51 protein-coding genes (2 of these 51 only partly in view) are annotated in these 57,671 nt (G+C 60.0%); 19 read left to right on the forward strand and 32 right to left on the reverse strand.

What is annotated here, in order from left to right; genetic code table 11:
• The 5 genes from GGD50_RS22855 to GGD50_RS22875 form a co-directional block, all read left to right on the forward strand.
• A protein-coding gene (locus GGD50_RS22855) for a UDP-glucuronic acid decarboxylase family protein (RefSeq protein WP_425503994.1) crosses the window boundary here: on the forward strand, positions 1-232 show its 3' portion. The gene continues 782 nt to the left of window position 1, outside the view; only the last 232 of its 1,014 coding nucleotides appear in the window; its start codon lies beyond the left edge, outside the window; its stop codon occupies positions 230-232.
• Positions 232-1,218 carry a UDP-glucose 4-epimerase GalE gene (gene galE / locus GGD50_RS22860; protein ID WP_183939661.1) on the forward strand — a complete coding sequence of 329 codons (987 nt, stop codon included), beginning with the start codon at positions 232-234 and terminating at the stop codon, positions 1,216-1,218. The genes GGD50_RS22855 and galE overlap by 1 nt, the downstream gene beginning before the upstream one ends.
• Positions 1,215-3,077 (forward strand): glycosyltransferase family 2 protein, encoded by a 1,863-nt coding sequence (locus GGD50_RS22865; protein WP_183939663.1) that lies wholly within the window; start codon positions 1,215-1,217, stop codon positions 3,075-3,077. The genes galE and GGD50_RS22865 overlap by 4 nt, the downstream gene beginning before the upstream one ends.
• Positions 3,078-3,133: 56 nt before the next feature.
• Entirely contained in the window at positions 3,134-4,093 is a 960-nt protein-coding gene (locus GGD50_RS22870) for a glycoside hydrolase family 26 protein (RefSeq protein ID WP_183939665.1), read from the forward strand.
• A 185-nt stretch (positions 4,094-4,278) separates the two neighbouring features.
• Positions 4,279-6,036 (forward strand): GMC oxidoreductase, encoded by a 1,758-nt coding sequence (locus GGD50_RS22875; protein ID WP_183939667.1) that lies wholly within the window; start codon positions 4,279-4,281, stop codon positions 6,034-6,036.
• Between the two features lie 87 nt (positions 6,037-6,123).
• Here GGD50_RS22875 and GGD50_RS22880 read toward each other — a convergent pair whose 3' ends face one another.
• The 4 genes from GGD50_RS22880 to GGD50_RS22895 all read right to left on the reverse strand — a co-directional run bounded on the left by GGD50_RS22880 (position 6,124) and on the right by GGD50_RS22895 (position 11,399).
• Positions 6,124-7,353: a CmpA/NrtA family ABC transporter substrate-binding protein gene (locus GGD50_RS22880; protein ID WP_183939669.1), complete on the reverse strand. Its 1,230-nt coding sequence runs from the start codon at positions 7,351-7,353 to the stop codon at positions 6,124-6,126.
• Positions 7,350-7,952, reverse strand: coding sequence for an ANTAR domain-containing response regulator (locus GGD50_RS22885; protein WP_183939671.1), 603 nt, complete (start codon positions 7,950-7,952; stop codon positions 7,350-7,352). The genes GGD50_RS22880 and GGD50_RS22885 overlap by 4 nt, the downstream gene beginning before the upstream one ends.
• 203 nt (positions 7,953-8,155) lie before the next feature.
• Positions 8,156-10,342 carry a TonB-dependent siderophore receptor gene (locus GGD50_RS22890; protein WP_183939673.1) on the reverse strand — a complete coding sequence of 729 codons (2,187 nt, stop codon included), beginning with the start codon at positions 10,340-10,342 and terminating at the stop codon, positions 8,156-8,158.
• 172 nt (positions 10,343-10,514) lie between these two features.
• Positions 10,515-11,399, reverse strand: a complete 885-nt coding sequence (locus tag GGD50_RS22895; protein WP_183939674.1) for a helix-turn-helix domain-containing protein — start codon at positions 11,397-11,399, stop codon at positions 10,515-10,517.
• A gap of 272 nt (positions 11,400-11,671) precedes the next feature.
• Here GGD50_RS22895 and GGD50_RS22900 point away from each other — a divergent pair, with 272 nt between their 5' ends.
• Complete coding sequence (locus GGD50_RS22900) at positions 11,672-12,169, forward strand: histidine kinase (RefSeq protein WP_183939676.1); 498 nt, start codon at positions 11,672-11,674, stop codon at positions 12,167-12,169.
• A 114-nt stretch (positions 12,170-12,283) separates the two neighbouring features.
• On the opposite strand, the gene GGD50_RS22905 is transcribed toward GGD50_RS22900, so the two are convergent.
• Complete coding sequence (locus GGD50_RS22905) at positions 12,284-12,763, reverse strand: NUDIX hydrolase (RefSeq protein ID WP_183939678.1); 480 nt, start codon at positions 12,761-12,763, stop codon at positions 12,284-12,286.
• Between the two features lie 187 nt (positions 12,764-12,950).
• Here GGD50_RS22905 and GGD50_RS22910 point away from each other — a divergent pair, with 187 nt between their 5' ends.
• Complete coding sequence (locus GGD50_RS22910) at positions 12,951-13,421, forward strand: hypothetical protein (protein WP_183939680.1); 471 nt, start codon at positions 12,951-12,953, stop codon at positions 13,419-13,421.
• Between the two features lie 148 nt (positions 13,422-13,569).
• Positions 13,570-15,459, forward strand: coding sequence for a molecular chaperone HtpG (htpG, locus tag GGD50_RS22915; protein ID WP_183939682.1), 1,890 nt, complete (start codon positions 13,570-13,572; stop codon positions 15,457-15,459).
• 86 nt (positions 15,460-15,545) lie between these two features.
• Here htpG and GGD50_RS22920 read toward each other — a convergent pair whose 3' ends face one another.
• Positions 15,546-16,913 (reverse strand): FAD-containing oxidoreductase, encoded by a 1,368-nt coding sequence (locus tag GGD50_RS22920; protein ID WP_183939684.1) that lies wholly within the window; start codon positions 16,911-16,913, stop codon positions 15,546-15,548.
• 375 nt (positions 16,914-17,288) lie between these two features.
• Between GGD50_RS22920 and GGD50_RS22925 the strand changes: the two genes are divergently transcribed.
• Positions 17,289-19,034, forward strand: coding sequence for a type I secretion system permease/ATPase (locus GGD50_RS22925; protein WP_183939686.1), 1,746 nt, complete (start codon positions 17,289-17,291; stop codon positions 19,032-19,034).
• Positions 19,031-20,341, forward strand: a complete 1,311-nt coding sequence (locus tag GGD50_RS22930) for an HlyD family type I secretion periplasmic adaptor subunit (RefSeq protein WP_183939688.1) — start codon at positions 19,031-19,033, stop codon at positions 20,339-20,341. The genes GGD50_RS22925 and GGD50_RS22930 overlap by 4 nt, the downstream gene beginning before the upstream one ends.
• A gap of 85 nt (positions 20,342-20,426) precedes the next feature.
• On the opposite strand, the gene eglC is transcribed toward GGD50_RS22930, so the two are convergent.
• The 4 genes from eglC to GGD50_RS22950 all read right to left on the reverse strand — a co-directional run bounded on the left by eglC (position 20,427) and on the right by GGD50_RS22950 (position 24,657).
• Complete coding sequence (gene eglC / locus GGD50_RS22935) at positions 20,427-21,857, reverse strand: endo-1,3-1,4-beta-glycanase EglC (protein ID WP_183939689.1); 1,431 nt, start codon at positions 21,855-21,857, stop codon at positions 20,427-20,429.
• 415 nt (positions 21,858-22,272) lie between these two features.
• On the reverse strand, positions 22,273-22,527 hold the full coding sequence (locus GGD50_RS22940; protein ID WP_183939691.1) for a DUF982 domain-containing protein: 255 nt from the start codon (positions 22,525-22,527) through the stop codon (positions 22,273-22,275).
• Positions 22,528-22,804: 277 nt separating this feature from the next.
• Positions 22,805-23,047: a DUF982 domain-containing protein gene (locus GGD50_RS22945; protein ID WP_183939693.1), complete on the reverse strand. Its 243-nt coding sequence runs from the start codon at positions 23,045-23,047 to the stop codon at positions 22,805-22,807.
• A gap of 284 nt (positions 23,048-23,331) precedes the next feature.
• Complete coding sequence (locus tag GGD50_RS22950) at positions 23,332-24,657, reverse strand: NAD(P)/FAD-dependent oxidoreductase (protein ID WP_183939695.1); 1,326 nt, start codon at positions 24,655-24,657, stop codon at positions 23,332-23,334.
• A gap of 250 nt (positions 24,658-24,907) precedes the next feature.
• Between GGD50_RS22950 and GGD50_RS22955 the strand changes: the two genes are divergently transcribed.
• On the forward strand, positions 24,908-25,384 hold the full coding sequence (locus tag GGD50_RS22955) for an Lrp/AsnC family transcriptional regulator (protein ID WP_183939697.1): 477 nt from the start codon (positions 24,908-24,910) through the stop codon (positions 25,382-25,384).
• Between the two features lie 36 nt (positions 25,385-25,420).
• Here GGD50_RS22955 and GGD50_RS22960 read toward each other — a convergent pair whose 3' ends face one another.
• The 7 genes from GGD50_RS22960 to GGD50_RS22990 form a co-directional block, all read right to left on the reverse strand.
• Entirely contained in the window at positions 25,421-27,082 is a 1,662-nt protein-coding gene (locus tag GGD50_RS22960) for an ABC transporter ATP-binding protein (protein WP_183939699.1), read from the reverse strand.
• Positions 27,082-27,924: an ABC transporter permease gene (locus tag GGD50_RS22965; RefSeq protein WP_183939701.1), complete on the reverse strand. Its 843-nt coding sequence runs from the start codon at positions 27,922-27,924 to the stop codon at positions 27,082-27,084. The genes GGD50_RS22960 and GGD50_RS22965 overlap by 1 nt, the downstream gene beginning before the upstream one ends.
• Before the next feature lie 2 nt (positions 27,925-27,926).
• Complete coding sequence (locus GGD50_RS22970; protein WP_183939703.1) at positions 27,927-28,877, reverse strand: ABC transporter permease; 951 nt, start codon at positions 28,875-28,877, stop codon at positions 27,927-27,929.
• Between the two features lie 96 nt (positions 28,878-28,973).
• Positions 28,974-30,584, reverse strand: a complete 1,611-nt coding sequence (locus GGD50_RS22975; RefSeq protein ID WP_183939705.1) for an ABC transporter substrate-binding protein — start codon at positions 30,582-30,584, stop codon at positions 28,974-28,976.
• A 74-nt stretch (positions 30,585-30,658) separates the two neighbouring features.
• Complete coding sequence (locus GGD50_RS22980; protein ID WP_183939707.1) at positions 30,659-31,375, reverse strand: HAD-IA family hydrolase; 717 nt, start codon at positions 31,373-31,375, stop codon at positions 30,659-30,661.
• A 273-nt stretch (positions 31,376-31,648) separates the two neighbouring features.
• Positions 31,649-33,022 (reverse strand): aspartate aminotransferase family protein, encoded by a 1,374-nt coding sequence (locus tag GGD50_RS22985; RefSeq protein WP_183939709.1) that lies wholly within the window; start codon positions 33,020-33,022, stop codon positions 31,649-31,651.
• An 11-nt stretch (positions 33,023-33,033) separates the two neighbouring features.
• The gene (locus GGD50_RS22990) at positions 33,034-33,873 is read right to left on the reverse strand and encodes a GNAT family N-acetyltransferase (RefSeq protein ID WP_183939711.1); all 840 of its coding nucleotides are present in this window, start codon (positions 33,871-33,873) and stop codon (positions 33,034-33,036) included.
• A gap of 326 nt (positions 33,874-34,199) precedes the next feature.
• Between GGD50_RS22990 and GGD50_RS22995 the strand changes: the two genes are divergently transcribed.
• Positions 34,200-34,868 carry a haloacid dehalogenase type II gene (locus GGD50_RS22995; RefSeq protein ID WP_183939712.1) on the forward strand — a complete coding sequence of 223 codons (669 nt, stop codon included), beginning with the start codon at positions 34,200-34,202 and terminating at the stop codon, positions 34,866-34,868.
• 12 nt (positions 34,869-34,880) lie between these two features.
• Entirely contained in the window at positions 34,881-36,158 is a 1,278-nt protein-coding gene (locus GGD50_RS23000; protein ID WP_183939714.1) for an NAD(P)/FAD-dependent oxidoreductase, read from the forward strand.
• 15 nt (positions 36,159-36,173) lie between these two features.
• On the opposite strand, the gene GGD50_RS23005 is transcribed toward GGD50_RS23000, so the two are convergent.
• On the reverse strand, positions 36,174-36,572 hold the full coding sequence (locus GGD50_RS23005; protein ID WP_183939716.1) for a RidA family protein: 399 nt from the start codon (positions 36,570-36,572) through the stop codon (positions 36,174-36,176).
• Positions 36,573-36,732: 160 nt separating this feature from the next.
• On the opposite strand from GGD50_RS23005, the gene GGD50_RS23010 reads away from it, so the two are divergent.
• Entirely contained in the window at positions 36,733-37,326 is a 594-nt protein-coding gene (locus GGD50_RS23010; protein ID WP_183939718.1) for a TetR/AcrR family transcriptional regulator, read from the forward strand.
• A 93-nt stretch (positions 37,327-37,419) separates the two neighbouring features.
• Here GGD50_RS23010 and GGD50_RS23015 read toward each other — a convergent pair whose 3' ends face one another.
• The 11 genes from GGD50_RS23015 to GGD50_RS23065 form a co-directional block, all read right to left on the reverse strand.
• The gene (locus GGD50_RS23015) at positions 37,420-38,877 is read right to left on the reverse strand and encodes an NAD-dependent succinate-semialdehyde dehydrogenase (RefSeq protein ID WP_183939720.1); all 1,458 of its coding nucleotides are present in this window, start codon (positions 38,875-38,877) and stop codon (positions 37,420-37,422) included.
• Positions 38,878-38,897: 20 nt separating this feature from the next.
• Positions 38,898-39,941 carry a tartrate dehydrogenase gene (locus GGD50_RS23020; RefSeq protein WP_183939722.1) on the reverse strand — a complete coding sequence of 348 codons (1,044 nt, stop codon included), beginning with the start codon at positions 39,939-39,941 and terminating at the stop codon, positions 38,898-38,900.
• A gap of 9 nt (positions 39,942-39,950) precedes the next feature.
• Positions 39,951-41,414 carry an aldehyde dehydrogenase family protein gene (locus GGD50_RS23025; protein WP_183939724.1) on the reverse strand — a complete coding sequence of 488 codons (1,464 nt, stop codon included), beginning with the start codon at positions 41,412-41,414 and terminating at the stop codon, positions 39,951-39,953.
• 126 nt (positions 41,415-41,540) lie between these two features.
• The gene (locus GGD50_RS23030) at positions 41,541-42,413 is read right to left on the reverse strand and encodes a LysR family transcriptional regulator (protein WP_183939725.1); all 873 of its coding nucleotides are present in this window, start codon (positions 42,411-42,413) and stop codon (positions 41,541-41,543) included.
• Between the two features lie 48 nt (positions 42,414-42,461).
• Positions 42,462-44,429 carry a hydantoinase B/oxoprolinase family protein gene (locus tag GGD50_RS23035; RefSeq protein WP_183939727.1) on the reverse strand — a complete coding sequence of 656 codons (1,968 nt, stop codon included), beginning with the start codon at positions 44,427-44,429 and terminating at the stop codon, positions 42,462-42,464.
• Position 44,430: 1 nt separating this feature from the next.
• Positions 44,431-46,476 (reverse strand): hydantoinase/oxoprolinase family protein, encoded by a 2,046-nt coding sequence (locus tag GGD50_RS23040; protein ID WP_183939729.1) that lies wholly within the window; start codon positions 46,474-46,476, stop codon positions 44,431-44,433.
• 90 nt (positions 46,477-46,566) lie between these two features.
• On the reverse strand, positions 46,567-47,031 hold the full coding sequence (locus GGD50_RS23045) for a GNAT family N-acetyltransferase (RefSeq protein ID WP_183939731.1): 465 nt from the start codon (positions 47,029-47,031) through the stop codon (positions 46,567-46,569).
• Positions 47,028-47,384 carry a cupin domain-containing protein gene (locus GGD50_RS23050; protein WP_183939733.1) on the reverse strand — a complete coding sequence of 119 codons (357 nt, stop codon included), beginning with the start codon at positions 47,382-47,384 and terminating at the stop codon, positions 47,028-47,030. The genes GGD50_RS23045 and GGD50_RS23050 overlap by 4 nt, the downstream gene beginning before the upstream one ends.
• 22 nt (positions 47,385-47,406) lie before the next feature.
• Positions 47,407-48,330: a 2-hydroxyacid dehydrogenase gene (locus GGD50_RS23055; protein WP_183939735.1), complete on the reverse strand. Its 924-nt coding sequence runs from the start codon at positions 48,328-48,330 to the stop codon at positions 47,407-47,409.
• A 125-nt stretch (positions 48,331-48,455) separates the two neighbouring features.
• On the reverse strand, positions 48,456-49,580 hold the full coding sequence (argE, locus tag GGD50_RS23060) for an acetylornithine deacetylase (protein ID WP_183939815.1): 1,125 nt from the start codon (positions 49,578-49,580) through the stop codon (positions 48,456-48,458).
• Between the two features lie 8 nt (positions 49,581-49,588).
• Positions 49,589-50,917, reverse strand: a complete 1,329-nt coding sequence (locus tag GGD50_RS23065; RefSeq protein ID WP_183939737.1) for an NAD(P)/FAD-dependent oxidoreductase — start codon at positions 50,915-50,917, stop codon at positions 49,589-49,591.
• Between the two features lie 270 nt (positions 50,918-51,187).
• Between GGD50_RS23065 and GGD50_RS23070 the strand changes: the two genes are divergently transcribed.
• The 3 genes from GGD50_RS23070 (at position 51,188) to GGD50_RS23080 (ending at position 53,376) form a co-directional block, all read left to right on the forward strand.
• A complete protein-coding gene (locus GGD50_RS23070) occupies positions 51,188-52,087 on the forward strand; it encodes a GNAT family N-acetyltransferase (RefSeq protein WP_183939739.1) in 900 nt (299 codons plus the stop codon).
• A 168-nt stretch (positions 52,088-52,255) separates the two neighbouring features.
• Entirely contained in the window at positions 52,256-52,729 is a 474-nt protein-coding gene (locus GGD50_RS23075; RefSeq protein WP_210318949.1) for a DUF4334 domain-containing protein, read from the forward strand.
• Positions 52,730-53,040: 311 nt separating this feature from the next.
• Complete coding sequence (locus GGD50_RS23080; protein WP_183939741.1) at positions 53,041-53,376, forward strand: hypothetical protein; 336 nt, start codon at positions 53,041-53,043, stop codon at positions 53,374-53,376.
• 87 nt (positions 53,377-53,463) lie between these two features.
• Here GGD50_RS23080 and GGD50_RS23085 read toward each other — a convergent pair whose 3' ends face one another.
• On the reverse strand, positions 53,464-53,751 hold the full coding sequence (locus GGD50_RS23085; protein WP_183939743.1) for a hypothetical protein: 288 nt from the start codon (positions 53,749-53,751) through the stop codon (positions 53,464-53,466).
• 146 nt (positions 53,752-53,897) lie between these two features.
• Positions 53,898-54,920 carry an LLM class flavin-dependent oxidoreductase gene (locus GGD50_RS23090; protein ID WP_183939819.1) on the reverse strand — a complete coding sequence of 341 codons (1,023 nt, stop codon included), beginning with the start codon at positions 54,918-54,920 and terminating at the stop codon, positions 53,898-53,900.
• A gap of 113 nt (positions 54,921-55,033) precedes the next feature.
• Between GGD50_RS23090 and GGD50_RS23095 the strand changes: the two genes are divergently transcribed.
• Both GGD50_RS23095 and GGD50_RS23100 read left to right on the forward strand, forming a co-directional pair.
• On the forward strand, positions 55,034-55,312 hold the full coding sequence (locus GGD50_RS23095; RefSeq protein ID WP_183939745.1) for a hypothetical protein: 279 nt from the start codon (positions 55,034-55,036) through the stop codon (positions 55,310-55,312).
• Between the two features lie 169 nt (positions 55,313-55,481).
• Positions 55,482-57,314, forward strand: coding sequence for a methyl-accepting chemotaxis protein (locus GGD50_RS23100; protein WP_183939747.1), 1,833 nt, complete (start codon positions 55,482-55,484; stop codon positions 57,312-57,314).
• A 31-nt stretch (positions 57,315-57,345) separates the two neighbouring features.
• Here the strand turns inward: GGD50_RS23100 and GGD50_RS23105 are convergent, their stop codons facing one another.
• On the reverse strand, positions 57,346-57,671 hold the end of the coding sequence (locus GGD50_RS23105; protein ID WP_183939749.1) for an alpha/beta hydrolase family protein. It continues 340 nt past the right edge of the window; 326 of the gene's 666 nt are visible here — the last part of the coding sequence; its start codon lies off the right edge, out of view; its stop codon occupies positions 57,346-57,348.

The following is a 57,671-nucleotide window of genomic DNA, read 5'->3' on the forward strand; positions in this document are numbered from 1 at the left end:
CATTCTGGAACTCGCCGAACAGGTGATCGAGCTGACCGGCTCCAGCTCGAAGACCATTTGCAAGCCATTGCCGAAAGACGATCCACGCCAGCGTCGCCCGGATATATCCCTTGCCCGGGAAAAACTCGGATGGCAGCCGCTGGTGCCGCTGTCGACCGGCCTGGAAAAGACGATCTGCTATTTCGACCGTCTTCTCACCGAAGAAGCACATGAATGGGTGGGGACCGCGTGATGTCGCAGAAAAAAATTCTGGTAGCCGGTGGCGCCGGATATATCGGCAGCCACACGGCCAAGCTGCTCCGTTCCAAAGATATCGAGCCGATCGTCTTCGACAATCTGGTTACGGGGCATCGCTCTTCGGTGCGTTGGGGACCATTCGTGCATGGCGATATCCTCGACACCAGCGCCCTGACGCAGGCTCTCTTGCAGTACAAACCGGATGCGGTCGTGCATTTTGCCGCATCCGCCTATGTCGGAGAGTCCGTAGAGGACCCCGCCAAATACTATCACAACAATGTCAGCGGCACCTTGTCCCTCTTGGACGCCTGCCGTCACGCTGAAATCGACAAGATCATTTTCTCGTCGAGCTGCGCAACCTATGGCACGCCGGCGTCTCTCCCCATCACCGAGACGACGCCGCAGGCGCCGATCAATCCATATGGCAGGACGAAGCTCATCGTCGAGCAGATCCTGAAGGACTACGCGGCAGCCTATCAACTGAAATATGTTGCGCTGCGATACTTCAATGCCTGCGGCGCCGATCCCGACGGAGAACTCGGCGAATGGCATGAGCCGGAGACACATCTCATTCCGAGAGCATTGCTCGCGGCCGCTGGAACAATCCCGCATCTTGCCATCTTCGGCGACGACTACGACACGGAAGATGGAACCTGCGTTCGCGACTATATCCATGTGACGGATTTGGCGCGTGCCCATGTTCTGGCGCTCGAACACCTCATCAATGGCGGTCGCAATCTTTCCGTCAATCTCGGGACCGGCCACGGCGCGTCGATCAACGAGATCGTCAGGGCCATCGGCCGTATCACCAAACGCGAAGTTCCGGTCGAGATGCATGCAAGACGAGCCGGCGATCCGCCGGCTCTCTATACCGACCCGACCTTCGCGCGCGAGGCGCTCGGCTTCTCGCCCGAATATTCCGACATCGGCACGATCATCAAAACTGCGGCTCCCTTTTTTGGCCTGGAGTCGCGGACATGACAAACACGACCAACACGTCCAAGGAAACGACCAAACCGCACCTGGTCCCGGTTCTTCAAGGCCGCGATCGGCTGGAATATCTCGCCGGTGCTGCAATCTGGCTGGCACTGCTCGTCTATTTCTGGGCCTGGTGGTTGCAGCCGGCGCATTATATCGGCTTTTGGCGCTTTGCTCTGGTAACGGGCATACTGGCCTGGGTGACCCTTCTGCCGGCCTATTTCATCGCAATATTCTATCGCGCCAAGAAGCCCGCCGGACCGCTGCAATTGCCGGCCGGCAGCCGCGTCGCCATGGTCGTAACCAAAGCGCCGTCCGAGCCTTTCTCCGTCGTGGCAACGACCTTGCAGGCCATGCTCGATCAAGCGTTTCCGCACGACACATGGCTCGCCGATGAAGACCCGACTCCTGACACGTTGAACTGGTGCCGCCAGCATGGCGTCTTCGTTTCGACCCGAAAGAATAGGGCGGACTATCACCGGACGACCTGGCCGCGCCGTACGCGCTGCAAGGAGGGCAATCTCGCCTTCTTCTACGATCATCACGGCTATGAACGTTATGATTTCGTCGTGCAGCTCGATGCCGATCATGTTCCGGAACCCGGTTATCTCGTCGAAATGCTGCGTCCGTTTGGCGACCCCAAGGTCGGTTATGTCTCGGCACCGAGCATTTGCGATCGCAACGCATCGGAAAGCTGGGCTGCACGCGGGCGGCTTTATGCCGAGGCCAGCATGCACGGTTCGCTCCAGGCCGGCTATAATGACGGGCTCGCTCCTCTTTGCATCGGATCGCACTATGCCGTGCGCACCGTCGCCCTCAAGGAAATTGGCGGGCTCGGACCGGAGCTTGCGGAAGATCATTCGACGACGTTGATGATGAACGCCTATGGCTGGCGTGGCGTGCATGCGCTTGATGCCATCGCGCATGGCGACGGCCCGCGCACCTTCGCCGATCTCGTCACCCAGGAATTTCAGTGGTCACGCAGCCTTGTCATGCTGCTGCTGCGGTATTCGCCGATCTATGTTCCGCGCCTGCCGCTGAGATTGAAGTGCCAGTTTGTGTTTTCTCAGTTGTGGTATCCGCTCTTCGCGCTGTTCATGTGCCTGATGTTCGTGATGCCAATTCTGGCGCTTGCCTTCCATCAGAACTTCGTTGCAGTCACCTATCCCGAATTTTTCGCTCACTGCGCGCCGCTCTCCATCGTGTTGATGCTGTTGGCCTATCGGTGGCGCGCCAGCGGCTCATTCCGGCCGTTCGATGCCAAGATCTTGAGCTGGGAGGGAGTATTTTTCCTCTTCGCCCGCTGGCCCTGGGCGGTCGCTGGAACGGTCGCTGCTGTCAGGGACTGGATGACCGACTCCTATGTCGATTTTCGCATCACGCCCAAAGGTGCGTCTGAAGTGGATCCGTTGCCTTGGCGAGTTCTGCTACCCTATGGGTTTCTGTCCGTTGCTTCCGTTCTGCCGGTTCTGCTTGTCGATAGGGCTGGTGACACGCGGGGTTTCTATATCTTCGCGATTATCAACTCCGTGCTCTACACACTTCTGCTGCTGATCATCGTCACCCAGCACGCTCGGGAGAATGTCGTCAGAATTCGAGCAAGACTGTATCGGCCGGCAATGGCTGCGGGCCTTCTTTGCCTCATCGCGGCCCCTGGCTTTGCCACCATCGAACGCGGATCGGAAGGGCTGGCGTCCCTGACGTGGGGCACCGGGCGCTTCCGGCTCTATGAAACGCGATATGCGGTGGCCGGTGCCGGCTGCGGGCGGCAGGACCTTCAAAAGCTGACGTTCAAGCCACACTGGTTGGCCGACACGTCGAAAATCGACCTTTCGCAAGATGAAACATCAGATCCGAGCTAGTCGATCAGACTAGTGGGCAGACGTTGCCGGTGTGTTGTTGACAGGAGGAAAAACCAATGAGCAACAGGAAAACCAAAGCAGCAGTAATCGCCTTATTCGTAACCTTGGCGACGACGGGAACAATCTTGGCGGCGAGCATACCCCGCGGCATCCCGGTCGGCGGAGCGGCTCATCCCGAACCGATCACCGACAAGCGGCCGCTGATCGGTCCTGACTCGGTTACCTTCGGCGCATATGATCCGCATGGTGACTTCAAGGACGACCCGAATTCGAAGATCGAACATATTTTCCTTCCTTGGGAAGATGTCGACCTGGGAACTTTGTCGCTCGCCGATGATTACGCCCAGAAGCGAGGTCGGAAGCTTTTGATTACGGTGGAACCGTGGTCTTGGGCGTCGGATTGGCGATCGACATCCGAAGCGCTGCTCCAAGGCATTCTAGCCGGCAAGTATGATAGCAACATGGCTGCCGTCTGCTCGACTGCAGCCTCGCTAAAGAGCGAAGTGACCATTCGCTGGGCGCAGGAGATGGACGAAACCGACAACCAATTCACCTGGTCGCACTGGAAACCCAGCAGCTATGTCGCCGCTTATCGGCGGATGGTGAATGTTTGCCGCCAGCACGACAAGTCGGCGGAATTCATGTGGTCGCCCAAAGGCGAACCCGGCCTTGCCGCCTTCTATCCCGGCGACGATGTTGTCGACGTCATCGGCCTTTCGGTGTTCGGCCTGCAGCAGTTTGACCGGGATCATTTCGGCGTAGACCGGACGTTTGCCCAATTGCTGACGCCCAAATACAAGCTGGTCCAGGCCTTCAACAAGCCTGTCGCGGTCGCTGAACTCGGCTATGAAGGCGATTCCACCTATGTCGACAACTGGGCCGCGAACGCTGCCAAGCGATATGCGGAATTTCCGAAGCTAACGGCCGTTGTCTACTTCAATGACAAGGAACTCTATCCTTGGCCGAAGCCCTATGGACTTCCCAATTGGCGGGTGGTCAAAGAAGCGAGCTTCTGATCGTGAAGTTTTTCGACTTAAGCGCGCAGGATGATCTTTTACGCGAGGCTCCGATCTATCATAATATATAGGTGTCGGGGCCTCCACTTTTGGTCATCTTGGTTATCGATCAAAATTTTCGTAGAAGGCAGGTGTGATCGTTTTGACGTCGAAATACCTGCTTGTAGTAACGGAAGCTGACCGTGATGAAAATCGAGCAACTGTCTAATTACGACGACAATTCGATCATTGCAGCGGACCTCGTAATCGTAGGGGCTGGCCCCGCCGGGCTGACGATCGCAGCCCAATGTGCGAAAACAGGCAGAAAAGTACTCATCGTCGAAAGCGGACTTGAACTTGAAAATCCGGCACATTCGGCGCTGAACGAGGTCGAGAGCGTCGGCCAGCCTCAGTCGGAGGCGCAGTCCCGCAAACGGATCGAATTTCACAGCCCGCAAGCCAGGTTCTGGTCCCAGGAAGCCCAGCCCTTCGGCGTTCGCTGTCGCGCGCTTGGCGGATCGACCCATGCCTGGGCCGGGAAGTCTGCACCTTTTGATGGCATTGACTTCAAGGTTCGCTCCTGGGTTCCCAATTCCGGGTGGCCGGTCGATCGCGAACAAATGGATTCTTATATTCTACGCGCAATGGATGTGCTGAATCTCAGCCCCAAAGAGCCGCCGGGCCGTTTCGACAAGGAGGGGCTTCATTCCTTCTATTGGCAGTTTGCCCGCTCGCGCGTGGATCGGCTCGACGTCATGCGCTTCGGCAGCGAATTCATGGCGCAACGCCCGGACAACGTTGACGTTCTTCTGAATGCGACCGTGACGCGTGTCGGCCTGAGCCCGGACGGATCGCGTTTCTCATACCTCGATGTCGCAAGCATTGAAGGCAAGCGCGCGCGCATCCGGGCCACACAATGCGTGCTGGCCGCAAGCGGAATTGAAAACGCCAGGTTGCTGCTGGCGTCCAACGACGTGCATTCAAATGGAATTGGCAATCACCACGATGTCGTCGGGCGATATCTCATGGATCATCCCGGAGCGCGCGTCGGTGCCATCCCGCCCGACCAGATAGCCGTGCTCACCAAGCTCTTCGGCTTCTTCGGTGTTCATCACAATGGCCGGGCGCACATGTTCATGCATGGCTTGGCGCTGACGCCGGAGATACAGGAGCGCGAGAAGCTGCTGAACGCCGCTGTCTATTTCTCCACGGAGCGCGCACCCGACGACCCATGGGATGCTTTGAAGCGGCTGGCCCGCCGACATAGTACAAAAGTCGGACGCGATCTGCTTACGGTTGCGGCGGGCTCCGGACTTATCGTCAAGGGACTCGGAATGAAGGTCCTTTCTGACGGCCGAACGCCGAAGGCCCTCAAGGATATCGTCATCAACACCGCAATCAGGATGTCCCCGAACTTGGTCGCCAATGAATTCCAGGATCATGGCGTGCCGCATAAGCTGGTCGGCCTGAGGATCGAGGCGATCTCCGAACAAATTCCAAATCCGGACAGCAGGATCAGTCTCAGCTCCCGCAAGGACCGGTTTGGTGTGCCGTTGGCGAAAGTCGCCTGGCAGATCAACGATGTTGAACGTCAGACGCTGCTCAGAACCGCTGAGCTTTCACGCACAGCCCTGGTGGGCGCGGGCTTGCCTGCTCCTAGACTTGAGGATTGGGCGCTGGAACGGCGGCCAGAGGACATCGTCATCATCGACATGGCCCATACGCTTGGCACGACCCGAATGTCGGCCGACGCGAAGACGGGCGTCGTCGACCAGAATTGCAGGGTTCACGGCTTGCCTAATCTCTATGTCGCCGGCGGATCGGTGTTCCCGACCAGCGGCCACGCAAATCCGACATTAATGATCCTGGCCTTTGCGATAAGGCTGGCCGATCATCTGAATTCGAACGTCGCAGGGTTTGAAGCTTCGGCGTCGGGTTGGGATAGAACGCTCGAAACGCATTAGAGCGACTAAGCGCTCCGTCGCTCTACCTCATTGTTTTTACCCAATTTCCGGACGGAAAACGGCTCACGCACGTTTCCTGGAATTGCTCTAATCAGCCGCCTTCGGCTGTCTCTGCGCGTCGATATAGGCATCGATCTTGTCCGGATCGAACAAGCCGCCGTCGAAGAAGCCATCGGGGCCGAGGGTCAGGCTGGCGTCGGTGGAACCAACCGGCGTTTCCACCCGAAGAGCACCTTCGACCTTGGCGCTGGCGCCGGGCAGGGGCACGCCAAGCGCCTGCAACGCCGATCGGTATATGTCCGGCCTGTAGGTATTGCGGGCAATGGTCTCGTTGTGTTCGTCGTGGGCGACCTGTCCCCAGCGCACCATTTGCGTATAGAACCACAGCGCATGGCTTTTCCACGGGAAGGTTGCCGCCTTGGCGCGGGGAACGAAGAAATCCCTGACGCTCGTGATATGACCGCCTCCGACCTGCAGATCGCCGGAAAGGGCTGGCAACAGCCATTCGACGGGCCGGCCGATGTAGGCGGGCTTGGCAAGGACCGATGCCAAGGTTTCCCTATTTTGCGGGTCGGAGCACCAGACGGCAGAGCGGTACAAGGCCCTGAGAAGAGCGGCCATCGCGTCGGGGTAATCGTCCGCCCAGCCGGCATTGGCGCCGAGCACTTTTTCCGGGCTGGACTTCCAGATGGCCGCCTTGACCGTTGCCATGTGACCGTTGCCACTGACGACGCCAGCCGTATTCCACGGCTCGCCGACGCAATATCCGTCGATCTGGCCGGCTCCGAGCGCATCCGGCATTTCCGGCGGCGGCAGGATGATGATTTCGATCTCGCGATCGGGATCTATGCCGCTGGCCGCAAGCCAATAGCGCAGTTCGTAGTTGTGCCCGGAATGGGGGTGGACGACGGCGAAACGCAGCGGGCGTTCCGTGCGGCCGAGAACGACCTGATGCAGGGCTTTGCCGTTGCTGCCGGCATCGAGATCATCCGTTGCGCCGGCAGCGGCCATTTCTGCCCAAAGCGCTGACGATACCGTCACCGCGTTGCCGCCGAGGCCGAGCGCCATCGGCACGATCATCCGCGGCGCAAGCGGCGTCAGCCCGAGATTGCAGGCAATCGGCATCGGGGCGAGCATGTGCGCCACATTGTAGCGGCTGACCGCCAGCCGGTCGCGAATATTGGCCCAGGAGACCTCCCGCACGAGCTGGAGGTCGATCGCCTCGGCCTCGGCGAAACCCTTTTCCTTGGCGATGACGAGCAGGGCGCTGTCGAGAAGGGGCAGGAACCCGGCGATGATCTCGTGTTTCTGCGTCATGCATTTTCTCCTGGATCGAGCAGGCCGATCGCGGTTACCAGACTTTGCGCAATGTCTAAGATCTTGCGGTTCTGGTTCATGGCCGTCCTGCGCATCAGCGCATAGGCCTCGTCTTCCGAAATGCCCCGCGATTTCATCAGCAGGCCTTTGGCGCGGTCGATCACCTTGCGGTTCTCAAGTTCGCCCCGGGTCTCTTCCAGCTCGCGATTGAGGCGTGCGAACGCGTTAAAGCGGCTGATGGCCATCTTCAGGATCGGCCGCACTCGCTCCTGCTTCAGCCCGTCGACGATATAGGCGGAAACGCCGGCATCGACGGCCGCTTCGATCGAGGCTTCGTCAGACCTGTCGACGAACATGGCGATCGGCCGTTTTACGGCGCGCGAGAGCTGAAACATGTTTTCGAGCATGTCGCGATTGGGATTTTCCAGATCGATGACAATCACATCCGGATTGATCTCGCTGATCCTGCGGGCGATGCCATTGATGTCATGGACGACCGTGACGTTCTCATACCCGGCCTCACGCAACCCGGCCTCGATGATCGAGGCGCGAATGCGGTTCTCGTCTATGACCAATACGGCAAGGGTATGGGATTTCATCGTCGCATATCGCCTCCGGCCCAAGCTCACAGGTTGAAGCGTCATTCAACTGCTAGAGCCGCCGGTGCTTCCTTACGATCGGTTCGCCGCAATCGCAACGGCAAAGGGGGCCGATAAGGTCCAATGCCGGGGAATTTGTACGTCAATGTATTAAAGTGAAGAACGAGGATTGCATCCGGCAATCCTCGTTCCTTTGGCATATATTACCACTTCTTGCTGAGCTTGAAGATGATAGTCCGCGCATCGCCGTAGCCGCAGACATTTTCTCCGGCGCAACCCGAGACGTATTCCTTGTCGAATAGGTTGGCGACGTTGAGCGAGGCGCCCCAGCCCTTCTTCTCGTAGCGGATTGCCGCATCGAAGAGTGTTGCCGACGGCACGCGCAGCGTATTTGCCTCGTCCGCCCAGGATTTGCCCTGATAACGGACACCCGCTCCGACGCTCAGGCCCTCGAACGCGTCGCTGGTGAAGGAATAGTCCAGCCACAGCGATGCGGTGGAATTCGGCACGAGATAGGGCGAGTTGCCGACGACGGTGGGATCGATATCCTTTGTTATTTCCAAGTCTGTGTAGGAATAGGAGCCGAGCAGCTTCCAATTGTCGTCGAGATTGACCTTGCCTTCGAATTCGACACCGCGCGAGCGCACTTCGCCGATCTGCCGCTGCAGGAACGTGACGGGATCGGTCAGCGCCATATTCTTGCGGTCGATCTGGAAGATCGATGCCGTGAACAGGCCGTCGATGAAATCCGGCTCGTATTTGACGCCGGCTTCATACTGCGCGCCTTCTTCCGGAACAAGGCCGCCGCCGGTGACGCTGGTGCCGACCTTCGGATTGAAGAAGGTGCCGGCGCTTATATAGGGCGTGATGCCGTTGGCGAATTCGTAGGCGAGACCGGCACGGCCGCTCGCCGCCTGGTCGGTGGAACGATAGGTGGTGCCGACGGTGGCGTCGGAGTTGGTATCGACAAAGTCGTAGCGACCATTGAGGGTAACAAGCCAGCCGCCGCCGAAGCGCATCTGGTCCTGGATATAGATGCCGATCTGCTGTTGCGTCAGCACCTGATCGAGATAGACGAAATTTTCGCCTTGCGGCGTGCCATAGACCGAGTTGGTGGGGCTGATCGGATTGGAGCCGCAGCAGGCCTGGATTTGGTCCAGCCGATAGATCGAATAGTCCGAGCCGATCATGAAGTTATGGCTGACCGCGCCGGTATCGAATTCGTTCTGCGCGCGCGTATCGACCGAGAAGGTATCGACCTTCGATCGCTCATAGAAACCGATACGGTTGAGCATATAGTTCGGATCGTCATAGGAGGCATCGAGCGGATTGCCGTCAACATAACCATTCAGATACGGGCCTTCCTCGCGCTTGTAGAGATGGCCATAGCGGGCATTCTGCGACACGGTCCAGCCGCCGTCGAATTCGTGCGAGAACTCGTAGCCAAGCATCTGCTGGGCGTATTTCAGGTTGTCGATATCCGGTTCGCCATAAAAAGCCTTGCGATCGATCTTGCCGAAGGGAGCGTTGACCACCGTTCCGACATAGGGAAAGAAGCCGTTGCCGCTATGAACCTCATCGAGGCCGCTGACCATGCCGTAGACGGTGAGCTTGGTGGATTCATCAGGCGAAATGGTGAGCTGCGGCATGATGAAGCCGCGCTTGTCGTGGGTATAGTCGCTATACGTATCGCCGCCCGCGATCTTGCCGGTCAGCCGGTAGCGATAGACGCCGTCGGCCGAAAGCTTGTCGGAAAAGTCGAAGCCCAGGAAGGCGTTGCCGATATTGTTGATGCCGATCTCGGTATGATAGTAGGGATCGTCGGTCGGCTCCTTGCGCACCATGTTGACGATGCCGCCCGGATTGGCGCCGCCATAGAGCACCGAGGCTGGACCCTTTAGCACCTCGACGCGTTCGAGCATGAAGGGATCGATCTGGAAGCCGCCGAACCCATAGCTGTAGAGCGTCAGCCCGTTCAGGAAGACGCCGGTCTGCGTCGCATCGAAGCCGCGGATATAGAACCAGTCGGTATCGCCGTCATTGCCAAAGGGCTGCGTGGTGACACCAGGCGTATAGCGCAGCGCCTCATCGACCTTGTTGGTGATGCCGCGATCATTCATTTCCTGCCGGCCGACAACAGAGACCGCTTGCGGTACCTCGGTGATCGGCATATCGGCCTTGGAGCCGGTCGTCGTCTTTTTGGCGACATAGCCTTTGACCGGGGCGGTGCCGCTCGCTTCGGTGTTGTCCTGCCCGGATTGGACGACGAGTGGTTTCAGCTCTGTCGGGCTCTCCTGCGCCGCAGCCTGCGAGCCCAGCATTAGTGCCGCGATGGCAACGCCCACTGCCAATGCCCGTTTCATCGATACGTCTTCAGTCATTCCCTGCATTTCCGTCGCCAGCTCCAACTTCGCAACATCCGGCCCAAGCCCGGTGGTCTTCCTTCACAATAAGATGAGCAATTAACTCATATTAATCGTGGCGGCTTGTCTCGAATGCGGGAAATTGAACGTTCTTGGGCAATTCTCCACAATGCCGGCAATTGCCCGCAGGATGTGGCTTTTAGGCAATCCGGCTGCGTTTCCAGTTTGCCGGAGTAGTGCCGACATTCTTGCGGAAGACGCGGGTGAAATGCGCCTGATCGGCAAAGCCGGTCTCGACGGCGATGTTGGTGAGCGGCGTATCGCCGTTCAGCAGCAACTGCTTGGCCCGCTCAAGCCGCGCCTTGGTCTGCCATTGGTGCGGCGGCAGGCCGGTCGACGCCTTGAAGGCGTGGCTGAAATGCGATTGTGACAGGCCGGTCAGCGACGCCAGCTCTTCCAAGCGGATGTTTCGGAGGCAGTTTTCCTCGATGTAATCGACCGCCCGGCGCAATTGCCAGGTGGCGAGCTCGCTTCGCTTGCGCGGCTGGGATCTTCGAAGCTGCAGCACATCGATCAGCAGCGAAAGCGTCAGGCCATCGCCATAGAGATCGTGCAGAGGCTCCGGATTCTCGCATTCGGCAGCGATCAACTCTGCGAACGCCATGAGCCGAGGGTCGGAGAAATGCAGGCGCGGGCTGTCGAGGCCGGACGGATCGATATCCCCCATCAGCCGCTGGCTGATGACCTCGGCGTCGAAGTGAATATCGAGATGGCGGACGAAATCGATATCGGCGAGATCGGCCCAAAGCTCCATCCCCGCCGGAATGTAGGAAATCCTTTCACGCTCAAACTCTTGCTGCCGGTTTTTGACGCGTGGCGAGAGCCTGACGCTGCTGGTGCCGGAGCCGCGCTGATCGAGCAGAACGAAAAGCCTCGGATCGTCGGCGATGTAGTAGCCGCCCGCGCGGGCCGCACAATTGACGTTCCAGACGTCGGCAACGATACCGTTCCATCGGCGTCGACGAACGCCGCCAATGACGGAGAAGCCGCCGATCCTGTTTTGCATCCTTGGCTGAAACGTCATCTGAGCTGCCAGTTCCACCTTGTATTAAAATCCTTCGTGACAAACTCAAGTTATTATATCAGCGAAATTCCCATGGCAATGCGCGCCGATTGCTGAAGGCCGGCAGGGAGGACGACACTCGCTACCAGAAAACACCCCAATTTTGAGCCTTTGGGCGATCGGACTTTGTCTCGTGTTCGTAATGGCTTGCCGATAGTTTTGCGGTAGCAACGTGAGTCTCACGCCTGCCGCTGACAAAACAGCACACAACCGACGCTGACCAGGACCTCTCCATGAAAAAAACGCTTCTCATCGCCGCGGCATTCGCAGCTTTCCCGCTTCTTGCTCACGCCGAAACCATACAGTTCCCAAGCGAGGAACCGATCGCCGAAGTTTCGATTCCGCATACCTGGGGCCCTAAGGAAACGGAAACCGGCGTTGACGCAACGTCACCGGACTCCGCGATCTATTTCTCGATCGATATCGCCAGCGACAAGACGATTGATAAGACCCTCGACGACGTCATTGATTTCCTGTCGAAAAACGGCGTCGAGATCGACGCCAAGTCCAAGCATGAATTTCCGGATTCCGTGCTCAACGGCATGAAGATGGCGCATCTTGAATGGGATGGCAAAGACAAGGACGGCCCGGTCGATGTCGAACTCGGCCTGCTCGCGCCGTCCGAGCACAAGCTTCTGGTCGTCACCTACTGGGGATCGAAGGAAACTCAGGACAAGCATGACGAAGCGGTGCAAGGCATCATGCATTCGCTGAAGCCGCTCAACGACTGAATCGTCGTAGGCAAATGATGGCAAGGGCAGCGGCATATGCCGTTGCCTTTGTTTTTTCGCGGTCATGTGGGTTCGCCCTTCGAATGTTGCTGTTGCGATGAGGCGGTCGCCCGTTCAGTCTGCGGAGTCCTGTTCCATCGGAGGGCCCAGCGCTTCCAGTCGTTCCAGGAAGGGCAGTTGGCTGCCGAGGATCTTCCGGCGGGCATCGGCAAGAGCGAACCATTCGGCGCGATCGACCTCGGGAAAAGACTGAAGGCGGCCGCTTCCAGGTGGCCATTCGATTTCGAACAGATTGCTGCGCAGGGTCGCCACGTCGAATTCGCCTTCGAGGGCAAAGGCGGTTACGTGTTTTCCACCCTTCTGACGCAGTTCGCCGAGCGGCTGCAACTGGCCTTCGGGAAGATCACCCATTTCCTCGGCAAATTCGCGTCGGGCGGCAGTCTCGGCCGCTTCGTCCTCCGGATATTCGCCTTTTGGAATGGACCAGGCGCCGTCATCCCGTTTGCTCCAGAAGGGACCGCCGGGGTGAACGAGCAGCACCAATATGTCGCTTTGCGTCCTTCTATACATCATGATGCCGGCGCTTTTCTTCATCGACGCTCATTCCCGCAACTGGAGCCATAGCGGTCCTTTTATCGAACGCCACAACAGCTTCATTGCCACGTTGCCGAAGCAGCTTACCAGAACTCTTGTTTGCCGGCCGGACCGGCCCGTCCGTGATTCAGGTCGCTGTCAGACGGCGGCTATAGGTTACCGCAGATAACTAGGTAGATCGATGAAAATGGCACACCAGATCGTCGACAGCTACGAGATGAAGACGATTGTCCTCGGACCGGATATGCGGACCATCTACGTCGTCAGCGGCGCACTGCCGGAAGAAAGCGCAGTATTCCCGCACTGGGCGAATGAACGGGTTGTCATCGCGCAGGTGATGATAGCCTATATCCAAGGAGAGGCGCATCGTCTCGATATGGTCCAGGGTTATTTCGAGGATCTGGACGAGACCGGCAAGCTGAAAAACAATTCGCAACTCAACCTGTTCCACACGATCGCCAAACAATTTTTCTCGACGATTTCGGGTTCACGGCCGGCAGCGATTGGAGACGTGCTGGAACAAGCGATGTGGCACTGCAATCCGCGAGAGAATGCAAAGATTTACGAGCGGCTGCTGGCCTATTTCGTTTATGGCCGAAGAGATCCGTTTATCAGGCAATTTCCTACCGCAGGGTCCATCCAGCCAACACTTCATTGAGATGCAGGAAAAAACCGCCAGGCAGACGAATCGCGGCCGAAATCGGCGGGCAGTTCGCCTGTTAGCACGGATGACGCTCTTGAATTTTTGCGCTTCTTCCGCCACCTCTTCCGCGCGACTTTCAATATTCTCAGGAGATCAGACGCCCATGACGACGACCACCGCAGAAAATCCCGCTGAGAGCCACGTCTTCGAGGCCGACGTCGCCCGCCTTCTGCACATGATGGTTCACTCGGTCTATTCGGATAAGGATGTTTTCCTACGAGAGCTGATTTCAAATGCGGCCGATGCCTGTGAAAAGCTTCGATATGAGGCAATCGCCACGCCTGCGCTGCTGGCGAACGATCCCGACAGCCGCATTGTACTAACGCTCGATGAGGAAGGCGGCAGGCTTCTCGTCGAGGATAACGGCATCGGCATGAGCCGCGACGAGATGATCGAAGCGCTCGGCACGATCGCTCGCTCCGGAACACGGGCGTTCATGGAGCGCATTGAGGCCAACAAGCAGGGCGAGGGCGCGCAGCTCATCGGACAGTTCGGCGTCGGCTTCTATTCCTGCTTCATGGTCGCCGAGCGCGTCGATGTCGTATCCCGCCGTGCGGGAGCGGACGATGCCTGGCTCTGGTCCTCCGACGGCAAGGGCGGCTATAGTGTCAGCCCGATCGATGTCAGCGAGGCGCCGGCGCGCGGCACGCGCATCACCTTGCATCTGATGGACGACGCCAAGAATTTCGCGTCTCGCTGGACCATCGAGCGGATCGTCAAGGAGCAGTCGGGCCATGTGCCGGTTCCGATCAGGATCGCAGAGAAGCCCGGCGCTGAAGCAACGCAGCTAACCGACGGCACCGCGCTCTGGACCAAATCCAAGAATGACATCACGAGCGAGGAATACACGGACTTCTATCGCGGGATTTCCGGCCAATACGACGAACCGGCCCTGACGGTGCATTTTCGCGCTGAAGGCCGTCATGAATATTCCGCGGTCGCCTTCGTGCCCGGCTCCCAGCCGTTCGACCTCTTCGACCCCGATCGCAAGGGTCGCATGAAGCTTTACGTGAAGCGGGTCTTCATTACCGACGACGCGGAATTGCTGCCTCGTTATCTCCGCTTCGTGCGCGGCCTTGTCGATACTGCCGACCTGCCACTCAATGTGTCGCGCGAAATGATCCAGGAAAGCACAATCCTTGCGTCGATCCGCAAGGGCGTCGCCAACAGGATCATAACGGCCATCGAAAAGCTCTCCGAAAGCGATAACGACGCCTTCCTCAAGCTTTGGGAAGCCTTCGGAAGCCTGATCAAGGAAGGCATCTACGAAGACTTCGAGCGGCGCAGCCAATTGATGGCACTGTCGCGTTTTCGCACGACCGCATCCGGTGAGGGCTATCGCTCGCTTTCCGATTACGTCAAAGACATCAAGGACGGCCAGCAGGCGATTTATTATCTGGTCGGCGACAGCCTGGAGCAATTGAAGGCATCGCCGCAGCTCGAGGGTTTTCGCGCACGCGGCATCGAAGTTCTAATGCTGACGGATTCCGTCGACAGCTTCTGGGTCACCAATGCCCCGGAATTCGAGGGCAAGAGCTTCAAGTCGATCACCCAGGGTTCCGCCGATCTCGCGCAATTCAGCAAGGTCGAGCAGGGCACGCCGGCAAGTGAGACGGCACCCGCGGAGGTTCAGGCGTTCATCGATTTTGCGAAGGAGAAGCTCGCCGATCAGGTATCGGACGTGCGCGCGTCGGATCGCTTGATTGAAAGCGCCGTCTGCCTGGTCGCTCCCGAGCAGGGCTACGATCGGCAACTCGAAAAAATTCTACAGGGCGCCGGCCGTCTGCAGGGCGGCGCAAAGCCGATCCTGGAAATCAATGGCGACCATCCGGTCGTGAAAGCCGTTGCCGCCAGAACCGATCAGCCATCCCTGCGCGATGACGCTGCGTTCCTGCTGCTCGATCAGGCACGCGTTTTGGACGGCGACAAACCGGCCGATCCGCGCGCTTTCGCCGAGCGGCTGGCGCGGCTGATGGAAAAAGCGCTGCGGTAAGTGAGAGCGTAGCGGTTTCCGCTATCAAAGGTTTCGCAGCGGGTGGGGTCATTTTACCATCCGCTGCGGATTTATAGGCCGTATGGCTAAGCCGATTTGAGGCCGCCAAGAAGCGTCGGAATAAGTTCAGACACGGTGGGATGGATCGGCACGGCCCATTTCAGCACCGGATAGGGCGTGCGCGCATGCATGGCGTCGATGAAGCCGTGGATCGCCTCGTCGCCTTCGACGCCGAGGATTGCGGCGCCCAGGATCTGTCCGGTTTCAACATCGGCGACGACCTTCATCAGGCCTTGCGTTTCGCCCTTTTCGATGGCGCGTCCGACCCGGCTCATCGGCATGGTGGATGTGGAGATTGATCGTCCCTTTGCCCGCGCCTCCTTCTCCGTCATTCCGACGCGTCCGAGAGGCGGATCGATATAGAGCGCATAGGCAGGAATACGCTCGCTCAGCTTCCGGTCTTCGCCGTCGAGGAGATTGGCCGCGACGATTTCGAAATCATTGTAGGAGGTGTGCGTGAAGGCGCCGTGGCCGTTGCAATCGCCAAGTGCCCATATGCCGTCGACATTGGTGGAGAGGTGATCGTCGACGACGATATAGCCCTTGCTGTCGAGTGCCACACCGGCCTTTTCGAGGCCGAGATCGTCGGTGTTCGGCCGCCGTCCGGTGGCGATGAGAAGATGGCTTGCTTCGACATCCGGATTGCCGTTTGCGGTCGAGATGCGGATGCTCTCGCCGCTCTTCGACAGTTTGATGTCTTCAGCATTCGTATGGATCGATATGCCTTCGGCGCGAAGAACATCACCGATCGCCTGGCAGATATCGTCATCCTCTCGCGGGGCCAGGCGCGGGCCGCGTTCGATGATGCTGACATCGGTGCCGAAGCGCCGGTACATCTGCGCGAATTCGAGGCCGATATAGCCGGCGCCGATGATGGCAAGATGAAGGGGCAGGGCCGTCAGGTGGATGATGGAGGTACTTGTCAGGTACTCGATGTCCGAGAGCCCAGGCAGATCGGGAATGGCCGGCCTTGCGCCGACGTTGAGAAATATGCGCGGCGCAGTCAGCGTTTCATCGCCGACGCGGATGGTTTTCGCGCTCACGAAGCGGGCATGTCCCCGTATCAAGGAAATTCCATCGGTGGATGTGAGCCAGGCGGTGAGCGAATTTCTGGTGTTGTTGGTGACGGCTGCCGCACGCCTCTCGACGGCCGCCATATCCGTCAGCATCCCGCCACCCCTGCGGATGCCATAATCCGCGCTTCGCCGTATCACATGGGCGGTGCGGGCGCTGGCGACCAAGGTTTTGGTCGGCATGCAGCCGGCATTGACGCAGGTCCCGCCGACGAATTTTCGTTCTATCAGAGCCACCGTCATGCCGGCGGCCGCAAAACGCCCCGCCAGCGCCGGCCCTGCTTGCCCGGCACCGACGATAATTGCGTCGAAGGTCCTCATGCTCATCCCTCCCGCAGTTTGATGTCTGTTTTTAATGTCCGGTTGAACTGGATGTCGACGCCCAGCCTCTTCCAGTTTAGCAGAGTTGGGCGGACCCAGGTCGAAAACCTGGAGGAGCGGCAGTAATGAATTTTGAAGAGGCCCCTTTCTGCGGCAAATCCACGCAATGACCGCATCCCGGTCTGCACTTAAGCGGTGCGCAGCCTTGACGACGAGCGCCGCTAGACCATGTCTGGCCGCATACCTGCCGTAAGGGAACACATGTGCCGTAAGGAGACAGAGTGCGAAACGCTAGACATCCGGCAAGAGAAAGGCCTCGACAAACTTTCAGGGCATCTCTGCTACGCGCGACGATAACGTAAGGATTTAAGCAACGTGCTTGCTGTCCCGAAAGAACCACCACAAAAGTTCATCTCGCTGATGCTGTCTTCCCTTCGAAAGGCGTTTTTCAGCATTGCCATTGCGAGCGCCGCGATAAACATGCTGGCGCTGACCGGCTCCTTTTTCATGCTGCAGGTCTACGATCGGGTTATTCCGGGCCGCAGCCTTCCAACGCTCGCCGGCCTCGCACTCATCGCTGCGACCCTGTTCATATTCCAGGGGGCCCTGGAATTGCTGCGTTCGATGCTGCTCGCGCGTGTGGGGGTCGCTCTCGATGAGCGGCTGAACCAAAAGGTTTTCGGCTCGCTGATTTTTCTGCCAACAAGAATGCAGGCGCCCGATGATGGGCTCCAGCCCGTCCGTGATTTGGAACAGGTCCGGTCGTTCTTATCCGCAGGCGGGTCGACGGCGTTGTTCGATCTGCCCTGGATGCCTTTCTATCTCATTCTATGTTTTCTGTTTCATTTCTGGATCGGCTTTACCGCCCTTTGCGGCGCCATCCTGCTCATCGTCCTGACGGTGCTGGCAGAGGTGCTGTCTCAAAAACCAGCCCTGCAGGCTGCGAAGTCTTCCGCCGCTCGTCTCGGCTTTGCACAGGCGGCGCGGCGAAACTGGGAGGCCGTGGTCGCCATGGGCTTCAGCGGCCGCCTGACCGAGAAATGGACGGCAATGAACGAGGAGTATCTGGGAAACCAGCTCTCCGCCGGCAACATCGTTGGCACGCTGACCACGATCGCAAAAATTTTGCGGATGATGCTGCAATCCGCCGTGTTGGCGGTCGGCGCCATCCTTGTCATCAAGCAGGAGGCGACGGGCGGCATCATCATCGCCAGTTCGATCATGGTCACCCGTGCGCTGGCTCCGGTGGAGCTTGCAATTGGGCAATGGAAGGGCTTCGTCTCCGCGCGCCAAAGCTGGTCGCGCCTCGCCAAGCTGCTGGATGTCGCTCCTGGCGAACACCGGGCCGTGGCTCTGCCGGTGCCGCAAAAGGAGCTTTGTGTCGAGAATATAAGCCTCACATCTCCCGGCAGCCGCGATTTCATCCTCCGCAATATCTCATTCAAAATATCGGAGGGGACGGTACTGGGCGTGATCGGCCCCAGTGCTTCGGGAAAATCGTCGCTTGCCAGAGCCATTACCGGATTGTGGCCGGTCGTGATCGGCTCAATCAGGCTCGATCAGGCGGCTCTATCGCAGTGGGAACAAAGCGATCTCGGACGCCATATCGGATATCTGCCCCAAGATGTCGGTTTGTTCGACGGCTCGATAGCAGAGAATATTTCCCGCTTCGCAAAGGACATGCAGCCCGGACCGATTATCGCGGCGGCAAAGGCGGCCGGCGTATACGACATGATTGTCAAGCTGCCCGAAGGGTTCGACACGGTCATCGGTGAGGGCGGCTCGCGACTTTCCGCCGGTCAAAGGCAGCGCATTGCCTTGGCTCGGGCCCTTTATGGCGATCCGTTCCTGGTGGTTCTTGACGAGCCGAACTCCAATCTGGACGCCGAGGGCGAGGCATCCTTGACCAAAGCCTTGATGGGTATCCGGGCACGCGGCGGCATTGCCATCGTCGTCGCTCACCGGCCGAGCGCTCTGGCCGCCGCGGATAAAGTCGCGATCATTGCCGACGGCAGATTACAGGCATTCGGACCCAAGGATGAGATTCTTGGTCCATCCACGAGGCATTTAGGGACTGGTCCGGTGCGTTTGATGATAGCCGGCGAGGATGTGAGCGGATGAAAAACACGGGCTTGTCTTCCACGGAACGCGCGATCCGCCGCCTTTCGATTTTTATAGTAGCGACAATTCTTCTTCTTTTCGGCGTGCTGGGCGGTCTTGCGGCAGCAACGAAGATTTCGGGGGCAGTCATTACCTCCGGCACTCTCGTCGTCGACAGCTATGTAAAGGCCGTCCAGCACCTCAAGGGTGGGATCGTTGGCGAAATCCGTGTGAAAAATGGCGACCACGTCGATGCCGACCAGATATTGATCCGGCTGGACGATACGCAGACCAGAGCCAATCTCGGCATTATCAGAAAGCGTTTGAACGAGCTTTCCGCCAGAACGGCGCGTCTGGTTGCAGAGCGCGACGACAAGACCGCGATCAGCTTTCCGGCAAATCTGTTGTCCAATGCCGGTGACGATAGCGTCGCGAGCGTACTTGCCGGCGAGCGGCAACTGTTCAGCGACCGATTGGCATCGCGACAGGGCCAGAAGTCTCAGTTGCGCGAGAGAATCCAGCAGTTGAAGCAGGAAGTGGACGGCCTCGTTGCGCAGGAGAAAGGGAAGCGGATCGAGATCGAGCTCGTCAACAAGGAGCTAGGCAGCCTTCAGCGGCTGTTCGATCAAGGCATCGTTCCGGCGGCAAAGGTCTATTCGCTGCAAAGAGACAGCGCCCGCCTGACGGGAGAGCTTGGTAACCTTGTTTCGTCGATTGCCCAGATCAATGGCAAAATTACCGAAACCGAACTACAGATCATTCAGATTGACACCGACCACAGCTCCGAAGTCTCTGACCAACTGCGGCAGGCCGAAAGCGATACCGGTCAATTTTCCGAGCGGTTGATCGCTGCTGAGGACGATCTCAAACGCGTGGATATACGGGCGCCGCAGGCAGGCATTGTCGATCAGTTGAATGTCCACTCGGCAGGTGCGGTCATCGGGCCGAAAGAAGCCATCATGCAGATCGTCCCCGACAAGGATGCGCTCGTCGCCGAACTTAAGCTTCCGCCGCAAGATATCGACCAGATCGCCGTCGGGCAGGTGGTGGCATTGAGATTTTCCGCCTTCAACCAGCGCATCACACCCGAACTGAACGGGCATGTTGAAACCGTTTCGGCAGATCTGACGACCGACCAGCACTCGGGGCTCGGCTATTATATTGTTCGCACCAAAGTGCCGAAGGAAGAATGGGATCGGTTGGGAAAGCTGGCGCCTCTTCCCGGCATGCCGGTGGAAGCATTCATGCAGACCAGCCAAAGAAGCGTTCTCGCCTATCTGACCAAGCCGATGACCGATCAGATAGAGCGCGCCTTTAGAGAGGATTAGGACACTCCTCTAAGGTGTTGCATAAGCGAATGTGCCAAGTAGAAGCGCAGCCGTTATGAACGACTGCGCTGAGCTTAAAGCCCTATCAGATATGCCAGTCCGGAGTATGGGCAGCCGCAGCCGCGGCTGTCTGGGTGAGATGGTCGTTTAGCTGATAGGCTTTGATGTAGTCGATTTTCATTTCCGAGTCTGTCAGGCTGGCCGTCGGAGTGCCGGCTGTGCCGCCAACGGCTTGATCCACCAGCATATACATTGGGCTGTGCATATCGGCCGGCGTTGCGGTGTGCGCGATGGCCACGTCGTCGAAATACCAGACGATCTGATCCTGATCCCACAGCACACCATAATTGTGAAAGCCATCGGTGCTGGGAACTTGCACTGGAATGGATTGCTGCGTGTGCTGACCCGTTTCGTTCGTATGAAGCGTGACATTGACCGTGTTCGGATCCTGCCCGCGCATTTCCACCACATCGAGTTCCGGCGGCCAGGAACCGTCTTCCGGCAGAAGCCAGAAAGCCGGCCATGTGCCTTGATCATGCGGCATCTCGGCTCGCATCTCGAAATATCCATAGGTCTGGGCAAACGTAGAATGGGTGGTCAGGATGCCGGACGTATAGTTATGGTTGTCCAGCAGTGATTTCAGTGAATCGGGCGTCGGTTGAGCTGAAATCGTCAATACACCGTTCGAAACGGAAAATGGGTTGACCGATGCGGTCGGGCCGTAAGACGGATTGATATACCACTGCAGCTCGCCGGTCATGCTGCTGCCCTTATCGGGCGCCCACCAGTATTTCGCATCCCAGGTGCCTTGCGTTCCCTGATGGAGCGAAAGCGTGTTGAAATAGTCCGAAAAGGTTTGCGTGAGGTCGGAGCGGTCGAGCCCGAGCTGGAACTGGTCGGCATGCAGGTCGGCAGCGGTCTTATTGGCGAAAACCAGGCTCTCCCCGTTGCCGAGATCCAGATGCAGATTGGCGCCCTGCTGCGCAAGATGACTGAGGACCTGATCGAAGGATGTCAGCCCGTATTGGTTCAGGCGCACCTTGTCGTCGCTGCTGAAATCGGTGATCAGGTCGCTGCCATTACCCTTGGTGAAGATGAAGGTGTCTGCACCGCCGCCGCCGGTCAGAACGTCGTTGCCCGCCCCGCCATCGATGGTCTGGCTGCCTGTGCCCCCGGTGATGATGTTGTCGGCGCTGTTGCCGAAGGCGTGGCGGTTATTGCCGGTCACCGTAAGATTCTCGAAATTATCGGGTAGCGTGTAGTCCATCCACGTGTTGATGGTATCTACGCCCCCTCCAGGCGCCTCGGACGCATGGTTTAAGCTCGAATAGAGATAATAAATATCGTCTCCAGTGCCGCCGACCATCGTCACGTTAACGGACGCGTCACCCCATATCGAATCATTTCCAGCCGTGCCGTAAAGCGTCGGGCCAGAGCCCGTGGCGGAAAACCAACTTGTCGACGTGCCGCTGTAATAGAGCGTTTGGCCTAGGGCATTGAGAACTGAATTGGGCATCGGAAACCTCTCTCCGTTGTGCTTGGCTGTCTCCTCCACAGAGCCAACATTCCTTCGCGCTTACGTTAGAAAGATAACATTTTCCGCGTCGCAGCATAGCCCCCTGCGACGTTAATTTCAGCTTTGCGCAATGTTTGTCCGGCTAAAGATCTCTGCGCTCAATCTCAAGCTGTGCTGGCCCATAGCCATAAATAAAAGCCCGCCGCAGACCGGGAGTCGAGTGTCGCGGCGGGCTCACGCTCCAGCGGCCGGCGTGGTACACCGTGAGCTGCGGGCAAACGTCCCGCTGGCATGAAACCAAGAGGAAGCGTTTAGGTTCCCTGAGTCATGATGCCTTGCGACAATTCGTAGCAGGCCGAAGGTCGCGCGCGACGTAGCAGACCGCTCCCCAGAAGATGAGGAGCGGCTTAAGACCTCATTGCAGCAGAGCTACGCCGGCCTCTTCCGCCGCCTTGATGAATGCTTCTCGCGCGGCTTCTACACAGACCACACCCATTATCGCATCAAGGCATATTCGTACCGCGGTCACATATTCTTCGCCGTCTTCAATCGGCCAGTGTTCTAGCAGCGTCTCCGTCGCATCCTGTACCGAATTGATCCGCCGATACCCCTCCGCGCCTCCCATCACGAGCGTCACGGCGGAGAAGGGCCGCAAAGTGTTTCGTTTCAAAACGCACTACCTCCGAAACATATAGACTTCGGTAACCTTGCAAAAAGCGTTCCGCGGAAGGCGGCGCGCTCTATTCGCCTCCGCGTAACGGGCGAAATTGCCAGAGCAGGGTATCGGGGGAGCCGAACATGCCCACGCCAAAATGCGACGACAGGCAGGGCATGGCGCGGCTTAAGGTGGCCAAGGCTCAAGCTGTTGGGGGAGATATGGCGATGAAGCCTAAAGCGGCTTGCCGTGCTCCGCGTCGTGGGTGGCGAGGAGCGATCGGCAAATAACCTCAGCGGCGAGCCAGAAGCGCCTCGAGGGAGGCCATTTCAAAGGCGTCACGCGCTTCGCTCGCCGTACATTCGTGCTCGAGTGCGGCGCTGCAGACCTTCTTGGCTTCCCTTAGAAAGACGCCATCGGCAATCGGCCATTCCCTTTCCAGGCATCCCACAGCTTCGGCCGGGCTTTTGACGGCCTTGTGTTTCCCACTGCTGACAATGACGGAAACGGGTGCCGTCCATGCGAGAGCGCTCATTCTGATCCTCCTTTGTCTTTCATGTGAAGTTAGGCAAACGATGGTTTTGTCACTCGGTTCCAAGAGTGAGATCAAAAAGTTCCATCTGCGCACGAAAAAAACTGCACAGAGAAGCAAAATTCCAATCGGGATACCCCGCGATGCCCTGTCAAAGAGCATCGATCATTGGACGGCCGGACTTAAGGCTACTGGCGTCCAGATTTTCTGCGATGATGCTTGCAAGCACAATGTCAGTGCTGGCGACTGTGGCTATATTACGCGCCGTCGGCTCGCCTGTGAAGCTGTCAAAACTCCGCGACCTCGCCCCAGACCGAGCCATTCAGCCGATCCGGATGATAGGGCTTCGGGTCGACGATCGGCTTCGCGCCGGTGACGAGATCGGCGACGAGATGGCCGGCGCCCGGGCCGATCCCGAAGCCGTGGCCGCTGAAGCCTGCCGCCAGGATCAATCCGCGCAGCATCGAGATTTCGCCGATCGCAGGGACACCGTCGGGTGTGCTGTCGATATAGCCCGCCCATGCAGCGGAAACCGGCGTATGGGCAAGCGCTGGAAGCAATGCCCGCGCCCGCTCAAGGGTCAATTCGATCTGCTTGTGATCCGGACGGGGATCGAGAATGCGGTTCCGTTCCATCGGTGTCGGCCGATCGAGCCGCCAGCGCGACAGAGTTTCATGCCCGTTCTTTAAACCTTCGAGACCACCGGGAGCGAGGCTGCGCCAGCGCTTGGCGAACATCGGCACAAAATGGCGGGCGAAACGAAGCTGCTGCAATGTCGGATCGATGCGGGCGCGGCCGCTGATCGCCAGAGTATAGCCGCCGTCGCCTCTGCGTGTGGCCGAGACCGCGGCAGTATGCAGGGCCGCCGGCAGGCCTTCGGCACCGGGCGCGACCGAGAGGATCGAGGCGCGGGTCGATGCCTGCGGAAAGCGAATGCCGAGCTGCCGGCAAAAGGACGATGTCCATGCGCCGCCGGCCATCACCACCATTCGGGTACGGATCGTACCGGCCTCGGTCACGACGGCGCTGACATGGCCGCCTTTGGCCTCAAGACCGCGGGCTGCGCACATCTGATGAACGCTGCTGCCGAGCGCCATAATGGCGCGGGCGATCACGGGGGCAGCGCGAGACGGATCGGCCGTGCCGTCGGTCGGCGAGAAGACGCCGCCTTTCCAGCGCCGGCCGGTTGCGGAGCCGAATTCACTTGCCTGTTTTTGGTCAAGCATATGGGTGGTGACACCGACACCGCGGGCGAACTCGCCCCAGCGTGCCCAACCGGCAAGTTCCGTGTCGTCATTGCTCAGATAGAGCAGGCCGCAGCGGCGGAAGCCTGTGTCCTCTCCACTTTCCTTGCCGAATTCTTCCCAAAGGGCCAGGCTTTTGGTTGCCATCGGCAGTTCGCGCGCATCCCGGTTCTGCTGCCGGCACCATCCCCAGTTTCGGCTGGACTGTTCGGCGCCGATCCGCCCCTTTTCGAGAAGCGCGACCTTCAAGCCTCGCCGCGCGAGATAATAGGCGGCAAAGGTCCCGACAATGCCGCCGCCGATCACCACGACATCAGCCTCTTTGGGTAGCGCTGGGGTGGTTTCGATGTGAAGAAGGGGGGCGGGCATGGCACTCTCCGGTTACAGGCGAGCATTTTAGTCGAGGTTTCCCAGGGCAAATGCTGCAGATCGCCGTCAGACAGCATTTCCTTCGGTCGAATGCGGCCATGGCGAATACTTGTGCTAAGATGCGGATTTTACGAGGTTATATTGACGTTATAGGGTTCGATTTCGCTTGCTATGCAAGGCTTTCCGCATAAAATGACAAAAGATTATTCCGCCATGCAGCGCTTCGCTGCCCGCGAAATGGAGCGCGCCGATGAAACTCGACCGGATCGACATCAAGATCCTTTACGAATTGCAGAAAAACGGCCGCATCACCAATGTGGAACTCGCCGAACTCGTCAATCTCTCGCCCAGCCCCTGCCTGATGCGGGTCAAGAAATTGCAAGCCGAAGGGTATATCATCGGCTATTCGGCGCAGATCAACATCGCCAAGCTCGGGCAGACGCTGACGGTGTTCACAGAGGTCACGCTCAAGAACCATCGCCAGATCGATTTTGCTCGATTCCTCGCGGCGGTCGAGAAGGTGGACTCGGTGGTGGAATGCCATCTCGTTTCCGGCGGCTACGACTATCTGGTGAAGTTCGTGACCGCCGGCATTGCCGAATACCAGACGACCATGGAACGGCTGATCGACATGGAAATCGGTATCGACAAATATTTCAGCTTCGTCGTGCTGAAATCGCCGATCGTCAAAGCGCATATGCCGCTCACCAGCCTGTTTCCGGTCTAATCCCTTTTCCCGGCTGTCTATTCGCCGAACCGCGGCTCAGCGTTTCGCAAAGGCGCCCACCAGCTCGGGATTTTGTTCCAAACTATCCAGCCAGCCGGTGCTGAGCTTCGGCACCGAGGAGAAGAGCAGTTTGGAATAAGGATGCTTGGCGCCGCGGGCGAGATCGGCGGATGCGAGTTGCTCGATCTTCTCGCCTGCATACATCACCGCAATCTCGTCGCAGATCGCTTGCACGGTCGATAGATCGTGGCTGATGAAGATGTAGGAAAGCCCGAGCTCGCGTTGCAGTTCCTTGAGAAGGTCGAGGATGGCGGCGGCAACGACCGTGTCGAGGGCCGAGGTGATCTCATCGCAAAGGATGAGCTTCGGCTCGGCCGCAAGTGCGCGTGCAAGGTTGATGCGCTGCTTTTGGCCGCCAGACAGTTCCGGCGGGCGCCGATGCTTGAGAGCCTTGGGCAGGTGGACCATGTCGAGTAGCTGGTCGATGCGCGCCTCACGCTCCCTGCGGCCGAGATTGTGATAGAAGGCAAGCGGCCGCCCGAGTATTTCACCGATCGACTTGGCAGGATTGAGCGCCGTATCGGCAAATTGAAAGACGATCTGCAGCTTTTGCAGCTCTTCGCGCTGGCGATTGCGGGCATCGGCGGCAAGCTGTTTTCCGTTGAACACGACGTTCCCGGAAACCGGCGGCAGGATGCCGGCTATGGCGCGGGCAAGCGTCGATTTTCCGCAGCCGGATTCGCCGATGACGCCGAGATTGCGGCCGGCTTCGAGCCTAAGGCTCACGGATTTGAGGGCGGTCGCAGCCGGTAGGCCGTTCGGCTGGATGGGGCCATAGCCCGCCACGACGTTGGTCACCTCCAGTAGGGCGGGTGTCTTTTCCGGTTCTGTCGACGCAGGCGAGGCATAGAGTTTTGGTTCGAAGGCACCCAGCAACTGGCGTGTATAGGGATGCGCGGGTGCGGAGAGGATCTGTTCGGTCTTGCCGATTTCCTGGACTTCCCCGCCCTTCAGAACGACGATGCGGTCGGCGACTTGCGCCACGACGGCGAGATCGTGAGACACATAGACGCCGGCAATACCGCCCTTTTTCATCACCGATTTGAAAGCCCGGAGAACCTCGATCTGCGTCGTGACGTCGAGCGCTGTCGTCGGTTCGTCGAAAATCATGAGTTTCGGATTGCCGATCAGTGCCATGGCGGCTGAAAGGCGCTGCAGCTGGCCTCCGGACACCTGATGCGGATAGCGCGCGCCGATCGTATCCGGGTTCGGCAGGCTCAGCGCCTTGAAGAGCTCGACGGCACGCGTCTTTGCCTCCTCGGCCGGCATCAGGCCGTGGATGCGGGTGATTTCGATCACCTGCTCCATGATCGTCTGCGCTGGATTGAAGGCTGCCGCAGCACTTTGCGGGACATAAGCGACCTCGGTTCCGCGGATGCGAGCCCTGGCCTTTTCGGGCAGGCTTGCCATGTCCTTGCCGGCGAGCAGGACCTGGCCGCCGCTGATCCGGCAGCCCTGCCGGGTATAGCCCATCAGGGTCAGTGCGATCGTGGTTTTACCCGAGCCGCTCTCGCCGATCAGGGCAACTATTTCCCCTTCCTGGATATCGAAGCTGACGCCGCAGATGATGTCGACCTGGCGGCCGGCATCCGTCTTGGCCTCGACCTTCAGGTCGCAAATTTCGACGAGTTTGGCCATCAATTGCTCCGGTCTCGGATCTTCTGGGGGAGGTTGTCGATCAGCAGGTTAACGCTGATCGTCAGACTGGCGATCGCGATGCTCGGGAACATCACTGCCGGCGCGCCGAAGGGCAGGCCGCCGATATTTTCGCGCACCAGCGCGCCCCAATCCGCATTCGGCGGCTGCACGCCGAGGCCGAGGAAGGAGAGTCCCGACAGGAGCAGCACGATGAAGACGAAGCGCAGGCCGAGATCCGCCATGACAGGCCCAAGGATGTTGGGCAGGATTTCAGAGCGGATGAGATAGAGCGCCCCTTCTCCGCGGGCGCGGGCGACCGTGATGAAATCCATGGTGTTGATATTGACCGAGAGTGCCCGCGAGAAGCGATAGGCGCCGGGCGTGTAGATGACGGCGAGCGTTATGATCAGCACCGGGATCGACGAGCCGACGCCGGCGACGACCACGAGGCCGAACAGCTTGCTCGGGATAGAGTTCAGCGCATCGAGAAAGCGGCTGAGCACACTGTCAAACCAGCCGCCGATCACCGCTGCGATCATGCCGAGCGCGACGCCGACGAAGCAGGCAATGCAGACGGCGGCGAGCGAGATGCCGACGGTGTAGCGCGCACCCATGAGGATGCGGGAGAAGATGTCCCGACCGAGATAATCGGTGCCGAGCCAGAACTTGGCGGACATCGGCCCGAAATAATCGAAATCGACGATGTCGCCGATCGGGTAGGGGGTCAGCAGCGGCGCGAAGATGGCGACCAATGCCCAGGCGAGGATGACGGCTAAGCCGAGCATGCCGACGATATTGAATCGGAAGCCGAACCGGCGAGGGGTGAGTGCGGTAAGAGCCATGGTCAGCGCAGCCTCGGATTGGACATGATAGCGATGATGTCGGCAATGGTGATCAGCAGCAGATAGACGAGGCAGAAAATCATGGCGCAGGTCTGGATGAGCGGCAGATCCCGGGTGGCGACAGCGTCCACCATCAGCTTGGCGATGCCCGGATAGTTGAAGATGGTCTCGACAATGATGACGCCGCCGAGCAGGTAGGAGAGCGAAAGTGCCACGGCATTGACGATCGGGCCGAGTGCGTTCGGCAATGCGTGTTTCAGGACCATGCGCGGGCGCGAGGCGCCTTTCAGGAGCGCCATTTCCACATAGGGTGTGTTCAGCGTCTCGATGACGGCTGCGCGGGTCATGCGGATCATCTGCGCCGAGATCACGAAGCTCAGCGTGATGACCGGCATCGCGAAGACACGCAGCATCTGGGAAAAGGAGTGGATCTCATTGGCGAAAGCGAGTGCGGGCAGCCATTTGAGATAGACGGCAAAGATCAGCACCGCAGAAGTCGCGACCATGAATTCGGGCACGGAAATCACGCCGATCGAAACCACGGTAACAATGCGGTCGTAGAGGGAGCCGCGCAGCATGGCCGCGGTAATGCCGAGCGTGAGAGCGATCGGCACGGAAAACAGGGTCGTGGCCGCCGCAAGCTTCAGCGAGTTTCCGAGCCGGGCGCCAATCAGATCGGCGATCGGCATGTTGTTGGCGTAGGAAATGCCGAGATCGCCCGTGGCAAGGCCGGCGAGCCAGCGAACGAAACGCAGGATGGCCGGGTCGTTCAGATGCATGGCGGCGCGCAGGCCCGCGACTGCTTCAGGGGTCGCGGCTTGACCAAGGAGGATCTGGGCCACGTCACCGGGCAGCATTTCTGTTGCCGCAAACACCGTGAACGATACGATGAGCAGCGTGATCAAGGCTACGATCACGCGGCCGAGCACGAGAGAAAGAACGTGGCGGTTCATGACAGATCCCCATCGCGAGAACGGAAGTGCCGACGATACGGCACTGTACCCGACAAGTGGTGCCGAGGCACCACCGGTCGGGTACGAAGGCAGGGATCAGGCTTCAAGCCAGACATATTCCGCGAAGGCATAACCCATCATGCCGCCGAGCGGATTGGCCTCCAGGCCGTGCAGCTTCGAAGAAATTGCGTCGACGTTGGAGATATAGGCCGGGATGGCAGTGCCGGCCTCTTCCGCGATCATCGCCTGCATGTCGCCGTAGATCGCCTTGCGCTTGGCCTGATCGAGCAAGCCACGCGCCTCGATCAGCATGCTGTCGAATTTCTCCGACTTGTACTGGCTTTCGTTCCAGGGAGCCTGAGAGGAATAGAGCAGCGAGAAAAGAATATCCGGAGTCGGACGCGGATTGATGTTGCCGAAGTGCATCGGCGCCTTCAGCCAGTAGTTCGACCAGTAGCCGTCGGAGGGCACGCGCTGGACATCGAACTTCATGCCGATCTCGGCGCCGGCCTGCTGCAGCACCATCGCCATGTCGACAGACGAGGTTGCGGCCTCGGAAGCGACCACGGGAATGGACTGGCCGAGCAGACCCGACTTCTGGAAGTGGAACTTGGCCTTCTCCGGATCGAAGGCTTTCGGCTTCAGATCGGCATTATGGTAGATGTTGGAAGGAGGCACCGGCTGGTCGTTGCCGATTTCGGCAAGTCCGCGCAGCGCCGACTTCTGGATGACTTCGCGGTTCAGGAGATATTTGACGCCTGTCACGAAGTCCTTGCTGTTGCCTGGGCTCATGTCCAGACGCATGTTGAGGTCGGTGTAATTGCCGGAGGTGGTCTTCGACAACGTCACGCCCTTCTGGCTGTCCAGAAGCCGCATGGAGCGCGGATTGATGGATGCAGCGAGCTGGATATCGCCCGAAAGCAGCGCATTGACGCGCGCGGAGTCGTCCTCGATCGCGAAGAACTCGAAGGAGTCGAGATGCGCACCACCCGACTTCCAATAGTTCTTGTTCTTGACGGCAACGGAGCGGACGCCGGGTTCGAAGCTTTCGCAGACAAATGCGCCGGTGCCGTTGGCCTTGCTGAAATCCGTCGTGCCATCGGCAATGATCATGAAGTGATGGATGGCAAGGATGGTCGGAAGGTCGGCGTTCGGATTGGCCAGGGTGATCTCGACGGTCTGCGGATCGACGGCCTTGATGCCGATCATCTGCTTGGCGATCGCATTGACCTTCGAGCCAACTGCCGGATCAAGATGGCGGTTCAGCGAATAGACGACGTCGGCGGACGAAAGCGTCTTGCCGTTGTGGAACGTCACGCCCTTGCGCAGCTTGACGGTCCACACTTTGGCGTCGGCGCTTTCGATGCTTTCGGCGAGTTCCATCTGCGTGACGCCGTCCTTGTCGAGGAAGGACAGGCGGTTGTAGAAGGCGCAGCAGCGGACATAGTCCGTCGAAAGCGATGCCTTGGCCGGATCGAGCGTGTCGGCCGTCGACGACGACCAACCGGCTGCTTTCAGCGAGCCGCCCGAGACCGGCGTTGCGGCGAAAGCCGCCGAGGCGCGGCCAAAGATTGCGCCGCCGGCTGCGGCAGCGATGCCGCCGGCAAGGAACATCTGCAGGAGATCGCGGCGGGTGGCACCGCGGCGAATGGCATTTTCGACCATGGCATCGTCTGCGCTGGTCCAATTCGTGATCTTGTCGTTCATTTGCGTTCCCCTTGTTAAGGTTTGATTGGTGCGCCTCGTCTTTTCACGCGAGGTCGGTACCGGATAGTCGTCGCTCAGGCGGCCCTGACGGCCTCCACCGCATCGGCAAGCCCTGCCATGGAGGTGAAATGGAAATCGGGCCTGGTGAACTCCTTCGGCTCGATCGTGCCGCCATAGCCCTTCTGGGCATGGCGTCGCTCGATCCAGCAATTGGTCATGCCGAGCCGGCGCGAAATGCCGATGTCGTGATACTGGCTCTGCGCAACATGCAGAATGTCGTCCTTCGAACAGCCTTCCTTCGCAACAAAGGCGAAGACCTGCTCGAAGAAGGCCGGATCGGGTTTTTCCCTGCCGGTATCGTCGGCGGTGAATGCGGCATAAAACGGGTTGCCGAGTTCTTTGGAAAAGTGCTCGAAGGCCCAGCGGCGGGCATTCGTCATGGCGATAAGCTTGTAACGTTGCGAAAGGCGCTTGAGAGCTTCGGCGCTGTCGGGAAAGCCTTTCCAGCTCTTGCTGGAATCACGCAGGCGCTCGCCATATGCCTGTTCAACCGGCAGCCCCAGCTTCGGCGCGATGGCCAAATAGACACGGGCCAGATCGTCGGGAAACAGATCGGCATCGTCGGAATAACGTTCGGCGCGATAGAGGGCGAGCGCTTCCTCGCCATCGACGGAAACACCGGCTTCGTCGGCGATTGCCGCCAGGCAATCCTTGATGCCGCCTTCGAAGTCGATCAGCGTTCCGACGACGTCAAAGGTGAAGTATTTGAAATCCGCTAGGCTCTTTGCCAAGTGTCTGCCCTCGCCAATGTCTGTTCTTGATCGAGTGCATCCAGTTCCGATCGCCGGCTGAATGCAGAAGAAAATGCTGTCCTCATTCTGGTTGGGATTTTCGCGTATCTCCCGAAAATCCCGGTTTTTCGGCCTTTGAGCATCTGCAGTCAGCTCAGTTTCGCAGTAAAGGCTCACCGGATTCTCTGAATGGGAGAGCTGCGGCGGCACAATATTGCGAATATGAGCGCAAAGCGGTATTTCGCCGCTCCCTGCGAAGGCCCGTTTTCGCACTCAAGCGTGCACCGCGCGTACATCAGGGTCTTCCAGGGTCTGGTCCAGCGTCCTGCGCGTGCGTTCGATGATCGCATCGATCTCCCCATCGGTGCAGCAGAGCGGCGGTGCATAGCCAAGAACACCGTTGCCGAAGGCGCGAATGACGAGCCCGTTGTTCCAGGCACGATCGAAGATCCGCCGCGCCGGCTCGGCAGCCGCGGGCAGGGGCGTCTTGCGCGCCTTGTCGACCACCAGTTCTACGGCCGCGAGCATGCCGCGCCCGCGCACGTCGCCGACCAGCGGATGCGAAGAGAGATCGCGAAGACCGGCCATCAGCCGCGCTCCGGCCTTGACGCCGTTTTCCAGCAGACCGTTCTCGTAAAGGCGTAGCACTTCGAGACCGACCGCGGCGCTGACGGGATGCGCGGAATAGGTATAGCCATGGCCAACCGCAGCGGCGCCGGCACCGTCGGCAATCGTGTTATAGACCCGCTCCGTCAGGAAGACGGCTCCCATCGGCACGTAGCCGGAGGTAAGCCCCTTGGCGGTGGTCATCAGGTCGGGGACTATGTCGTCATCCGAGCAGGCAAACAGCGGACCGGTGCGTCCGAAACCCGTGATCACCTCGTCGGCAACGAACAGAATGTCGAGTTCGCTGCAAAGGTCGCGCATTGCCTTCATCCACCCGGCCGGCGGCACCAGTACGCCGCCCGAACCCTGGATTGGCTCGGCGTAGAAAGCCGCCACGCGCTCGGCGCCGAGTTCCACGACCTTAGCGCGCAGTGCGGCCACTGAGGCGGCGATAATCGCCTGCGGATCGGTGCCGACGGGGTTGCGATAAGCATAATGCGAGGGAATCTTGTGCTGCCAGTCGAGCGGCATGCCGAAGCCGGCATGGAAGACCGGAAGCGCCGTCAGGCCGGCACCGACGGTGGATGAGCCGTGATAGCCCTGTTCGAGGGAGATGAATTGATCCTTCGTGGGCTTGCCGAGCGCATGGTAATAGTAGCGGATGAAGCGGACCGTGCTGTCGACGGCATCGGAGCCGCCGAGCGTGAAGTAGACATGGTTGAGGTCGCCGGGTGCGCGATCGGCCAATTCGGCGGCGAGCCGGATGGCTGGTTCGGAGCCGAGGCTAAAGTAGCCGGTGGCATAGGGCAGCTCGCGCATCTGGCGGGCGGCCGCCTCCACGATGCTGTCATGGCCATAACCGGCATTGACGCACCAAAGACCGGCAAAGCCGTCGATCATCTGATGGCCCGACGCATCGGTAACGGTCGCGCCCTTGGCGGATTTCAACACGCGGACGCCGGCCTGCTCATGCCCGCGATAGGAGGCGACGGGGTGAACGAGGTGGGCGCGATCAAGTTCGATAAGGGAATTGCTCAGCATGATGTCTCTCTTCAGCCCAGAGCCTGGCTGGCCAGGGCAAATGTGTGAACGCTGGGAATGGATGAAGGGGCAGATGACGCTGCGCGGCACATGGTGATGCCGCCGCCGACATGGGCCAGACCATGTTCGAGGAGGAACGGAGCAAGGCCGGTTTCACTCCCGGTATCGACGCGCATGAATGCGCCTGACCGGGCGGCGAACAAAAAGCTCAGAAGGTCCTCTGCATTAGCAGCGGTTTCCGCGACGACCGGGCCGCAGAGTTCGCCACGGCCGAAGGACCGCAAGGCCGCATAACCGCGGAGTGTGTCGGCTTCGCGGAGAGCCGCCAGCCGACCCGCCTGGAAAAGAGCTTCGATAAGTGCGTCGCGATCAACCCCGAAAGCGATGCGGTCGAGGGCGACGATCTGGTCGAGATCGGCAGCCGTTGCCCAATCCACCGTCGATGGCGCAATGCATGCGCGCAGCGGGCCTTGGTGTTGAACGATCGTGCCGGTCTTTTCGAAGCCGAGACTTTCATAAAGAGGCAGACCATCGGCGGTCGCAATGAGCCGGCACTCACGGTCACCGACGATCTCCAGAGCCGCCTGCATGATCCGGCGGCCGATGCCACGCCCACGCATCGATTCGTCGACGATCACCATGTTGATCGTTGCGACGTCGTCGCCATAGGGAGTGACGAAGATTGTCGCAACGACCTTGTCGTTCTCGATAGCCACAAGGCCGCGGCTGAGTTCCAGCAGCATCTGCCACTCTTCCAGCCGGTGTGGCCAGCCTGCCTGACGCGACAGTGCCAGGGCCGATTGAAGGTGAGAATGGTCGAGGGGGCGAAGATCGATCCCGGTTGCCTGCACAGGCTTTTTCTCCCGTCCGTTGCTTTTCTTTTTGATAGACCCGTAGCGGAAGAAGATCGTCCCGACGAAAGGGCGGCAGCGGTATCTTCCACCGTCCGCCGGCATGCGCGCCGCATCTTATGCCGGGCGGCTGGCGTCGCAGGCTGCGATTACGGATTTCGGCGGCAAGGCGCCTGTGACGACGCGCAACTCTCTGCCAAACCAGAGCGGCGATACAAAACATTCTGCTTCGTGACGGCTTAAATGCGGTGAACCGATGGAAGAAGGCTGCCTATGATGTCCTCATTCATCAGCGCCTGCGCGGCATTCATGCAAGGACCAAAGACATGACGAAGTTCCGGCCGAAATATATCACCTTCGACTGCTATGGCACTCTGACGAATTTCCAGATGGCCGAAGCTGCCCAGAAGATCTATGGCGGCCAGCTCGATCAGCCGCGCATGACGCAGTTCATCAAGAATTTCGCGGCCTACCGGCTGGATGAGATTCTGGGGGACTGGAAACCCTATAATGAAGTGCTCCACAATGCCGTCGAGCGGACCTGCCGCAAGAATGGCGTTGCCTTCCGTGCCGAGGATGCCCGTTCGATCTATGAAACCGTGCCGAGCTGGGGACCGCATCCGGACGTGCCGGCAGGCCTTGCAAAGGTCGCCAAGGAAATCCCGCTGGTCATCCTGTCGAATGCGATGAACGAGCAGATCATGCACAATGTCGAAAAGCTCGGTGCGCCTTTCCATGCCGTCTTCACGGCGCAGCAGGCCAATGCGTACAAGCCGCGCTTCAAGGCGTTCGAATATATGTTCGATATGCTCGGCTGCAATCCGGAAGACGTGATGCATTGCTCCTCGTCTTTCCGCTATGATCTGATGTCGGCCTATGATCTCGGCATCAAGCACAAGGTCTGGGTCAACCGGGGTCACGAGCCGGCCAATCCCTACTATGAGTATACCGAGATCAAGGATATTTCCGGTCTGCCCGGCGTCGTCGGGCTCTGACGGGAGGCCGCCATGCAGTTCAAATCCTATTGGCACGACACAGCCCCACGCTTTGCAAAGCAGTGCACCGCGCCGGTCGAAGGTCACTACGACGTTGCCGTGATCGGCGGCGGCTTTACCGGATTAGGGGCGGCGCTTCAGCTCGCCAAGGCCGGTGCTAAGGTGGTCGTGTTGGAGGCGGGCACGGTCGGTTCCGGCGCGTCCGGCCGCAATGGCGGTCATCTCAACAACGGCATCGCCCATAGTTTCATCGCGGCGAAGCAAGAGCTCGGTGTCGAGCGGGCGAAGGCACTCTATCGCGCCTTCGACGATGCCGTCGACACTGTCGAACGGATCGTCACGGAGGAGGGGATCGACTGCAATTTCCGCCGTGCGGGCAAACTGAAGCTTGCCTCCAAGCCGGCACATTTCGACAGCATTGCTCGCAATTTCGAAGTGGTCCATCGCGAGATCGATCCGGATACGGCACTGTTGACCGCTGACGATCTCAAGTCGGAAATCGGATCGGCATCCTTTCATGGCGCCATGCTCTCCAAGAAAAGCGCCATGATGCATATGGGGCGTTATGCGGTCGGTCTTGCTGAAGCCGCAGTACGCAGCGGCGCGGTGATCTTCGAGAATGCCGCCGTGACCGACAGGAAGGTCAATGGCAGCCGGCATGAATTGACGACCGCCCGCGGCAAGCTATCGGCAGACAATGTTTTTGTGGCAACCGGTGCCTATACTCCCGGCATCTTCAGCTATTTCCGCCGTCGCATCGTTGCTGTCGGCAGCTTCATCATCGCGACCCGTCCGCTGACCAAGGCGGAGATCGCTGCGACCGTGCCCGGCAACCGCACTTGCGTTACCTCGCTCAACATCGGCAATTACTTCCGGCTCTCGCCGGACAATCGCCTCATATTCGGCGGCCGGGCGCGGTTTTCCGCGACGTCGGATCAACAATCCGACGCCAAGAGCGGCGAGATCCTGCGCGCCAGCCTCGCGGAAATCTTCCCGCATCTGGCTAAGATCGAGATCGATTATTGCTGGGGCGGCTTGGTCGACATGACCAAGGATCGGTTCCCCCGTGCCGGCTATGTCGACGGGCTTTGGTATGCGATGGGCTATTCTGGCCATGGCGCCCAGATGGCGACGCATATGGGCATGATGATTGCCGATGCCATCTTGGGAAAGGCCGATCGCAATCCGGTCAAGGACCTCGAATGGCCGGCGGTGCCGGGGCATTTCGGCAAGCCCTGGTTCCTGCCGCTCGTCGGCATGTATTACAAGACGCTCGACCGGTTCCAATAGCCAAGCTTTCGAAAATCATGCCTTCGAAGGGATACGGGCGATAACCTTGATCTCGAAGTCGAAGCCCGCAAGCCAATTCACGCCGACGGCCGTCCAGTTCGGGTAGGGCGGACCGCTGAAAATCTCTTGCTTGACGGCCATGATTGTTGCGAACTGGTTTTCCGGGTCCGTGTGGAACGTCGTTATGTCCACGATGTCATCGAACGTACACCCCGCCGCGTCCAGCGTAGCCTTGAGGTTTTCGAAAGCCAAACGGACCTGATGTTCAAAATCAGGTTCCGGCGTCCCGTCGGGACGGCTGCCGACTTGTCCTGAAACGAACAGGAGGTCCCCGGAGCGAATGGCGGCAGAATAGCCATGCTCCTCATAAAGGGCATGCCTTCCGGCGGGAAAAATTGCCTCGCGTTTGGTCATTCTCGATCCTTTCTTCATTGTCCTTGCCGGTAGCGGATGAGCATGACGCAATCCGCTTCACACACTGCCGCATCTCATATACGGTACGTATGTGAAGTAACCGACATACGCACCGTATGTCAAGTCCACATACGCAACGTATATGAAATTCGAGGGCAAGATGGCGAAACGACGTGTCGATACGATGGAGGAGAACCGTGCCAAACTCATCGCGGCCGCGCGAAAAGCCTTTGCTGACAAAGGGTATTCGGCTGCCTCGATGGACGAGCTGACCGGAGAAGTCGGCCTGACACGCGGGGCGCTCTATCACAATTTCGGAGACAAGCGCGGGCTTCTCGCGGCAGTTGTCGATCAGATAGACTCGGAAATGGCATCGCAGGCCCAAGAGATCGGCGCACGGGCGGGGGATGATTGGAAGGGCCTGCTTGCCGAAGGCGCCGCCTATATCGAGATGGCGCTGGTTCCGGAAGTTCAACGTATCGTTCTGCTCGACGGACCCGCCGTATTGGGTGATCCATCAAGATGGCCCAGCCAGAGCAGTTGCTTTCAGGACACCAAGCGGACAGTAGAGCGTCTTATCGCCAAAGAGATTTTCAAGCCTCTCGACGCGGAGGCCGCCGCTCGGCTTCTTAGCGGCGCCGCGCTCAACGCCGCTCTTTGGGTCGCAGCCAGCGACGATCCGAAGCATGTGCTGCCAAAGGCGATCGAGACCTTCCATGCGTTAGCTGCCGGTCTTCTCGCAAAGCCCGCGTGAATTCCTGTCAGGCGAGGAAGCCGTCAGGATGTCCGCGCTGCATGTCGGTAGGGCGCCCATTTTGGCGCGCCCTTTTTGTTGTCTTTGGCAGGCTCAGGCGAGACCACCGATGTGGAAGGTCTTCAGTTCGAGATATTCCTCGATGCCATGTTGGGACCCTTCACGGCCAAGTCCGGATTGCTTGACGCCGCCGAAGGGGGCAACTTCCGTTGAGATCGCGCCGGTGTTCAGCCCCACCATGCCGAATTCCAGGGCTTCGCCGACGGCCCAGGAGCGCTTGAGGCTTCCGGTATAGAAATAAGCCGCAAGCCCGAAGGGTGTGCCGTTGGCAATGGCGATTGCCTCCTCGTCGGTCTTGAAGCGAAAGAGCGGCGCGACCGGCCCGAAGGTCTCTTCGCTGGCAAGAAGCATGTCGGTGGTTGCGCCCGAGAGGACGATGGGAGCGGCATATTGCCGGCCTTCGGGGAGGCTCGAAGCCTTCGCAACGATCGTCGCGCCTTTTTCGACGGCGTCGGCGACATGGCGCTCGATCTTTTCGATGGCCGCGGCATTGATCATCGGGCCGATGTCGACGCCAGCTTCTGTGCCGGGGCCGACCTTCATGGCGGAAACGCGGGCCGCGAGTTTTGCGGCAAAGGCATCGTAGACCTTATCCTGCACCAGAATGCGGTTGGAGCAGACGCAGGTCTGACCGCCATTGCGGAATTTGGAGGCGATGGCGCCTTCGACGGCAAGATCGAGATCGGCATCATCGAAGACGATGAAGGGCGCGTTGCCGCCGAGTTCCAGGCTGAGCCGCTTGATACTGTCAGCCGCGCCGCGCATCAGGAGCGCGCCGACGCGGGTGGAGCCGGTGAATGAGATCTTGCGGACCGCTTCGTTGCGCATCAACTCGTTGCCGATCTCGGTCGGCAGGCCGGTGACGATGTTAATGACGCCGGCGGGAATGCCGGCGCGTTCGGCCAGAACGCCGAGCGCCAGCGCCGAATAGGGGGTAAAGTCGGATGGCTTGATGACGACCGTGCAACCGGCCGCCAGCGCCGGCGCCACTTTGCGGGTGATCATCGCGTTGGGGAAGTTCCAGGGCGTGATGATGCCGCAGACGCCGACCGGCTCCTTGAGGACGACGATGCGGCGGTCGCGGGTCGGCGACGGAATGGTCGTGCCGTTGATGCGGCGGGCTTCCTCGGCAAACCATTTGACGAAGGAGGCACCGTAGCGGATTTCTCCGCGCGCCTCGGCCAGCGGTTTTCCTTGCTCAGTGGTCAGGATCAGGCCGAGATCGTCGCAATGTTCGATCATCAGATCATGCCAGGCTTCCAGCAGTTGCGCCCGCTCGGCATGAGTCTTCGTCCGCCAGGCCGGGAAGGCGGCACGGGCGGCTTCGATCGCGGCGTGGGTCTCCGTTCCGTCCATGTCGGGAACCGTGCCCATCACCGTCTGTGTGGCCGGATTGATGACGTCGACGGTCTTGCCGGAGGCGGCATTGCGCCAGAGTCCGTCGATCAAGCCCTGTTGGCGCAACAGGCTCCGGTCCTTGAGGTCGATCATTGTTGTCGTTTCCTTGTGGTTCAGGCGAGTGCGTTCAGCACGGCATAGGTGATGGTGTCGGTCTTGTCCTTACCGGGAACCGCGCCGATACCGGCCTCGGTCGCCGCAGCGATGGCATGCATGATCGCATCCGCAGCGGCCTTTTCGCCGAGATGATCGAGCATCATTGCGGCCGACCAGATTGCGGCGATCGGATTGGCGATGCCGAGATGGGCGATATCGGGCGCGGAGCCGTGCACAGGTTCGAACATCGATGGTGCGCTGCGATCGGGGTTGAGATTGGCGGAAGCGGCAAAGCCGAGCCCGCCCTGGATGGCGGCCCCGAGGTCGGTCAGGATGTCGCCGAAAAGGTTGGAGGCGACGATGACATCGAGGCTTTCCGGCGCCATGACCATGCGTGCCGCCATGGCGTCGATGTGATAGCTCGTCACGGTGACATCGGGATATTCGGCGGCGAGCCGTGCTGTGATCTCATCCCAGAACACCATGGAATATTTCTGCGCGTTCGACTTGGTGACGGAGGCGAGTTTGCCGCGGCGCGCGCGGGCCTGTTCGAAGCCGAAGCGCAGGATGCGTTCCACGCCCGCTCTGGTGAAGATCGAGGTTTCCACGGCGACCTCGTTTGCCGTGCCCTGATGCACACGTCCGCCGGCGCCGGAATATTCGCCCTCAGTATTTTCGCGAATGCAGAGAATGTCGAAGTCGCGCGCCTTCAGCGGGCCCTCGACGCCCGGCAGCAGCCGGTGGGGCCGGATATTGGCATATTGCTCAAAAGCCTTGCGAATCGGCAGAAGCAGGCCGTGAAGCGAAACGGAATCGGCTACCTCGGCCGGCCAGCCAACCGCGCCGAGCAGGATGGCGTCGAAATTGCGCAGGGTCGCAATGCCGTCGGCCGGCATCATCGCGCCCGTTTCCTTGTAGTAGGCGCAGGACCAGGGAAAGCTGGTCGGCTCCAGGCCGAAGCCCGCCTTCCCAGCCGCTTTTGCCAATACCTGCCACGCAGCGGTGGTGACGTCCTTGCCGATGCCGTCGCCGGGTATGAGAGCGATCCTGTAGGTCTTCATGTCGGCTCCTCAGATGTTGATCAGCACGGACTTATTGCGGCGATTGGCAAGATAGGCATCCCGGCCGAGATCCTTGCCGATGCCGGAGCTTTTGTAGCCGCCGGTCGGCAGAATATGGTCGCGGGAGCGCCCATAGCGATTGACCCAGACAGTCCCGGCCTGGAGACGGCGCGTGACGCGAATAGCGCGGGAAAGATCGCGCGTGAAAAGCCCGGCCGCAAGCCCGTAGGTCGGATGATCGGCGAGCTGAAGCGCTTCCTCCTCCGTCTCGAAGGTTTGCAGCGTCAACACCGGCCCGAATATCTCTTCGGTGACCGCCGGCGACGAGTGGTCGACCCCGGCAAACAGCGTCGGAGCATAAAAATAGCCCGGTCGCTCCAGCCTTGAGCCACCCGTAACGCATTCCGCGCCGGCGTCGATCGCGGCTTGAACGATGTTGTCGATCCGCCCGATCTGGCGCTCCGAGATGATAGGCGAATATCGGCTGGTCTCATCCCAGGTGGGGCCCGGTTTGATCTGATGCATATGCCTGAGGATCGCCTCTGCGAGAGGCTCGGCAATCGAGCGCTCGGCAATCAGCCGCGAACCCGCCACGCAGGCCTGGCCGGCATTGGAGAGGACGTTGCGGGCAATCGCTTCGGCGGCCAGATCGAGATCTGCATCGGCAAAAACGACTTGCGGGCTTTTGCCGCCGAGTTCCAGCGTCATCGGCTTGACGCCGCTGCGGGCAATATTCTCCATGATCGCCGCGCCGGCCGATGTCGAACCGGTGAAGCTGATCTTGCCGATACCGGGATGGCCGGTGATCGCCGCGCCGGTGGTCGGGCCATCGCCGAGAACGATATTGATCAGGCCGGCAGGAATGCCGGCGCGCACTGAGAGCTCCGCCATGTAGAGCGTCGAGAACGGCGTCATCTCGGAGGGTTTCAGCACCACGGCATTGCCCGCTGCCAATGCAGGGCCGAGCTTCCAGCCGGCCATGGAAATCGGGAAGTTCCAGGGGGTGATCGCGCCGACGACACCATAGGGTTCGCTCATGATCATGCCGAGGCTGTGGTCATCGGTCGGCACCAAATCGCTGCCTTCCTTGTCGGCGAATTCTGCGAAGAAGCGGATCTGCTCGGCGGTGATCGCGATGTCGCCGGCGATGAGCTGCCCGATCGGGCGGGTAGAGGAGACAGCTTCCAGACGTGCCAGCGTCACGGCCTCTGCTTCCATGAGGTCGGCCCAGCGAACCAGCGCCTTCGTTCGCTCGCGCGGCCGGAGCGACGACCAGCCACTCGTCTTCAGGGCCCGGTTTGCGGCTTCGACGGCACGGTCGACCACATCTTTTCCGGCAACCGGACATTCCGCGAAGGCAACGCCGTCAGACGGGCGGCGCATAGTCATGCCGCCGCTGGCGGCGACATAGCGACCATCGATGAAATGTCCGCCTGGGAGATCGAGCGAATCTGGGTCGAAACTAAGGGTCATGGCTGTTCCTTACCGTCGGGCCGGGTAAGTCTATCGGCTGCACCCTGGCAGTTTCGATTGAGTGCTTCCGCTGTTGCGACGGAATATCCCGTTTGCCCTCGGTGTTTCAGCGCAAGATTCGGCGGTTCAGAGAACATCGCGCAGCGTGGCGAGAAAGGGCCGCACAAATCGCGAGGCCGGCCGGGCGTCATTAGTCGCCGCCACCATCTGCATGGCGAGCTGCGGTTCGAAGGGGCGGGCAACCAGGCCCTCGAAGCCGTGCCAGGCAACGAGTCCATCAACCAGGGCGATCCCGAGACCTTCCCGCACCAACGGCACCGCGCCGACCGAGGAGGCAATCTGAATGGCAACCTCGCGCTGCCGGCCGCAGCTTGCGAAGGCCGCGTCCATCGCCGCGCCGATTTCCGCATGGGCGCCGTATGAGATCAGCGGCAAACCATCGAGATCGGGAGGAGCGATCGTTTCCTTTGAAGCCAAGGGATCATCGGCCCGCATCACCGCCACGATCGGAACATCGCTGAGGATTTCGCTGCGAACGGTCGGTGCTTCGATCACCGACAAGGTGACGGCAAGGTCGATGTCGCCGAGAAGCAGAGCCTCGGCGATCTCACGCTTCGGCAGGGCATGGAGATGAACCTTCACTTCCGGATGCTTCGCGCGAAAGCGCAAAAGTGCTCTGGGGAGCACCGAATAGGTGACCGCTAGGCTGATGCCGAGCCGCAAGAGGCCGATCTTCTGCGCTCCGATATCCCGCGCTAGCGATTTTAGCGCTTCGATCTCGCGAAAGACCCGGTCCGCATCCGCAAACAGCAGGTTTGCCTCCATGGTCGGCACGAGCCGCCCGCCGATGCGATCGAACAGCGGGTAGCCGAGCTGACTTTCCAGATGATGGAGAAACTTGCTGGCCGCCGGCTGCGAAATCCCGAGCGAATTCGCAGCCGCGGTCAGCGTGCCGTCGCGCATGATCGCCCGGAAGATTTCTAGCTGGCGTGCGTTCATGAGATCCGCCTTCAGGTTATGGATGTCATAACCAATCGCCGCAGACTGTCAAACGCCATAGCGGTCGCGCATGTCGGCGAAGATGACGCGCATTTGTTCGGCCATGCCATCGCCCGATCCGTTTGAATGGGACGCGACCGCATCGAAGATCCTGTGCTTCAAGAAGAAGCGCCAACCGACCGGCACGCCCGCAAGGAACGCCGTCAGCAGATTGTAGCGCTCCTCCGTCCACACCGATTCAAAGGCGATCCGCTCAGCGGCATAGGTGATGGGATCGGTTTTTACTGATCGCCCAGCCCGCAAGGCCGCCGTCGCCTCGCCGTCGACCACGCCCTCCGATATCGCCACGCCGTAGTCGCGTCGCGCACTTTCCGTCGAGATCGCGCCGCAGCGCACATCTCGGATGACGGTTTCGGCCGGCCGTTCAAACGAATCGCCGTAGCCGCCGGCGCCGGGACCAATGACGCGGATCACATCACCGGGATTGCAATGCACGATGTCTGTATTCCCAAGCGATGTCTCATCCTCTTTGCCGGGATTGCGGATAAAGCGCGAAATCGTGCCGGCATGGCCGCCTGCGAGGCCCCAGGAAGGCATGACCGAGCGATTGCGGTTGCGCGCCGTCACGACTGTTTCCGGCGCCGAGACCTGGAACTCCATCACCGCCGACAAGCCGCCGCGATAGCGACCCGGAGCGCCGGTATCGGCTTCCAATCCGTAACGCAGAAAGCGGATTGGCACCTCCGCCTCGCTGATTTCGATCGGGGTGTTGCGCAGGAAACCCGTGGCGCCGCCGGCACCGTCGCTTCCGTCGCTGATCGGTGTTCCGCCGCCACCGCCACCGACAGGGCCGATCGAGGCCATGACCGGCCGGCCGTTTCTGTCGCTGGTCTTGATGTTCATGATCGCATTGCCGCCGGGAGACGCGGCCGGCATCAACTCTGGAAGTGCCTTCGCAAAGGCGCCGACCGTCACAATCTGCGTCATGGCGCAAGTCAGGGAGCGCATGCCGACAGCGGCGGGACGCTGACAATTGACGATGCTCCCTTCGGGGAGCACCGCGCGCGCCGGCCGGAGCGTTCCGGCATTGAGCAGAAGGGAATTGTCGAGCGTGAACAGGACATAGGTCAGGCCCACCATCACCAGCGGATGGCGCTCGCGCCCACCGGTCGGCATGTTGAGCGACGAGCCCAATTGCGGATCGCTGCCGGTATAGTCGAGTTCGATCTCATCGCCACGGGTGCGCAGTGTCAGCGCCACACGGCAAGGCTTGCCGCCGACCGAATCCTCATCGGCATAGTCCGCGAAGAAATAGTCGCCATCCGGTATGCCCCTGAGAATGGCGCGCGTCTGTTCCTCCGCATAGTCGAGAATCTGGCCGACGCCGTCGATGAAATCGTCAAAGCCGAAGCGCGCAATGATCTCCTTCAGCTTGTGCTCGCCGATATTCACGGAGGCGATCTGGGCGTTGAGATCGCCGATGTTCTGATCCGGCAGGCGGACATTGGCGCGGATCGTGCGCAGCACGAAATCATTCAGCACGCCGTTCTCGACGAGCTTGGCCGGCGGAATGCGCAGACCCTCCTGCTCGATTTCGGTGAGCGATCGCGACAGAGAAGCGGGCACGGCCCCGCCCACATCGGTATTGTGGATATGGCCAACAACGAAACAGGCAATCTCGCCGCCGTGAAATACTGGCTTCCAGATATGGATATCGGGGGAATGGGTCGCGACGAAGCCGCTATAGGGATCGTTGGTGATGCAGATGTCGCCCTCGGCATAGTCGTCGAACATGTCGAGGAGCGGGCGGTAATCGATGCCGCTGTACCAGGGGGCTCCGAATTGTCGCGGGCTTGCAAAGGCAAGACCCTCGCGCGTCACCACCTGGCAGGAAAAGTCCTCCGTTTCCTTGACGAAGGCGGAGTGCGCCGTACGCATCAGGGTGAAGGCCATGGCATCGGCGGCGGCGGCACAGAAGTTGGCGAGTACTTTCAGATTTCTGCGATCGATCGCCATGTCAGGCCTCCACGCGGGTGATGACAAGATTGCCGAACCTGTCGACATCGACGGCGAAATCCGGCGGGACGACCGTCGTCGTATCGTCCTGCGCGATGATTGCCGGACCGGTCAGGCGATGTCCCGCCCGCAAATCGCTGCGGTGATAGACTGCCGTCGCAGCAAGGCGGCCGTCGAACCAGGCTTCGACCGGAAAGCGCGGCTGGGCAGGTTCGTATGCCGGGCTGAGTTCGGCGAGATACGGTTTCGGCGTCGCGCCCGATATGGTCAGGCGGAGATTGATCATCTGCACCGGCGAATCCGATGCTGCATGGCCGAAAAGCCGCTTATGTTCGGCGTGGAAGGCATTGACGATGGCATCGGCATCGATCTCTTCGAGCCAATCGCCCTGAAGTGCGACTTCGATCTCGTAGGATTGGCCCAGATAGCGCATGTCGGCAAAGGCCTGGACGACGGCAGACCCGGTGAAGCCCTGTTTTTGCCGTAGCCAATGCTCGGCCTCAGCTTTCAGTTCCCGGTACGGCGCGGCAACATTTGCCATCGCCCCCGGCGTGACATCGCAATAGACGGTGCGGATGAAATCGTTCTTCAGGTCGGCGATCAGGCCGCCGAGAGCCGAGACGACGCCGGGAGTGGGCGGCACCACGACGCCCTTCATGTCGAGTTCGCGAGCCAGGAAGCAGGCCAGCATGGCGCCGGCGCCGCCGAAGGCGAAGAGGTGGAACTCCCGCGGGTCTATCCCGAAACGGGAGATCAGGCCGCTGACCTCGGCATACATGCCCGAGACCGAGATGTTGAGGATGTCGTTTGCCGTCGCCTCGATCGTGCCGCCAAGCACAGATGCAAGCGGAGCAATCGCGGCACGCGCGGCGGCGCGATCGACGTCGACAGCGCCATAGCCGAGCGGCATGTGGCCGATCAGGTTGCAGGCTGCGACGGCATCGGTGACCGTCGGTCTCGTGCCGCCGCGTCCATAGCAGGCAGGACCCGGTGTTGAACCGGCGCTGTCCGGCCCGACCTGCAGCATGCCGAAGGCGTCGACCCAGGCAATGGAGCCGCCGCCCTGCCCCACGGAGCTTACCGATACGGAGGGGATGTGAATCTGGAAGTCGCCGATCAGCTCGCCGACACCATATTGCGGCAGGCCGTCGACGATGACGGCGACATCGGCGCTGGTGCCGCCGATATCGAGGCTCAAAATGCGGTCGAAACCGCTGGCCTTGGCGAGATAGCCGGCTCCGATCACCCCGGAGGCCGTGCCGGAAAGGATCATCTGCACGCAATCGTTTCTCGCCTGGTCGATGCCCATCACGCCGCCATTGCTCTTGGTGATCAGCAGAGGGCAGGCGAGACCCTCCTGTCTCAACACGCTTTCGAAACGGTCGAGGTAGCGGGAGACCCGCGGCTGCACATAGCCGCTGATGACAGCCGTGATGGTGCGTTCATATTCGCGGATGATCGGCCAGGTCTGTGCGGAGGAGAAGACTGGCAGGCCGGGTGTAAACCTTTCGATCATCGCCTTGACGGCAAGTTCGTTGGCCGGATTGCGATAGGCGTTGAGGAAGGCGATGACGATGCCATTGCAGCCGGCCCGTTCGGCCGCACGCACGGCCCTCTCCACGTCGTCTTCACGCGGAGCGTCATGTATATCGCCCGTTGCGGCGGTTCGCTCGTCGATGCCGAACACGCGGTCGCGTGCAATCAGCGGTTCTGGCCGCACCGAATAGAGATTGTGGATCTGCGGGATTTTCAGGCGCGCGATCTGCAGCACGTCCTCGAAATTCCGTGTGGTAAATAGTGCGAGGTCATGGCCGTTGCGTTGGATGACCGTGTTGACGCCGACCGTCGTGCCATGGGTGAAATAATCGACCTCCGCGGGATCGAGCCCGTCGCGAGCTTTGAGTGTCGAAAGACCTGCCGTGATTTCCGCTCCCGGCTCATCGGGCCGGGAGAAGACCTTGAGGGTGGAGATGCGCCCGCTGGCCTCGTCAAACACCGCAAAATCGGTGAAGGAACCGCCGACGTCGACCCCGATGCGATAACCCATGTGCTGTTTTCCTCGTGCTGGCTGGGTGCAGAATGGCGCGGGAACGCCACGGTCGCCAGTAACAAGAGCAGCGCACTCCATAACCGGCGGTTATGGGTTATCGGTGGGTTTTCGGATGCTCATGTAATATTCCGGATGCGGGACCGGCGTGAAGCCGGCTCTCGCGTAGACCGCATGAGCATCGCGCGTCGCCAGCATCCAGGTGCCCACTGTTTTCAGCTCGGGATGGGTGCGGATCGCCGTCGCAAGAAACGTTGCCAGGCCCCGGCCGCGATGCTCCGGCAGGGTGAAGACATCGCGCAGATAGGCAAAGACGGCGAGATCCGTGACGACGCGCGCAAAAGCGGCAAAATCGCCGTTCGGCGCATAGATCGCGACTGGCAGCGAACCGGCGAGCGCCCGTTCGAGCAGGGCGCGATCGAGCCCGCGTGCCCAATAGGATTCTTCCGCGAGATAGCGATGGACCCGATCGGCATCGAGCCGACCGCGATCCGTGCTCAGCGTATAGCCCTCATGTTTGGCCTCGAAGACCGGCAGGTCGGTAAGGCTTGTCATGGACTGACGGTCACATAGATCTTGCGGACAGTCTCTATCGTCCGCCAGACGCCCTTGAAACCCGGCTTCATGACGAAGCTGTCGCCGGCGCGGTAGGTAAACGGCGTGCCACCCTCTTCGATCAGTTCGATGACGCCTTGAAGGATGTGGCAGAATTCGAAAGTTTCGCCCTTGATCGAGCGGGTTTCACCCGGCGTCGCTTCCCAGACGCCGGTATTGATCATTCCGTCGCGTGCGCTGTCCTGGGCCCAGGTTTTGAAAGCTGGATCTCCGGAGATCAGCCGTTCCGGCATCGCCTTGGAGTGTTTCGGCTCGAATGCCGGCTTCGGGTCGATGGTTTTCAACAGAGACATGGAGTTCCTTTCCTATGGATAGTCAGTAGCCGCGGCTGCGGTCGACAAGCCCGATCGGGTCGAGCCCGGCCTCATGGCGGCGAATATTGGCGATGACGGTGTTTGCGGCCGTCTCCGGCTGCGTGATGCTGGCAATGTGCGGTGTCAGAAGGATCTTGGGATGGTGCCAGAGCGGATGTTCGGTCGGCAGCGGCTCCGGTTCAGTGACGTCGAGGACAGCGCCGCCGATATGGCCGCTGTCGAGCGCTTCGATAAGAGCCACCGCGTCGAGCTGCTGACCGCGGCCGGCATGGACTAGGCAGGCTCCTTGCGGCAGAGACTTGAAGAGATCGGCATTCAGGATGCCGCGTGTCTCAGGCGTCAGCGGCAAGAGGCAGACGAGGATATCGACGCCCGCCAAAAACTCTGGCAACTGATCCGTTCCGCTATAGCAGGCGACGCCCTCAATGCTGCGCGGCGAGCGACTCCACCCGCGAAGCGGAAAACCGAAGGGGCGCAGCCGATCGATGACGGCTAGGCCGAGATTGCCGAGGCCGAGTATGCCGACACGCCGATCGGCGGCCTGCCGAACCGGGCGGGAGGCCCATTTGCCTGCCCTCTGCTGCTCGATATAGCCGGGCAGATTGCGATGCAGTGCCAGGACGCAGAGCGTCACATATTCCTGCATCATCCTGATAATGCCGTCCTCCACCATGCGGACCAGTTTCACCTTGTCCGGCAGTGTGGTCAGCGAGAACTGATCGACGCCGGCACCGATCGAAAACAGGATTTCGAGATTGCAATAGCGGTCGAGATCGGCCGGCGCCGTCCAGGTCAGCAGATATTTGACCGTTTCGGGATCAACGCTGGCCGAATCCGTGGCGAAGGGGAGGGAAGGCAGTTCGCGCGCGAAAGCCGCGGCAAAGATACTTGCCCGCTCGGCATCGGAATTGAATAAAAAAGCCATAGGTTCCTCACGCTTACTTCAAAACATCCCGCTGGGCTTCCCCCGGCAGAATGGATTGAACTGGAGCCTGCCGACCGCATATCGATCCGATTTTTGCGCTTGCACATGCTTGTCGTCGCCAACGATTATCGGGCAAGACGTTCCCCCAGCGCTTCGATCATCCTGACACAGGCGGACAATTCGCTGTCCTCGATAAATTCGTTGGCTTTGTGCGCCCGTCCGATATCACCTGGCCCGCAGATGATCGCCTCCATTCCTGTTGCCTGATAAAGGCCTGCCTCCGTGCCGTAGCTGACGGCGGCAAGCGGGATTTGCCCCGTCAGTTCTTCCAGCAGCAGGGCAAGCGGTGCATCGGCGGCAAGCGACAGAGCAGGATAGCTGCTCATGCTCTCCCAGTGCGTCGCAAAGCCCTTTGCCTTCAAGGCTTCCAGCCGTCCCTTGATCCCCGCGAGTAAGCCGGCCGGATCGACGCCGGCGATCGCCCGCGCCTCCAGCTCGACTGTGCATTCCTCGGGAATGACATTGACGGCCTGCCCGCCACGGATCGTGCCGATCTGCAGCGAGGAATAAGGCGGTTCGAAATTGGTATCGAATGGCCCTGCGGTCAGGTGTTCGGCGGTCATGACTGCTTCACCGAGAATGTCCACCATAGCATGGATGGCATTCAGGCCGAGGTCCGGCCGCGACGAATGGCCGGCTCGGCCGCCGAGTACGATCCTTGCCGCCGCTTTCCCTTTGTGGGCGCGGATGGCGCGCATGCCGCTCGGCTCGCCGATGATGCATCCTTGCGGCTTCGCGCAGAGATCGGGAAGCTTTGCGATCAGATGCGGAACGCCGCGGCAACCGGCTTCCTCGTCATAGGAAAAAGCAAGATGCAGCGGCCGGGCAAGCAAGCGTCCGGCGATGGCCGGGAGCGCAGCAAGTGCACAGGCGAGAAAGCCCTTCATGTCGCTCGTGCCGCGGCCCGCGAGCTGCGTGCCATTGCGCTGCAGGCGAAAGGGGTCACTTGTCCATCCGGGTTCGGTCGCCGCGACCACGTCCATGTGCCCCGAAAGCAGGTAGCCGGGCCGGTCGGCCGGGCCGATGGTCGCAAACAGGTTGGCTCGGTCTCCTTCGGGTCCGGTGAGGACGATCACCTTTGCGCCGGCCCGTTGCAGATAATCGGCGATCCAGCCGACGATCACATGGTTTGGCGTGCCGACTACAGAAGGAAATCCGACCAGCTTTTCGAGGATCTGTTCCGCTGTCATCGCGATCATTACAGCATCCCCGGCTTTCCGAGATCTGTGCCGTCGATCATGCGCTCATACCGATAGGGTGAGGGATCGACGCAGGGCTTTTCACCGCCAATGAGATCGGCGGCCAGCATGCCGGCGGCGGGACCGATCCCGAAGCCGTGACCGCTGAAGCCCGAGGAGACGAACAGTCCGGGCCGCGAAGCGATCGAGGAGATCACCGGTATGGCATCCGGGGTGGAATCCACCATGCCGCCCCAGCATTCGGCGGGACGAACACCGGCAAGCTCGGGGTAGGTCGCCACAAGCCGAGCAATGCCGCGCTCGACAAGCTGGGCATCCGGCAGCGGATCGAGCGTGCGGATGCGCTCGAAGGGAGAAATCCCGTCCGCCTTCCAGCGGGCGATGGCTTCCGGCCCTTCGATAAACTGGCGGCCGAGGGCAAAGGTCAGGCCCTTGCGCCTCGTCTGAAACGTGCGCCAGAAATCGCGGGCTTGCAGCAGGCCGTAGGGCGTGATCTGCAATTGACCGAGACCGCTCAAACCCACGGTATAGCCGCCATCCAGCCGCCGGCGGATCGTCACGTCCTCCATCGCGATCCCGCCGTCGGTCACGGCTGGCGCGGCGGCGGTGTAGAACGATGTGGATTTGACGCATGCCTGCAGGAAGCGGATACCGTGATGCCGGAGGAACATGCCGCTCCAGGCGCCGCCGGCAACCAGAACGGCCGAAGCGCGGATTGCACCCTTTTCCGTGACGACGCCGCTGATCCGCCCCGCTTCGGTTTCAAGCTCACGGGCGGCACAGTTCTGGATGATGATAGCGCCAAGCCGTTGGGCGCCGCGCGCCAATGCCGGCACTGCAAGCTCCGGTTCCGCGCGTCCGTCGCTCGGCGAGTGGACGCCGCCGTCCCAGTGACGACTATTACCGGGAAGCATCGTGGCACATTCGGCTCCCGTCAGCATCCGTGTGTCGACGCCGAACTGCTTGCCAACGTGGCTCCAGCGCTCCCAGGCGTTCAGGTCAGTCTTGCGTGTCGTGGCGTAGACGAGACCGGTGCGGCGAAAGCCGGTTTCTTCACCGAGCTCCGCATTGAGATTGTCCCATCTATGCAGGGCAAGCCGTGCAAGCGGCAGTTCCCTCGGATCGCGATTCTGCTGGCGACACCAACCCCAATTGCGGCTCGATTGTTCGCCGGCGATCACGCCTTTCTCGATGAGGACGACGGAGGTTCCGCGCCGGGCGAGTTCGTAGGCAGTTGCAACGCCGGCCATGCCGCCGCCGAGGATAACGACATCGGCGGATTTTGGGACATCCTGGTTGCTGGCGACGCGACCGACGGGAGGGGACATCGATTGACCTCTGGAGTGTGTGGAAGGAGGTATCCGGAAGCGGATGGTTTCATTCAGAATAAGCCGCGGCCTGTCGCCTGCCTGCCGAAAGTCCCGCGGCTTTGGTGGAATCTTTCGAATTCGCGGGGATCTCAAGCGTATTCTGTTGCGCAATCACCGCTACAACCAAAGCGGGGTGGTCGGCTGCCTGAAACGTGAAAGCCCATCCTGCATGATAGGCCAAGCGCTCCGGCTGGTCCGGGAACGCGCATGTTGGGAGGGGAGATATCCATGGTAAAATCCAGTTCGATCCAACTGGATTCCTTCGAACTGACCCTCAGCGAGATGGAGAATGCCGATCTCGATGCCCTGCATGCGCTTTCGCTGGCGGTCGGCTGGCCGCATCGCGCCGAGGACTGGCAGATCGTTCGTGAGATGGGTCGCGGTGTCGTGGCGCGCGATGCCATAGGCCGTGTGCTCGGCTCCGCCATGTGGTTCGATTTTGCTCCCGACTTCACCACCATCGGCATGGTCATCACCTCCCCAAGATTGCAGATGCTGGGAACCGGCCGCTGGATGATGGAGCATGTCCTTGCGCAGACCGGTTCCCGCGCGCTCGGCCTCAACGCCACCCGCGCGGCCAAGCGGCTTTATCAGTCACTCGGCTTCCGCGCGGAAAAGCTCGACTATCAGTGCAACGGCGAAGCCGTCTCTCCGCCCATCGTGCCGCTGCCGCCACGCACCCGCCTGCGGGCGCTCGATCAAGCCGATCTTGCGGAAATCGCGACGCTGGATCTGGTCGCCTATGGTGCGGATCGCATGCCTGTGCTGACACGCCTCCTGAATGTCTCGAAAGGTCTGGCGCTTATACGCGACGGACGCACCGTCGCCTTTTCGCTTTGTCGCCGCTTCGGGCGCGGTCATGTGATCGGCCCGGTCGTCGCAACAAGCGACGAAGAGGCAATCGCTGTCGTTCGACCGCATGTCGCTGACCATGTCGGCAGCTTCCTGCGGATCGACACCCGCCAGCAGGCGGGTGCCTTTCCGCAATTCCTCGCGCAATCGGGACTTCCGGTCTATGATACGGTGACGAGCATGTCGCTGAGGCGCGCTTGGCTGCCGGAGGACGGCGCCCAGCCCGGCGGCGGAGGGCCGCTCATTTATGGTTTGGCAAGTCAGGCCTTAGGGTAGCCGCTGCAAGACTTATACAAGGAACCAGCATTCGAGCGTGTTCGGATGGTATGATTGGGAACTTGATTCCACCATGACGTTTCCGAGTTGAGCGACGTGGAAAACACCGCCAAGCGAATTCCGAGCAGTTTCCAATCGCAGGCCGAAGCCTTTGACTATTTCGATAGTCTGGGCGTGACGTCGGCCACCGAGCTTGCCGGTCTTTGGCAAGGTCACGGTGTGGCATCCGAACATCCTCTGGACGGCGTTCTGGAAAATCTTGGATGGTACGGCAAACGCTTCACGACCGATCTCAGAGCCGACGCTCTGCTGTTTGCGGCAGGACCTCATCGGCTTGTGGCGATCGATCCGTCGATGATTCCTCTGAAGCTTGCTCTTCGCTTCCATCGTTTCGGACGGACCAGAGTCGCGCGCAGCTTGTTTTCGTCCCTGCGGAAAATGTGGCGAGCAAAGGGGCCCGTTGCCTCTCTCAGATTAATGTCCTTCAGGGGCAAGACGAGCGCGGCAATGGTATATGACAGGCAGCCGATCACCGATCATTTCCGCAGGATTGACGATGACCGGCTTCTCGGCGTCATGGCTGTCGAGGGAGATAGTCGGCATTATTTTTTCATCCTCACGCGTGCAAAGACAAAGTCTTAGGACGCAAGACCTGGTCCGCCTTCGGCAATCGGCCCATCGCCGGTAGCGTCAATGGCGGGTTTCGCGACAGCCCTATCGGCTGGTGCGCCGCACCACTTGGCAGCATATGGGTGTTCTCCGCAAATGCCTGCGCTATTTAGCTTCTTAACGGGCATAGAATTGGTCACTTTCATGGTTCCAGCTTGACACCGGATGAAGGGGCTAAGTATGCCCCGTGATCAAAGTGACTAGATGAATAGCTCGTTCGGGTGGCATTCAGGTAAGTGCTGTATGATCCCCGTCGATATCGCCGACATAGGAGGAAGCGAAAGATGTTTGGACGTTTCACAGGAATTTCTTGCATTGCGATGGTCGCAATGGCCGCAGTGCAATTGCTGCCTTCGGTCGCCATGGCGCAATATTACGACGACGATAACGGCCCGCCGCGTTGGGATCACCAAGATCAGGACTGGGGTCGTCCGCGCGGGGATTGGGACCGCGGTGGCTGTGGCCGGCGCGAACTTATGCGAGCTGCTCGTGAAGAAGGTTTCCGACGCATCGATTCCGTTCAAATGAATGGACGGCGCATCGTCGTCCGCGGTTGGAACGACGGTGGCCCCGACCGCATGATTTTCGCCAATCGACCGGGTTGCCCTGCTCTCAACTAGCAGGCGGATCGCGATCTCATCGCGCGCCGATGTATCGGCCGGCACAGGAAAAAAGGCCCGGCATGGGATGCCGGGCCTTTTTTATGGTTAGTCGCAACGCCGGATCGTCTTGGTTATCCGGTCGCCGTCTTCATTCATGCGGGTAATGGTTCTGGTATAGCAGCGGTTGCGGTCATAGTCATAGTAGCGCTCGCGATGAACCCTACCGACCGCAATGCCGTGATCGCTGATGATCACGCCCGCGCGGTTGCGATGGTGATAGTAGCCGTCATCGTATGACGGGCCGCCAATTACGATGTCTTCTGCAAATGCAGGCACAGTAACGGAACCCATAGCAAGAACCGCCATTGCGCATCCGATGATTGCATTGCGCATATGCTTATCCTCCTTAATTGCATATTTAGGCAACGATTGAGGAGGGACATGGTTCCAATATAGGACTTCAGTCCAACAGCAGGCTGTAATGGCTGACAAGCCGCCCAAGAGGCAATTGCCGAGGAGTAAAGCCTTGCCGAGCGGCTTCAGCGCCAGCCAAGGGCAGGCGCGACGTGAGTCAGGATCGCTTCGATAACATGCGCGTTGTACTCCACGCCGAGCTGGTTGGGAACGGTGAGTAGCAGCGTGTCGGCCTCGGCAATGGCTTCGTCCTTTGCCAGTTGCTCGATGAGTTTATCCGGCTCTGCGGCGTAGCTGCGACCGAAGATTGCCCGGGTCTTCTCGTCGATAAAGCCGATCTTGTCTTCATTCTGGTTGCCGTCCCCGAAATAGGCGCGGTCGCGCTCGTTCACGAGTGCGAAGATGCTGCGGCTGACCGACACCCGCGGCTCGCGCTTATGGCCTGCCGCCTTCCATGCTTCGCGAAACACTCTGATCTGGTCGGCCTGCTGGATATGGAACGGAAGCCCCGTCTCGTCGTCCTTAAGCGTGGAACTCTGCAGGTTCATCCCCAGCTTTGCCGCCCAAGTTGCGGTGGCGTTCGAGCTGGCGCCCCACCAGATCCGATCGCGCAGACCTTCGGAATGCGGCTCGATGCGCAGAAGGCCGGGCGGGTTTGGAAACATCGGCCGTGGATTGGGCTGGGCGAAACCTTCGCCGCGCAACACGTCGAGCAGGACCTCGGCATGGCGCCGGGCCATCTCAGACTCAGTCTCGCCATCGGCCGGCGCGTAGCCAAAGTGGCGCCATCCATCGATGACCTGCTCGGGAGAACCGCGGCTAATGCCGAGCTGCAGGCGTCCGCCGGCGATGATATCGGCGGCACCGGCATCCTCGGCCATATAGAGCGGATTCTCGTAACGCATGTCGATGACCGCCGTGCCGATCTCGATACGGCTGGTCTTCGCGCCAACGGCCGCCAGCAGCGGGAACGGCGAGCCAAGCTGGCGGGCGAAATGATGGACGCGAAAATACGCCCCGTCGGCGCCCAGTTCCTCAGCCGCGACGGCGAGCTCAATAGATTGCAGAAGTGCGTCGGATGCCGACCGCGTCTGCGATTGGGGCGAGGGCGTCCAATGCCCAAACGATAGGAAGCCGATTTTCTTCATCGTCATGTAGCCTTAAAATGTGACTTGCGTAGCTACCTCTTGGCACAATTCCGGGTCGAGATACAGGGTCGGTGCCGATGTGGCAGCAAGAGATTATGATATGGGAGTCAGTCATGCGGCGCATCATCCTTCTTGCAACGATTGGTCTGATCACTTGCTCATGCGATCAGACGAGCACGTCTCATACAGGCAGCTTTTCATTGAAGCCGATTCCGGGAAGCATCACCTATGGCGGCCAGCCGAGGATGAAGCTCACGAAATCCCCCATTGGAAGCCAGGTTCCGCACCGTTTCACCGATCAGTGGGGAGATGATGTCTACGAAACCTATATCATCCAGCCGGATCGCAGCCTCAGGCTGGTTGACCGGAAAATCATCGAGCGACGGTTTTAGGGGCGCGCATCCCTTATACTTGAGTCTAAACTAATATTTTGGATGATTTTGCGATACTGGCAGTATTTGTCTTTCTACCGTAAGCCGAATTCAAAACAAATTGGCAAATGACAAAAAATTAAGCATGTTTTGTGTATCCTCGTATTCGATTTTTTCGGGGAGGGTACCCATGGCGTCAATTCAGCATAAAATCATCATTGCAAGCGTCGCAATTTTCGCGCTGGCAGGCGGCGCGACGGGCGTTGGCATATGGTCGGCATCCACCCTGTCTGGAAACAACGCCGAAGTTGGCCATTCCGCACAAGTGCTTCGCAACCATATGCAGGCCGATATGATGCATGACGCGCTTCGCGCGGACGTGCTTGCAGCTCTGCTGGCATCCAACCCGGCGGCAGGTCTGGCGGCCGACACTGTGAAGGCGGATTTGGCGGAACATGAAACGTCATTCCGGGAGATGATAGCGGCCAACAAAGCGCTCGCAACCGATGCGGCCACGCAGCGCGTGGTTGCCGACATCGAGCCGCCGCTTCTTGCCTATATAGACAGCGCCACGAAGATAGTCGACCTTGCTCTCAAGGATCAGTCGGCGGCCATGAAATCACTGCCCGAATTTATGAAGCAGTTTTCCGCGCTGGAAACTGTGATGGAACAGGCCGGGGATCAGATCAATGCGGTCTCCGAAGACATCACAAAACGCAGTGCCGAAACGCAAGCTCTTGTCGACACGCTTTTGAAAGTGCTTCTCGGGTTGACCGCACTGTTCTCGATCAGCCTCTACCTGCTGACTCAGAAGACAGTCACCAAGCCGATGCTTGCACTCTCCAGCGATATGGAGAAACTTGCCGGTGGCGACACCAACATTACCTCTGCAGGTGCCGGTCGTTCAGATGAAATCGGAACCATGGCATCGGCGGTGGAAGTCTTCCGCAGGGCTGCAATTTCCAACAAGCAGCTCGAACAACAGGCCGAGGCAGCTCGCGCGGAAGCCGAAGTCGACCGCATCGCGGCACGAAAGCAGGCCGATGAAGATGCAGGCGCGCGCCTGCGTGCTGTCACGTCGGACCTCGGTGCCGGGTTGAAAAGGCTCGCGGCCGGCGATCTTGCCTTCCAGATCGATGTTCCCTTCTCGCCCGAATTCGAGAGCCTTCGACACGATTTCAACACCTCGGTGAAACAGCTCGGAGATACGCTCGGCGCTATCTCAACGGCAATCACAGCGATCGATGACGGCACCAGGGAGATTGCATCGGGCGCCAACGACCTTTCCAGACGAACCGAGCAGCAGGCGGCGTCGCTTGAAGAGACTGCCGCGGCACTCGATCAGATCACCGTCAATGTGTCGAATTCGAGCAAGCGCACCGACGAGGCCCGTGCCGAGGCGACAAAAGCGAACGATAGCGCCGCAAAGTCCGCTGAAGTGGTGTCGCATGCGGAAGAAGCGATGCGCCGTATCGAGGCTTCTGCAGAACAGATTTCCAGTATTATCGGTGTTATCGACGAAATCGCCTTCCAGACAAACCTCCTGGCGCTGAACGCCGGCGTCGAAGCCGCGCGCGCCGGTGAAGCCGGCAAGGGTTTTGCCGTCGTTGCCCAGGAAGTGCGTGAACTCGCACAAAGATCGGCTCAAGCCGCGAAGGAAATCAAAGGACATATTCAAAAGTCCTCTGCCGAGGTCGAAAGCGGCGTGAAGCTGGTGCTTGATACGGGCCAGGCTCTAAAGACCATCAGCGGACAAATCGCCGGCATCAGTCAGCACATGAACGCAATCGCCACCTCCGCTAAGGAGCAGTCGACCGGGCTTGCCGAAGTGAATGTCGCGATCAATTCCATGGATCAGACAACACAGCAGAACGCGGCAATGGTCGAACAATCCACGGCCGCGTCGGCCAGCCTTGCTCAGGAAGCGGCCAAGCTTCGCGATCTCGTCGCTCAGTTCAAGCTGCAGGCGGCCGCGATGCAACCCGTCGCTCAGCGTCGCACGAGGCACGAGATGGCGGCATAGCCGCCTTCTCCTCCACAGGTATCGTCAAGGCTCAGCCGGCTGTTTTTTTATCTCGAAGGCGGTCGCTCCAAGCCCGCACGGTCTCGCCGACCGTCCTCAGATGGTCGGCGGCCGTCAGACCTGAAACTGCCTTGCGCGGCTTCAGGTCATGATCGCCATCTTCGAGCCAGACTATGTCAATGGCGTCCGACAGCACATAGTGGGCCACTTCCTCGCGAGTGCCGAATTGATCTCGCGTGCCCTGACAGATCAAGGTCGGGGTCTTTAATCCGGCTAGGTGCGCTGTGCGTAGATTTTCGGGTTTGTCCGGCGGATGGAAGGGGTAACCCAGACATAGCAATCCGGCGATGTTGCCGT

The sequence above is a fragment of the Martinezella paranaensis genome (genome assembly GCF_014200235.1).
Taxonomy (GTDB): Bacteria; Pseudomonadota; Alphaproteobacteria; order Rhizobiales; family Rhizobiaceae; genus Rhizobium; species Rhizobium paranaense.

Bases quoted from the DNA above. Each gene is read 5' to 3' on its own strand.
- GGD50_RS22955 (WP_183939697.1), top strand. From the start codon at position 24,908: ATGAAACTCGACCGGATCGACATCAAGATCCTTTACGAATTGCAGAAA.
- GGD50_RS23015 (WP_183939720.1), bottom strand. From the start codon at position 38,877: ATGATCGACCTCAAGGACCGGAGCCTGTTGCGCCAACAGGGCTTGATC.
- GGD50_RS22910 (WP_183939680.1), top strand. From the start codon at position 12,951: ATGGCACACCAGATCGTCGACAGCTACGAGATGAAGACGATTGTCCTC.
- GGD50_RS22880 (WP_183939669.1), bottom strand. From the start codon at position 7,353: ATGACGCAGAAACACGAGATCATCGCCGGGTTCCTGCCCCTTCTCGAC.
- GGD50_RS23100 (WP_183939747.1), top strand. From the start codon at position 55,482: ATGGCGTCAATTCAGCATAAAATCATCATTGCAAGCGTCGCAATTTTC.
- GGD50_RS23030 (WP_183939725.1), bottom strand. From the start codon at position 42,413: ATGAACGCACGCCAGCTAGAAATCTTCCGGGCGATCATGCGCGACGGC.
- galE (WP_183939661.1), top strand. From the start codon at position 232: ATGTCGCAGAAAAAAATTCTGGTAGCCGGTGGCGCCGGATATATCGGC.
- GGD50_RS22995 (WP_183939712.1), top strand. From the start codon at position 34,200: ATGACGAAGTTCCGGCCGAAATATATCACCTTCGACTGCTATGGCACT.
- eglC (WP_183939689.1), bottom strand. From the start codon at position 21,857: ATGCCCAATTCAGTTCTCAATGCCCTAGGCCAAACGCTCTATTACAGC.
- GGD50_RS23000 (WP_183939714.1), top strand. From the start codon at position 34,881: ATGCAGTTCAAATCCTATTGGCACGACACAGCCCCACGCTTTGCAAAG.
- GGD50_RS22870 (WP_183939665.1), top strand. From the start codon at position 3,134: ATGAGCAACAGGAAAACCAAAGCAGCAGTAATCGCCTTATTCGTAACC.
- GGD50_RS22985 (WP_183939709.1), bottom strand. From the start codon at position 33,022: ATGCTGAGCAATTCCCTTATCGAACTTGATCGCGCCCACCTCGTTCAC.
- GGD50_RS22960 (WP_183939699.1), bottom strand. From the start codon at position 27,082: ATGGCCAAACTCGTCGAAATTTGCGACCTGAAGGTCGAGGCCAAGACG.
- GGD50_RS23095 (WP_183939745.1), top strand. From the start codon at position 55,034: ATGCGGCGCATCATCCTTCTTGCAACGATTGGTCTGATCACTTGCTCA.
- GGD50_RS23010 (WP_183939718.1), top strand. From the start codon at position 36,733: ATGGCGAAACGACGTGTCGATACGATGGAGGAGAACCGTGCCAAACTC.
- GGD50_RS23005 (WP_183939716.1), bottom strand. From the start codon at position 36,572: ATGACCAAACGCGAGGCAATTTTTCCCGCCGGAAGGCATGCCCTTTAT.
- GGD50_RS23040 (WP_183939729.1), bottom strand. From the start codon at position 46,476: ATGGGTTATCGCATCGGGGTCGACGTCGGCGGTTCCTTCACCGATTTT.
- GGD50_RS23055 (WP_183939735.1), bottom strand. From the start codon at position 48,330: ATGGCTTTTTTATTCAATTCCGATGCCGAGCGGGCAAGTATCTTTGCC.
- GGD50_RS22865 (WP_183939663.1), top strand. From the start codon at position 1,215: ATGACAAACACGACCAACACGTCCAAGGAAACGACCAAACCGCACCTG.
- GGD50_RS23090 (WP_183939819.1), bottom strand. From the start codon at position 54,920: ATGAAGAAAATCGGCTTCCTATCGTTTGGGCATTGGACGCCCTCGCCC.
- GGD50_RS22975 (WP_183939705.1), bottom strand. From the start codon at position 30,584: ATGAACGACAAGATCACGAATTGGACCAGCGCAGACGATGCCATGGTC.
- GGD50_RS23065 (WP_183939737.1), bottom strand. From the start codon at position 50,917: ATGTCCCCTCCCGTCGGTCGCGTCGCCAGCAACCAGGATGTCCCAAAA.
- GGD50_RS22890 (WP_183939673.1), bottom strand. From the start codon at position 10,342: ATGCAGGGAATGACTGAAGACGTATCGATGAAACGGGCATTGGCAGTG.
- GGD50_RS22900 (WP_183939676.1), top strand. From the start codon at position 11,672: ATGAAAAAAACGCTTCTCATCGCCGCGGCATTCGCAGCTTTCCCGCTT.
- GGD50_RS23080 (WP_183939741.1), top strand. From the start codon at position 53,041: ATGTTTGGACGTTTCACAGGAATTTCTTGCATTGCGATGGTCGCAATG.
- GGD50_RS22945 (WP_183939693.1), bottom strand. From the start codon at position 23,047: ATGAGCGCTCTCGCATGGACGGCACCCGTTTCCGTCATTGTCAGCAGT.
- htpG (WP_183939682.1), top strand. From the start codon at position 13,570: ATGACGACGACCACCGCAGAAAATCCCGCTGAGAGCCACGTCTTCGAG.
- argE (WP_183939815.1), bottom strand. From the start codon at position 49,580: ATGACAGCGGAACAGATCCTCGAAAAGCTGGTCGGATTTCCTTCTGTA.
- GGD50_RS22965 (WP_183939701.1), bottom strand. From the start codon at position 27,924: ATGGCTCTTACCGCACTCACCCCTCGCCGGTTCGGCTTCCGATTCAAT.
- GGD50_RS23085 (WP_183939743.1), bottom strand. From the start codon at position 53,751: ATGCGCAATGCAATCATCGGATGCGCAATGGCGGTTCTTGCTATGGGT.
- GGD50_RS22930 (WP_183939688.1), top strand. From the start codon at position 19,031: ATGAAAAACACGGGCTTGTCTTCCACGGAACGCGCGATCCGCCGCCTT.
- GGD50_RS23035 (WP_183939727.1), bottom strand. From the start codon at position 44,429: ATGGCGATCGATCGCAGAAATCTGAAAGTACTCGCCAACTTCTGTGCC.
- GGD50_RS23045 (WP_183939731.1), bottom strand. From the start codon at position 47,031: ATGACAAGCCTTACCGACCTGCCGGTCTTCGAGGCCAAACATGAGGGC.
- GGD50_RS22895 (WP_183939674.1), bottom strand. From the start codon at position 11,399: ATGACGTTTCAGCCAAGGATGCAAAACAGGATCGGCGGCTTCTCCGTC.
- GGD50_RS22905 (WP_183939678.1), bottom strand. From the start codon at position 12,763: ATGAAGAAAAGCGCCGGCATCATGATGTATAGAAGGACGCAAAGCGAC.
- GGD50_RS23050 (WP_183939733.1), bottom strand. From the start codon at position 47,384: ATGTCTCTGTTGAAAACCATCGACCCGAAGCCGGCATTCGAGCCGAAA.
- GGD50_RS22885 (WP_183939671.1), bottom strand. From the start codon at position 7,952: ATGAAATCCCATACCCTTGCCGTATTGGTCATAGACGAGAACCGCATT.
- GGD50_RS23070 (WP_183939739.1), top strand. From the start codon at position 51,188: ATGGTAAAATCCAGTTCGATCCAACTGGATTCCTTCGAACTGACCCTC.
- GGD50_RS22970 (WP_183939703.1), bottom strand. From the start codon at position 28,877: ATGAACCGCCACGTTCTTTCTCTCGTGCTCGGCCGCGTGATCGTAGCC.
- GGD50_RS23025 (WP_183939724.1), bottom strand. From the start codon at position 41,414: ATGACCCTTAGTTTCGACCCAGATTCGCTCGATCTCCCAGGCGGACAT.
- GGD50_RS22950 (WP_183939695.1), bottom strand. From the start codon at position 24,657: ATGCCCGCCCCCCTTCTTCACATCGAAACCACCCCAGCGCTACCCAAA.
- GGD50_RS22875 (WP_183939667.1), top strand. From the start codon at position 4,279: ATGAAAATCGAGCAACTGTCTAATTACGACGACAATTCGATCATTGCA.
- GGD50_RS22920 (WP_183939684.1), bottom strand. From the start codon at position 16,913: ATGAGGACCTTCGACGCAATTATCGTCGGTGCCGGGCAAGCAGGGCCG.
- GGD50_RS23020 (WP_183939722.1), bottom strand. From the start codon at position 39,941: ATGAAGACCTACAGGATCGCTCTCATACCCGGCGACGGCATCGGCAAG.